The 57,671-nt window shown below is 65.7% G+C and carries 37 protein-coding genes, 1 tRNA gene and 1 pseudogene (1 of these 39 cut by a window edge); 18 read left to right on the top strand and 21 right to left on the bottom strand.

The features are described from left to right. Nucleotides 1–797 carry the 5' portion of a cytidylyltransferase domain-containing protein gene (locus tag EAH73_RS13195; RefSeq protein ID WP_140467271.1) on the bottom strand. 4 nt of this gene lie to the left of the window's left edge, so 797 of the gene's 801 nt are visible here — the first part of the coding sequence; the start codon lies at nucleotides 795–797; the stop codon falls past the left edge of the window. Continuing rightward, nucleotides 794–1,900 carry a UDP-N-acetyl glucosamine 2-epimerase gene (locus EAH73_RS13190; RefSeq protein ID WP_140467269.1) on the bottom strand — a complete coding sequence of 369 codons (1,107 nt, stop codon included), beginning with the start codon at nucleotides 1,898–1,900 and terminating at the stop codon, nucleotides 794–796. The genes EAH73_RS13195 and EAH73_RS13190 overlap by 4 nt, the downstream gene beginning before the upstream one ends. 275 nt (nucleotides 1,901–2,175) lie before the next feature. On the opposite strand from EAH73_RS13190, the gene EAH73_RS13185 reads away from it, so the two are divergent. The 11 genes from EAH73_RS13185 to EAH73_RS13135 all read left to right on the top strand — a co-directional run bounded on the left by EAH73_RS13185 (nucleotide 2,176) and on the right by EAH73_RS13135 (nucleotide 21,147). Then, complete coding sequence (locus tag EAH73_RS13185) at nucleotides 2,176–4,959, top strand: substrate-binding domain-containing protein (protein ID WP_161599546.1); 2,784 nt, start codon at nucleotides 2,176–2,178, stop codon at nucleotides 4,957–4,959. A gap of 325 nt (nucleotides 4,960–5,284) precedes the next feature. Then, a complete protein-coding gene (locus tag EAH73_RS13180; RefSeq protein ID WP_240047241.1) occupies nucleotides 5,285–6,115 on the top strand; it encodes a PfkB family carbohydrate kinase in 831 nt (276 codons plus the stop codon). Nucleotides 6,116–6,210: 95 nt separating this feature from the next. Then, a complete protein-coding gene (locus tag EAH73_RS13175) occupies nucleotides 6,211–9,381 on the top strand; it encodes a SusC/RagA family TonB-linked outer membrane protein (RefSeq protein WP_161599545.1) in 3,171 nt (1,056 codons plus the stop codon). Nucleotides 9,382–9,402: 21 nt separating this feature from the next. Further along, a complete protein-coding gene (locus EAH73_RS13170) occupies nucleotides 9,403–10,869 on the top strand; it encodes a RagB/SusD family nutrient uptake outer membrane protein (RefSeq protein ID WP_140467263.1) in 1,467 nt (488 codons plus the stop codon). Between the two features lie 76 nt (nucleotides 10,870–10,945). After that, on the top strand, nucleotides 10,946–12,379 hold the full coding sequence (locus EAH73_RS13165) for a glycoside hydrolase family 30 protein (RefSeq protein WP_140467261.1): 1,434 nt from the start codon (nucleotides 10,946–10,948) through the stop codon (nucleotides 12,377–12,379). A 42-nt stretch (nucleotides 12,380–12,421) separates the two neighbouring features. Then, the gene (locus EAH73_RS13160; protein WP_140467259.1) at nucleotides 12,422–13,891 is read left to right on the top strand and encodes a glycoside hydrolase family 30 protein; all 1,470 of its coding nucleotides are present in this window, start codon (nucleotides 12,422–12,424) and stop codon (nucleotides 13,889–13,891) included. A gap of 239 nt (nucleotides 13,892–14,130) precedes the next feature. Next, the gene (locus EAH73_RS13155; protein ID WP_140467257.1) at nucleotides 14,131–16,257 is read left to right on the top strand and encodes an RICIN domain-containing protein; all 2,127 of its coding nucleotides are present in this window, start codon (nucleotides 14,131–14,133) and stop codon (nucleotides 16,255–16,257) included. A 127-nt stretch (nucleotides 16,258–16,384) separates the two neighbouring features. Further along, nucleotides 16,385–17,908 (top strand): carboxylesterase/lipase family protein, encoded by a 1,524-nt coding sequence (locus EAH73_RS13150; protein ID WP_140467255.1) that lies wholly within the window; start codon nucleotides 16,385–16,387, stop codon nucleotides 17,906–17,908. Between the two features lie 46 nt (nucleotides 17,909–17,954). Further along, nucleotides 17,955–19,442, top strand: coding sequence for a glycoside hydrolase family 30 protein (locus tag EAH73_RS13145; protein WP_140467253.1), 1,488 nt, complete (start codon nucleotides 17,955–17,957; stop codon nucleotides 19,440–19,442). A gap of 62 nt (nucleotides 19,443–19,504) precedes the next feature. Further along, a complete protein-coding gene (locus EAH73_RS13140; protein WP_140467251.1) occupies nucleotides 19,505–20,584 on the top strand; it encodes an alpha/beta hydrolase in 1,080 nt (359 codons plus the stop codon). Between the two features lie 296 nt (nucleotides 20,585–20,880). Further along, complete coding sequence (locus EAH73_RS13135; RefSeq protein ID WP_140467249.1) at nucleotides 20,881–21,147, top strand: hypothetical protein; 267 nt, start codon at nucleotides 20,881–20,883, stop codon at nucleotides 21,145–21,147. Nucleotides 21,148–21,228: 81 nt separating this feature from the next. On the opposite strand, the gene EAH73_RS13130 is transcribed toward EAH73_RS13135, so the two are convergent. From EAH73_RS13130 to EAH73_RS13110, 5 genes are all read right to left on the bottom strand, one after another. Continuing rightward, nucleotides 21,229–22,371 (bottom strand): NRAMP family divalent metal transporter, encoded by a 1,143-nt coding sequence (locus tag EAH73_RS13130; protein ID WP_240047240.1) that lies wholly within the window; start codon nucleotides 22,369–22,371, stop codon nucleotides 21,229–21,231. Between the two features lie 53 nt (nucleotides 22,372–22,424). After that, entirely contained in the window at nucleotides 22,425–23,198 is a 774-nt protein-coding gene (locus EAH73_RS13125; protein ID WP_140467245.1) for a LamB/YcsF family protein, read from the bottom strand. A 25-nt stretch (nucleotides 23,199–23,223) separates the two neighbouring features. Then, entirely contained in the window at nucleotides 23,224–24,228 is a 1,005-nt protein-coding gene (locus EAH73_RS13120) for a biotin-dependent carboxyltransferase family protein (protein WP_140467243.1), read from the bottom strand. Beyond that, complete coding sequence (pxpB, locus tag EAH73_RS13115; protein WP_140467241.1) at nucleotides 24,218–24,970, bottom strand: 5-oxoprolinase subunit PxpB; 753 nt, start codon at nucleotides 24,968–24,970, stop codon at nucleotides 24,218–24,220. The genes EAH73_RS13120 and pxpB overlap by 11 nt, the downstream gene beginning before the upstream one ends. A gap of 200 nt (nucleotides 24,971–25,170) precedes the next feature. Further along, the gene (locus EAH73_RS13110; protein ID WP_140467239.1) at nucleotides 25,171–25,938 is read right to left on the bottom strand and encodes an SDR family oxidoreductase; all 768 of its coding nucleotides are present in this window, start codon (nucleotides 25,936–25,938) and stop codon (nucleotides 25,171–25,173) included. Between the two features lie 326 nt (nucleotides 25,939–26,264). Here EAH73_RS13110 and EAH73_RS13105 point away from each other — a divergent pair, with 326 nt between their 5' ends. Continuing rightward, nucleotides 26,265–26,540 carry a hypothetical protein gene (locus EAH73_RS13105; protein WP_140467237.1) on the top strand — a complete coding sequence of 92 codons (276 nt, stop codon included), beginning with the start codon at nucleotides 26,265–26,267 and terminating at the stop codon, nucleotides 26,538–26,540. Nucleotides 26,541–26,556: 16 nt separating this feature from the next. On the opposite strand, the gene bglX is transcribed toward EAH73_RS13105, so the two are convergent. The 13 genes and pseudogenes from bglX to EAH73_RS13045 form a co-directional block, all read right to left on the bottom strand. Then, entirely contained in the window at nucleotides 26,557–28,887 is a 2,331-nt protein-coding gene (gene bglX, locus EAH73_RS13100; protein ID WP_140467235.1) for a beta-glucosidase BglX, read from the bottom strand. A 148-nt stretch (nucleotides 28,888–29,035) separates the two neighbouring features. After that, nucleotides 29,036–30,787, bottom strand: coding sequence for a family 43 glycosylhydrolase (locus EAH73_RS13095; RefSeq protein WP_140467233.1), 1,752 nt, complete (start codon nucleotides 30,785–30,787; stop codon nucleotides 29,036–29,038). 6 nt (nucleotides 30,788–30,793) lie between these two features. Then, a complete protein-coding gene (locus EAH73_RS13090) occupies nucleotides 30,794–32,179 on the bottom strand; it encodes a glucoamylase family protein (RefSeq protein WP_140467231.1) in 1,386 nt (461 codons plus the stop codon). A 16-nt stretch (nucleotides 32,180–32,195) separates the two neighbouring features. Beyond that, on the bottom strand, nucleotides 32,196–33,851 hold the full coding sequence (locus tag EAH73_RS13085; protein ID WP_161599544.1) for a glucoamylase family protein: 1,656 nt from the start codon (nucleotides 33,849–33,851) through the stop codon (nucleotides 32,196–32,198). Nucleotides 33,852–33,920: 69 nt separating this feature from the next. After that, a complete protein-coding gene (locus tag EAH73_RS13080) occupies nucleotides 33,921–35,396 on the bottom strand; it encodes a RagB/SusD family nutrient uptake outer membrane protein (protein WP_140467229.1) in 1,476 nt (491 codons plus the stop codon). A 21-nt stretch (nucleotides 35,397–35,417) separates the two neighbouring features. Continuing rightward, the gene (locus tag EAH73_RS13075; protein WP_140467227.1) at nucleotides 35,418–38,714 is read right to left on the bottom strand and encodes a SusC/RagA family TonB-linked outer membrane protein; all 3,297 of its coding nucleotides are present in this window, start codon (nucleotides 38,712–38,714) and stop codon (nucleotides 35,418–35,420) included. Between the two features lie 145 nt (nucleotides 38,715–38,859). Continuing rightward, nucleotides 38,860–39,873: a FecR family protein gene (locus EAH73_RS13070; protein WP_161599543.1), complete on the bottom strand. Its 1,014-nt coding sequence runs from the start codon at nucleotides 39,871–39,873 to the stop codon at nucleotides 38,860–38,862. A gap of 163 nt (nucleotides 39,874–40,036) precedes the next feature. Further along, nucleotides 40,037–40,648, bottom strand: a complete 612-nt coding sequence (locus EAH73_RS13065) for an RNA polymerase sigma factor (RefSeq protein ID WP_140467223.1) — start codon at nucleotides 40,646–40,648, stop codon at nucleotides 40,037–40,039. 340 nt (nucleotides 40,649–40,988) lie between these two features. Next, nucleotides 40,989–43,037 (bottom strand): malectin domain-containing carbohydrate-binding protein, encoded by a 2,049-nt coding sequence (locus tag EAH73_RS13060; RefSeq protein ID WP_240047239.1) that lies wholly within the window; start codon nucleotides 43,035–43,037, stop codon nucleotides 40,989–40,991. 213 nt (nucleotides 43,038–43,250) lie between these two features. Beyond that, nucleotides 43,251–43,622, bottom strand: a pseudogene (locus EAH73_RS24025) (Ig-like domain-containing protein); the annotation flags it as partial. A gap of 298 nt (nucleotides 43,623–43,920) precedes the next feature. Next, the gene (locus EAH73_RS13055) at nucleotides 43,921–44,514 is read right to left on the bottom strand and encodes a hypothetical protein (RefSeq protein WP_140467219.1); all 594 of its coding nucleotides are present in this window, start codon (nucleotides 44,512–44,514) and stop codon (nucleotides 43,921–43,923) included. An 88-nt stretch (nucleotides 44,515–44,602) separates the two neighbouring features. Next, a tRNA-Arg gene (locus tag EAH73_RS13050) sits at nucleotides 44,603–44,674 on the bottom strand. A 37-nt stretch (nucleotides 44,675–44,711) separates the two neighbouring features. Next, entirely contained in the window at nucleotides 44,712–46,040 is a 1,329-nt protein-coding gene (locus EAH73_RS13045; protein ID WP_140467217.1) for a Pycsar system effector family protein, read from the bottom strand. Between the two features lie 195 nt (nucleotides 46,041–46,235). Between EAH73_RS13045 and EAH73_RS13040 the strand changes: the two genes are divergently transcribed. The 6 genes from EAH73_RS13040 (at nucleotide 46,236) to EAH73_RS13015 (ending at nucleotide 56,371) form a co-directional block, all read left to right on the top strand. After that, entirely contained in the window at nucleotides 46,236–50,228 is a 3,993-nt protein-coding gene (locus tag EAH73_RS13040) for a metallophosphoesterase (protein ID WP_140467215.1), read from the top strand. A 379-nt stretch (nucleotides 50,229–50,607) separates the two neighbouring features. Beyond that, a complete protein-coding gene (locus EAH73_RS13035; protein ID WP_140467213.1) occupies nucleotides 50,608–51,324 on the top strand; it encodes a DUF421 domain-containing protein in 717 nt (238 codons plus the stop codon). A 150-nt stretch (nucleotides 51,325–51,474) separates the two neighbouring features. Continuing rightward, nucleotides 51,475–52,140 carry a DUF421 domain-containing protein gene (locus EAH73_RS13030; protein ID WP_161599542.1) on the top strand — a complete coding sequence of 222 codons (666 nt, stop codon included), beginning with the start codon at nucleotides 51,475–51,477 and terminating at the stop codon, nucleotides 52,138–52,140. A gap of 331 nt (nucleotides 52,141–52,471) precedes the next feature. Then, on the top strand, nucleotides 52,472–53,362 hold the full coding sequence (rfbD, locus tag EAH73_RS13025; RefSeq protein WP_140467209.1) for a dTDP-4-dehydrorhamnose reductase: 891 nt from the start codon (nucleotides 52,472–52,474) through the stop codon (nucleotides 53,360–53,362). A gap of 160 nt (nucleotides 53,363–53,522) precedes the next feature. Continuing rightward, on the top strand, nucleotides 53,523–54,770 hold the full coding sequence (locus EAH73_RS13020) for an MFS transporter (protein ID WP_140467207.1): 1,248 nt from the start codon (nucleotides 53,523–53,525) through the stop codon (nucleotides 54,768–54,770). Between the two features lie 356 nt (nucleotides 54,771–55,126). Then, on the top strand, nucleotides 55,127–56,371 hold the full coding sequence (locus EAH73_RS13015) for a family 1 glycosylhydrolase (RefSeq protein ID WP_205013004.1): 1,245 nt from the start codon (nucleotides 55,127–55,129) through the stop codon (nucleotides 56,369–56,371). 40 nt (nucleotides 56,372–56,411) lie between these two features. Here EAH73_RS13015 and EAH73_RS13010 read toward each other — a convergent pair whose 3' ends face one another. Next, the gene (locus EAH73_RS13010) at nucleotides 56,412–57,560 is read right to left on the bottom strand and encodes an acyltransferase family protein (protein ID WP_140467203.1); all 1,149 of its coding nucleotides are present in this window, start codon (nucleotides 57,558–57,560) and stop codon (nucleotides 56,412–56,414) included. Nucleotides 57,561–57,671: the final 111 nt, after the last annotated feature.

Here is a 57,671-nt window from a genome sequence, read left to right as displayed (position 1 = left end):
ATTGACTTGGTTTGGTCGGCGGCTACGGTTTTAAGCTCGTCCAAATGGTTGCGGTACCAGTTCACGCCGGCCAGGCTGGCGTTGAGGGCGTAAATGTCCGGCCTTTGTTTTAATAAAGCGAGAATGTCATCCAGACCGAAGGCCGGATTGGCCGGATAAAGCGCCTCAAACACTGCTTTAATGAATTCATAATCTTCGCGGTAGTCGATGGTGAGGCGGTGCGACATCGAGTAGTCGAGCCCCGTTTCCCAAGCCACGTTGGCGAGGCGGAAGCGGCCGGGGTTTTCCCAAAAGAAGGGCGTGGTGTGCTCGCGCTCGAGCGGGCGCTGGGCCTCGCGCCAGGCCGTGGCCAGGGCCCCCAGCGGCATCACCTCCACGTCGTTGCCGTCGGGGTAGGTGGCGGGGTGCAGGTTGCTCACGAAGTCGTACTGCCCGGCCGTATCTATATAGTAGCCCAGCACGCGGTCAATCACGGCGGGGTCGATGAGCGGGCAGTCGGACGGGATTTTTACCACCGCGTCCACCGGGCCGAAGGCCAGCGCCGCCTGGTAGTGGCGGTCGAGCAAGTCGGTGGGCGAGCCGCGGAACACGTTGAGGCCGTGCGCTTCGCACATTTCAACCAAGGCGTCGTCGGCCGCGTCGGTGGTGGTGGCTACCACGATTTGGCCGGCTAGCCGGGCCAGCTGCACGCGCTGCACCATGCGCACGAGCAAGGGCTGGCCGGCCAGTGGCAGGCTGACTTTATCGGGGAGGCGCGAGGAGCCGCGGCGGGCTTGGACGACGGTGAGGATGTTCACGAGTGGGCGGATTGGGCCTGCTGCACAGCCGGGGCGGACGCCGCCGGGGCCCCAGCGGCGGGCGTGGCAAACGCTTCGGGCTGGTATTGTTTCAAAAACGCCGGGCCGCTGCCCGCAAAGCCGGCGAAGCGGCGGCACACGTCGGCGATGCGGCGGGCCGAGGTGCCGTGGTTTTGCCAGGGCAGCTTGCGCTTCAGGTCTTCCACATCAAAGTAGGAGTGCACCGGAATGCCCAGCGCCAGGCCCACAAAGGCCACGGTGCTGTACTGGGTGATGAGCTCGGCGCAGTTGGCAATCATCTCGTCGGTGTTGCCCTCGGTGAAGATGCGGGTGCCGGCGGGGGCCCAGCGCTGCACCTCGGCGGTGGCGCGGGCCATGTTTTCGTTGGGGTGAAACTTGAAAAACATGGGCCGGCCGGCGGCGATGCGCGTGGCCTCGCGGATGAACTTGCGGCGGTTGTCGAGCCGGTAGGTTTCGCGCATGTCGGTGGTGGCCACCAGCACGTAGCCGCGGTGCGGGAAGTTGTTGTGGCGCAGCTTCTCTATGTTGTCGAAGTTCGGGATGCCGGTGATGACCACTTTGCCCGCGTCCACCCCGATCCGCCGGAAGTGCTCGGCGTAGCCTTCCGAAGCCACGCAGTACACGTCGCAGCAGTTGTTCATCCCGTTCAGGGCCGTGCTGATGGTGAGCACGGGGTAGCGGGTGAAGCGCTTCACGAACCGGGCCCAGAGGTTGAGCGGGTCCGTCATGCCCTCCTGCACGAACACGGACTTGGTTTTGGCCAGCAGGTTCCAGGGCACGATCATGTCGGAGCAGCACACAATCAGGTCGTAGTCGTGCCGAAACACGCGCGCCTCGAAGTCGTTGGGCAGGCCGTGGGCGGCCAGGTAGCGGTCGGCCTTGGCCTTGATGTTGCCCGTGACGATGGTGCCCTTCAGCACGTTCGACCAGATGAGGAACTCGTAGAAGGGGCGCTGCCAGCCGTCGTAGTACAGCTGGCTGAAGTACGGGTCGAACTCGTCGCGCAGCAGCTCGGCAATTTGGTGCATTTGCGTGGTCTGATTGGGCGAGCCAATCAGAAACAAGACTTTTTTGCGCGGCATACGGGTGGGAGGGGGCAAAAGCCAAACAGGTAGCAAATTTACGGCGGCCGGCCGTTTTCCGGCCGCTGGCCGCCGCGCGGCATTTCCCCGTTACTTTGGGGTGAGATTTGCGCAGTTTGGGGTAAAATTTGCGCAGCGCCGGGGCCCTAACGGCGGCACCGGGCGGCAGCGGCCGGCGCGGGGGCCCTAAATCAATCGCCCTGTATCTTTGAAACAAAGGGGGCGGCTAGGCACTGGGTACTATGGGAAATGGGTGGCGTAAGGCGGGGCGATGGATGGGGCAGGCGGCGCTGGGCGCGGCCTTGCTGGCGGGGTGCGGGGCGCCGGCGGCGCCGGCGTACCGCATCGGCTTTGCGCAGTGCAGCACCAACGGGCCCTGGCGCCAGGCCATGCTGGCGGGCATGGAGCGCGAGCTGAGCTTCCACCCCGAGGTGGCGCTGAAAATGCTGAACGCCAACGACAACAGCGCAGTGCAGCGCCAGCAAATCCGGGAGCTGCTCGACGGCGGCATCGATTTGCTCATCGTGTCGCCCTACGAGTCGGCGCCCGTGACGCCGGCCGTGGAGGAAGCCGTGGCCCGCGACGTGCCCGTGGTGCTGCTCGACCGCCGCACGGCCTCGCCGCGCTACACGGCCTACGTGGGCGGCAACAACCTGGAGGTGGGCCAAACCGCGGCCCGCTACGCGGCGCGGCTGCTGCACGAGCGGGGCGACGTGGTGGAAGTGCTCGGGGGCCCCGGCTCGTCGGCCACCACCGAGCGCCACCAGGGCTTCGTGCGCGAGCTGGGGGCTCACCCTGGCCTGCACTTGGTGGGCCAGGTCACCGGCGACTGGAAGGACCTGGCCCTGCGCCCGGCCCTGACGGCGCTGCTGCGCCAGCACCCCGGCGTGGGCCTGGTGTACGCCCACAACGACGCCATGGGCCGCGGGGCCCGCGAGGTGTGCCAGCAGCTGGGTATTGCCAACCGCGTGAAAATCATTGGGGTAGATGGCCTGGCCGGCCCGGGCGAGGGCATCGACTTTGTGCAGCGCGGCGTGCTCACGGCCTCCGTGCTGTACGCGCCGGGCGGCGAGGAAGCCATGCGCACGGCGCTGAAAATTCTTGAAAAACAGCCCTTCCGGCGCGAAAACACGCTGGGTACGCTCGTCATCGACTCGACCAACGTGCTGACCATGCGCCAGCAAACCGAGAAGATGAATAGCCAGCAGACCGACATTCTGCGCCAGCAAAGCCTGTTGCAACGCCTGCGCGCCACCTACAGCAGCCAGCAAACCATTCTGTACGGCTTGCTGGCCAGCCTGCTGGGGGCCCTGGTGCTGGGGGCCCTGGCGGTGCAGTCGGCCCGCCGCAACCGCCAAATCAATCGGCGCCTGGCCGAGCAGAACGCCGAGAACGACGCCATCAACCGGCAGCTGGTGCGGCAGAACGAGGAAATCCTGCACCAGCGCAACCAGCTGGCGGCCCTGGGCGAGCAGGCCCGCGCCGACACCGAGGCCAAGCTGCGCTTTTTCACCAACTTCTCGCACGAACTGCGCACGCCGCTCACCCTCATTTTGGGCCCCGTGGAGGAGCTGCTCAGCAGCAGCCCCGACCTGTCTACCGCCCAGCGCCACGACCTAGGCCTGGTGCGCCGCAACACCCAGCGCCTGCTGCAGCTGGTGAACCAGCTGCTCGATTTCCGCAAGATTGAGGTGGGCAAGATGGCGGTGCGCGCCAGCGAGGGCGACCTGGTGGCCTTCGTGCGCGAAATCCTGGATGCCTTTGAGAAGCCGGCCCGGCTGCGCGACATCCGCCTGCGGCTGGTGGCCGCCGAGCCGGTGCTGACGGGCTGGTTCGACGGCAATATTCTCGATAAAGTATTCTTCAACCTGCTGTCCAACGCGCTGAAATTCACGCCCGACCACGGCCAAATCACCGTCAGCCTGCAAGCGGCCGCCGACGGCCAAAGCCTGCGCGTGAGCGTGGCCGATACCGGCCACGGCATCAGCGACCAAGACCAAGCCCACATTTTTGAGTGGTTTTACCAGGGCGACGCGGGCGCCGTGGCCAAGGGCTCGGGCATGGGGCTGGCCCTGGCGCAGGGGCTGGTGCGGCTGCACTTGGGGCAGCTCACCTTCAGCAGCCAGCCCGGCCAGGGCAGCACGTTTGTGGTGGCGCTGCCGCGCGAGCTGCCCGCGGCCCTGCGCGCCACGGGGCCCGTCGAGCCCAGCACGTTTGCCCTCGACGAGCCCGAGCCGCTGCCCGAAGCGGGGCCCCTGGCGCTGGACGCGCCCGCCGCCGAGGCCGCCAGCGAAACCTTGGTGCTCGTTATTGAGGACAACCCCGAGGTGAACGACTTTTTGGCCCGCAAGCTGCGCACCGCCTTCCGCGTGGAAACGGCCACCGACGGCCACACCGGCTTCCGGCTGGCTACCGACCTAATCCCCGACCTGGTGGTGTGCGACGTGATGATGCCCGGGCTGAGCGGCCTGGAAGTGGTGGCCCAGCTAAAGGCCGACTGGCGCACGAGCCACGTGCCAGTGGTGCTGCTCACGGCCCGCCACGCCGCCGAGCAGCAGGTGGAAGGCGTGCAGGCCGGCGCCGACCTCTACCTCACCAAGCCCTTCAACCCCACCTTTTTGCTGGAGAGCGTGCGCACGCTGCTGGCCAACCGCGCCCGCCAGCGCGCCCACTACCGGCGCGAGCTAGCCGTGGACGCGGCCCCCGGGGCCCCCACCGGCCCCGACCAAACGTTCCTGGCCGACCTCACGGCCATCGTGGAGGCCAACCTCACCAAGACCGACCTGAGCGTGGAGGACGTGGCCCGCAGCCTGGGCATCTCGCGCATGCAGCTCTACCGCAAAGTGAAGGCGGTGCTGGGCACGGGCGTGACGGATTTCATCCAGAGTCTGCGCCTCACCAAGGCCCGCGAGCTACTGCTCGACGACGCCCTCACCGTGGCCGAAGTGGCCTACGAGCTGGGCTTCTCGTCGCCGTCGTACTTCTCCACCAGCTTCAAGGCGCGCTACCAGCTCTCGCCCTCCGAGTTCCGGGTGCGCCACAGCAGCCCGGCCCGCTGAGCCGTGGGATTGGCTGGGCGTAACCCCTAGAACGTCATGCAGCGCGCAGCGAAGCATCTCCCCCGCTGAGTAAATAATTACTGCTGCGGGAGAGATGCTTCGCTGCGCGCTGCATAACCCAGAGAAATGACTTTTCCAGTCAGTCCCAAAATCAAAAGCGACGTTACAAAAGTGAAAACGAAGCTCAACAAAGTCCGATTTTTTTGAAGGCGGGCCTGATTGTTAATCAATCGGTTGCGTAGTATTTCGTGCGGTGAACGGCGCGTGCAATAAATGAGCAAGGGCCCCCGGGTGGGGCCCCGGACATTTGTTGAAACTCCGCCCCGTGACGCAATCGTTTACCCCCATCATTTGCTTCGGCGAAAGCCTCTGGGATGTGCTGCCGGCCGGCCGCCAGCCCGGCGGCGCGCCCTACCTGGTGGCGGTGCACCTGCACCGGCTGGGCCGGCCCGTGCGGCTGGCGAGCCGCGTGGGCCGCGACGAACTGGGCACCGAACTGCTGGCCGCCATGGACGCCGAGGGCCTCGACCGCAGCCTGGTGCAGCACAGCCCCACCCACCTCACGGGCGTGGTGAAGGCCAACGTGCAGCCCGGCCACCCCACTACCTACAAGGTGGTGCAGCCCGTGGCCTGGGACTACATCCGCTTCGGCGAGGAGCTGCGGGCGGCGGTGGCCGGGGCCCCCATGCTGGTGTATGGCTCGCTGGCCGCCCGCACCGCCGCCACCCGCGAAACCCTGTACCGCCTGCTCCAGCACGCCGCCTTCAAGGTGTTCGACGTGAACCTGCGGCCCCCGCACTACACCCGCGCGGTGGTGAAATACCTGCTCCAACAGGCCGACTTCGTGAAGCTGAACCAGGTCGAGCTGGCCGAAATAATGGCCTGGCTGGGCCAGCCCGCCACCGAAGCCACCGCGCTGCCCTACCTGGCCGCCCACTTCCACCTCCAAGCTGTGTGCCTGACGAAAGGTGCCGCCGGCGCCACGCTCTGGGCCGATAACCAATTCTTTGCCAGCACCGGGGCCCTGCCGGCGGCCACGGAAACCATTGGCAGCAGCGACGTTTTGCTGGCCCACTTGCTGGCCCACTGGCCCACGGGGCCCCCGGCCGCGTGGTGGCCCCGGCTGTGGGCCGCGCCAGCCCTCGCCACCGCCTGATGAACCCTGCCCCCGGCCGCTGGCCGGGGCCCCACCGGTGCCGCCGCGGGCGCGCCGCTTTCTTTTTCCATTCACGCCCACCTGTTCCCTTTACCATGTCCTCACCCTTACAATCGCCGCGCGGCCTGTGGCCGCTGACCGGCAAGCTGCTGACCCCGGCGCTGAGCAGCCTCCTTCTTACCAACGTGGCCCTGGCCCGCCCCGTGGCCGCCGCGGGGGCCCCTAGCGCAATCGTATCGCCGGCCGCCGTGCCGGTGACCGGCCGCGTAACGGGCCCCGACGGCAGCGGCCTGCCCGGCGTAACGGTGCTCGTGAAGGGCACCACCAACGGCACCTCCACCGCCGCCGACGGCACCTTCTCCTTGAGCGTGCCCGACGCCAGCGCCACGCTGGTATTCAGCTCGGTAGGCTTTGTGCGCCAGGAAGTGCCGGTGGGCAGCACCACCACTTTCACCATCAGCCTGGCGGAAGACCAGCAGGCCCTGAACGAAGTAGTGGTGGTAGGCTACGGCACCCAGAACCGCCAGGAGGTGACCACTTCGGTGGCCTCGGTGGGCGCGGCGGCGCTGGCCCGCCAGCCGGTGGCCGGCTTCGACCAAGCTTTGCAGGGCCAGGCGCCCGGCGTGCAGGTCACGGCCCCGTCGGGGGCCCCCGGGGCGGGCATCAACGTGCGGGTGCGGGGCAACGCCTCCATTAGCCTGAACGGCTCGCCGCTGTACGTGATTGACGGCGTGCCCATCCTGCCGAGCTACGACCAGGAGATTACCTCGGGCAACCAGCGCCTCAACCCGCTTAACACTCTGAACCCGAACGACATCGAGAGCATCGACGTGCTGAAGGACGGCGCGGCGGCGGCCATCTACGGCCTGCGCGCGGCCAACGGCGTGGTCGTCATCACCACCAAGCACGGCAAGGTGGGCCAGGCCCAGGTGGGCTTGAGCGTGTACTATGGCCAGCAGAAGCTGCGCAAGAAGCTCGACGTGCTCAACGCCAGCCAGTTCGCCACCGAGTTCAACGAGATTCAGACCAACGCGGGCCTGGCGCCGGGCTTCACCGGGGCCCTGCCCACGACCAGCACCGACTGGCAGGACGAGATTTACCGCCCCGCCAACCTGCAGAGCTACCAGCTGAACGTGAGCGGCGGCACCGAGAAAACCCGCTACTACGTGGCCGGCGGCTACTTCAAGCAGGACGGCATCAGCTTGAACTCGGGCTTCGACCGCTACAACTTCAAAATCAACCTCGACCAGCACGTCAGCAACCGCTTCCGCGTCGGCACCAACCTGAACCTGAGCCGCACCTTCACCAACGGGAGCACGCGCTCGGAGCAGGGCATCGGCAACTCGGGCACGGTGCTGGGGGCCCTGGCCCAAATCCCGACCATCCCGGTGCGCAACGCCGACGGCACCTACGGCATCAACCCGTTCCAGTCGTTCGACAACCCGGTGGGCAACTTGCTGGAAAGCACCAACAAAGCCACCGTTTACCAGGTCATCGGCAACGTGTACGGCGAGCTGGACATCCTGAAAAACCTGACGCTGCGCACCTCGGGCGGCATCGATTTCCGCACCCAGCTCGAAAACCAGTTCACGACCCGCAACTACCCGGGCACGTCGAACTCGGACCCCTCGACGCGCGGCTCGGCCCGCACCGCCAGCAACCAGCAGGCCATCTGGCTCTTCGAGAACACGCTGACCTACGTGCCCACCATCGCCGGCGACAAGCACCACCTCACGCTGCTGGCCGGCCAGTCGATGCAGTCCTCCGACCGCTTCACCTCGGGCGGCGGCAGCCAGGGCTTCGCCTCCAACGCTGTGCCCTACGTGAGCGCCGGCGCCATTGCCTCGGGCATCCCCGGCAGCTACCAGGAGCAGTGGTCGCTGCTGAGCTTCTTTGGCCGCGCCAACTACGACTACGAAGGCAAGTACCTGGCCCAGGTGAGCTTGCGCGCCGACGGCAGCAGCCGCTTCAGCGAGCAAAACCGCTTCGGCTACTTCCCGGCCGTGAGCCTGGGCTGGCGCGTGTCGAAGGAATCGTTCTTCCCGCAGGTGCCCGCCGTGTCGAACCTGAAGGTGCGGGCCAGCTTCGGCTCGAACGGCAACCAGGAGATTTACGCCTACCAGCGCTTCTCGCGCTACGCCGTGGGCTCGAACTACCAGGGCGCGGGCTCGACCATCCTGGGCGGCATCACCCAGAGCGACATCGGCAACAACGTGAGCTGGGAAACTACCAACCAGTACAACGCCGGCCTCGACCTGGGCCTGCTCAGCGACCGGTTGCTGTTCACGTTTGACATCTACAACAAGCACACCAACAACTTGTTGACCAACGTGCCGATTCCGGTGAGCACGGGCGTGGGCACGCTCAGCGTGATCCAGAACGTGGGCACGATGGAGAACAAGGGCATTGAAATTGGCCTCGTGACCACCAACGTGGAGGCCAAGGGCAACGGCTTCGGCTGGACCACGAACTTCAACATCAGCGGCAACCGCAACAAGCTGCTCGACCTGGGCACCCAGGCCAACGACGCCGGCGTGGTGGTGAACCGCAGCATCATCGGCGGCTACAGCATCACGCAGGTAGGCAGCCCGCTGGGCTCATTCTACGGCTACGAGGTGCAGGGCATCTTCCAGACCGACGCCGCCGGGGCGGCCGCCGCCACCCAGAACGGCGCCAAGGGCAAGGCCGGCGACATCCAGTTCCGCGACCTGAACGGCGACGGCGTCATCAACGACCAGGACCGCGCCGTGATTGGCAACCCCAACCCCAAGGCGTTTGCCGGCGTGACCAACAACTTCACCTACAAGGGCTTGGAGCTGAGCGTGTTCTTCCAGGGCAGCTTCGGCAACGACATCTACAACGCCAACCGCCAAACCATTGAGGGCCAGGCCGACCCGCTGAACCAGAGCACCCGCGTGCTGAACCACTGGACGCCCACCAACACCAACACCGACATTCCGCGCCCCGTGCGCAACGACCCGAACGGCAACAACCGCTTCTCCAGCCGCTTCGTGGAGGACGGCAGCTACGTGCGCCTCAAAAACGTGACGCTGGCCTACAACGTGCCGGTTACCCTCAGCCAGCGCGCCGCCATCAAGAGCCTGCGCGTGTACGCCACCGGCCAGAACCTGATTACCTGGACGAACTACCTGGGCTACGACCCCGAGGTGAGCGCCGACCCCTTCTCCTCGACGGGCCTGGGCCGCGACTTCGGCGTGTACCCGCAGTCGCGCACCTACACCGTGGGCCTGAACGCCACTTTCTAAGCCGCTCGATTTACTATCCCCATGAAAAAGATATTCCTTCCCCTTTGCGCGCTAGCACTGCTCAGCGGCTGCGACTTCTTGCAAAAAGAACCGCTGCCGAGCATCACGCCCGAAAACTTCTTTAAGACTTCCGACGACGCCGAAGCCAGCCTCACCGCCGTGTACGACGCCCTGCAAGGCGCCGGGGCCTACGGCCAGGACCTGAACGTGATGGGCGAGATGCCCTCCGACAACTGCACGAGCACCAACGGCGACGTGGCCGCGATGGACAAAATCATCTGGGTGCCCACCACCAGCCAGGTGGGCAACGTGTACCAGCAGGCCTACCAGGGCATCAACCGGGCCAACATCGTGCTGAAGTACGTGCCCACCGTGACGATGGACACCACCCGCCGCGGCCAGATTGTGGGCGAGGCGCGCTTCGTGCGCGGCCTGTGCTACTTCAACCTGGTGCGGGCTTACGGCGGCGTGCCGCTGCGCCTCCAGCCCACCGAGTCGGGGGCCCCGGAGGTGGTGAACCTGGCCCGCGCCTCGGCCGCCGACGTGTACGCCCAAGTGGTGGCCGACCTCACCGCCGCCGCCGCCCGCATGCCCGCCACCAACCCCAACCGCGCCACCCGCAACGCCGCCAACGGCATTCTGGCCCGCGTGCAGCTCACGCAGCGCAACTGGGCCGCGGCCCAGGCGGCCGCCCAGCTGGTGATTGCCGCCGGCGTGCAGCTCAACGCCACGCCCAAGAGCCTGTACCCGGCCGAGAACAAGGGCGCCGAGTCGCTCTTCGAAATTCAGTACGCCGGCACGGCCGACGGCGGCAACCTGCTGCCCGACCTGGTGCTGCCCTCGCCGCTGGCCACCTACTCGTTCCCGAAATTCAACATTCCGACGGCTAACCTGATCGGCGCCGCCGATACCGTGAACGACAAGCGCTGGGCCTTCAACGGCATCATCAGCAGCAACAACCAGCGCGTGGGCCGCGACCACGTGAGCTACATCGACGGCAAGGGCGCCAACAGCAACGACCGGGGCCCCTTCGTGTACAAGTGGACCAGCATCGGCAACGGCTTCAACTCCGTGGACAACACCTACGTGATTCGCTTTGCCGAAGTGCTGCTGGCCTACGCCGAAGCCGCCAACGAACAGAACGGCCCCACCGCCGATGCCCTGGCCAAGCTGAACCTGGTGCGCCAGCGCGCCGGCCTGGCCGCCCTGACGACCGCCTCGCCGCAGGCCGCCAGCAAGCAGGCCCTGCGCAACGAGATTGACTTGCAGCGCCGCCTGGAGCTGGCCTTCGAGGGCGAGCGGTGGTGGGACCTGCTGCGCTACGCCCGCCACACCGCCGCCGACGGCTCGGCCACCCACGCCGTGAACGCCCTGGACCTGATTGCCCAGCAGCGCAGCGGCGCCCGCGACGTGAACTACCTGCTCTTCCCGCTGCCCCAGAGTGAGTTGAACACCAACCCCCAGGTGCAACAAAACCCCGGGTACTAGCCTTGTTACTGCCACGAGCGGGGCCCGGTGGGTCCCGCTCGTTTGCTTTTTGGTCCTTCCTAAACTTCCCTTTCCGATGCGCTTCGCCGTTCCGTTTGTTTCTAAAGTATTGCTGGGGGCCCTGGGGCTGGCGGCGGCCGCACCGGCCCCGCGCCCCGCGCCCGCCGGCCCCAAGGCCGAGCTGTGGCTGACCACCCCCGACCGCACGGCCCTGTTTCAGCGGCAGGCGGGGGCCCTGGCGTTTGGGGCGGCGGGCGCCAAAGCCCCGGCCGGGGCCCCGGTGATTGAGGTGGACGCGGCCCAGAAATTTCAGGGCATCGACGGATTCGGGTATTGCCTGACGGGCGGCAGCGCCCAGCTGCTGCGCGCCATGAGCGCCCCGGCCCGGGCCAAGCTGCTGCAAGAGCTGTTCGGCACCGCGGGCAACGGCATCGGCGTGAGCTACCTGCGTTTGAGCATTGGCGCGTCGGATTTGGACGCCCAGGTGTTCAGCTACGACGACCTGCCGGCCGGCGAAACCGACCCCACGCTGGCCAAGTTCAGCCTGGCGCCGGATGAGAAAGACCTGATTCCGGTGCTGAAGGAAATCCTGGCCATCAGCCCCAACATCAAGCTGATGGGCTCGCCCTGGAGCCCGCCGACCTGGATGAAAACCAACGGCAACTCGAAGGGCGGCAGCCTCAAGCCCGAGTTTTACGACGCTTACGCCCGCTACTTCGTCAAGTACATCCAGGGCATGAAGGCCCACGGCATTCGCCTCGACGCAGTGACCGTGCAGAATGAGCCGCTGCACCCGGGCAACAACCCCAGCCTGCTGATGGAAGCCGCCGACCAGGCCGTGTTCATCGGCAAGGCCCTGGGCCCGGCCTTCAAAGCGGCCAAGCTCGACACCAAAATCATCTGCTACGACCACAACGCCGACCGGCCCGACTACCCCATCACCGTGCTCGATGACGCCACAGCCCGGCCCTATGTGGACGGCTCCGCATTTCACCTCTACCGGGGCGAGATTGGGGCCCTGGAGCAGGTGCACGCCAAGTACCCCAATAAGAACCTGTACTTCACCGAGGAGTGGGTGGGGGCCCCCGGCAACCTGCCCAAGGACCTGGCTTGGCACACCAAGCAGCTCACCATCGGGGCCACGCGCAACTGGTGCCGCACCGTGCTGGAGTGGAACCTGGCCGCCGACCCGCAGCAAAACCCGCACACGCCCGGCGGCTGCACCGAGTGCCTGGGCGCCATCACGCTTGCCCCCGGCGACGCCGTGACCCGCAACCCGGCCTACTACATCACGGCCCACGCCAGCAAGTTTGTGCGCCCCGGCTCGGTGCGCATTGCCTCCACGCTGCCCGCGGGCCTGCCCAACGTGGCCTTCAAAACGCCCGCCGGCCGCACTGTGCTGGTGGTGCTGAACGAAAACGCGGGGCCCCAGGCCTTCGCCGTGCGCAGCCAGGGCCGCGTGCTGGCCGCCACGCTGGCGCCCGGCGCGGTGGGCACCTACGTGTGGTAGGCCCCCGGCGCTTTTTCATCCTTCTCCTTCCCGCTACCCTGTATGTTTCAGCTGTTTAAAACCCCCTTGCTGGCCGGTGGCCTGGTGCTGCTGCTCGCGGCTGGGTGCCAGAAAAAGGGCGACGACGCGCCCGCGCCGGCGCCCACCCCCACGCCGCCCACCACCACGCCGGCCGTGGCCTCGCAGGTGGCCCTGTGGCTGACGACGCCCGACAAGTCGGCCCTGTTCCAGCGGGTGCGGCTGCCGCTGAACTTTGGGGCCCCGGTGGCCGGCAACTTCGACCCGGTGATTGCCGTGGACACCACCAAAACCTACCAGGGCATCGACGGCTTCGGCTACACCCTCACCGGGGGCAGCGCCCAGCTCATCCACCAACTGGGGGCCCCGGCGCGGGCGGCGCTGCTGAAGGAGCTGTTTGCCACCGACAGCACGTGGTTGGGCGTGAGCTACTTGCGCGTGAGTATCGGCGCCTCGGACCTGAGCAGCCAGGTGTTTACCTACGACGATTTGCCCGGCGGGCAGACCGACGTGAACATGGATAAGTTTAGCCTGGGGCCCGACCAAACCGACTTGGTGCCGGTGCTGAAGGAGATTCTGGCCATCAACCCGGCCATCAAAATCATGGGCTCGCCCTGGACGGCGCCCTCGTGGATGAAGGACAACAACAGCCCCATCAACGGCAGCCTCAAGCCCGAGTACTACGACGCCTACGCCAAGTACTTCGTGAAGTACGTGCAGGCCATGCAGGCCCAGGGCATCGCCATCGACGCGGTGACGCTGCAAAACGAGCCGCTGAACCCCTACAACAACCCGAGCATGGTGATGCAGGCCGCCGAGCAGGCCGCGTTCATCAAGAACAGCGTGGGTCCGGCCTTCGCCGCGGCGGGCCTGAGTACCAAAATCATCTGCTACGACCACAATGCCGACCGGCCCGACTACCCCATCGCGGTGCTGAACGACGCCGGGGCCCGGCCCTACGTGGACGGCTCGGCGTTTCACCTCTACGGCGGCACGATTGACGCCCTGAGCACGGTGCACAACGCCTTTCCGGCCAAGAATATCTACTTCACCGAGCAGTACGTGAACGCGCCCGGCAACTTCCCCGCCGACCTGGCCTGGGCCGTGAACAACCTCGTCATCGGGGCCACCCGCAACTGGAGCCGCAACGTGCTGGAGTGGAACCTGGCCGCCGACGCCTTCAACGGGCCCCACACCAACGGCGGCTGCAGCACCTGCCTGCCGGCCGTGACGGTGGGCGGCGCCGCGCTCGTGCGCAACCCTTCGTACTACATCATCGCCCACGCCAGCAAATTCGTGCGCCCCGGCTCGGTGCGCGTGGACACCAACGTCCCCGGCAACCTGCAGAACGTGGCCTTCAAAACGCCCAACGGCAAGCGCGCCCTCATCGTGCTGAATACCGGCAGCGCCCTGCAAGCCTTCAACATCCAGTACAAAGGCAAGGTGCTGGCCACCTCGCTGGCCGGCGGCGCCGTGGCGACTTACGTCTGGTAGCGCCGTGTGCCGCCAAGCTGCGGTGGCCCCGCCGGGCCCTGGCCTGCGCGGTCCTGGGGCGCCCAGGGCAAGGCCCAAGCGCAGCTTGGTGGTACATTACCCTACTCCAAGTACCCGCGTAGTTTTTGGGCCCCTGGGGCCCCCGATGCGTTGCCCGCCCCCGCCGGTTTGCCCGGCGGCGGGGGCGGGGAGTTGCTGCCGGGTTTTCGTCCACTCCCTTTCCCAAATCCCACCCACTTATGCGTACCGCTACTGTTTTTCGTTCGTTCGCGCAGGGCCTGTTGGCGCTGCTCTTGGCCTTCGGGGGCCTGGCCCACCGGGCCGCGGCCCAGAGCTTTTTGCACGCCACGGGGCCCAAAATCCTGAACGCCAGCAACCAGGAAGTGCTCCTGAACGGCATGAACCTGGGCGGCTGGGCCGTGCAGGAGGGCTACATCATCAAGCCCAACTGGGCGGGCATCAACGGCAAGCAGACGCAGGGCACGGTGAAGAAAACGCTCTACAACGCCGGCATGAGCGACGCGGCGGTGGAAACCTTCTACCAGAACTACCGCAACAACTTCATTACCAAGGCCGACATCGACTACATTGCCCGCCAGGGCTTCAACTGCGTGCGCCTGCCGCTGCACTACGACCTGTTTCTGACGCCCAGCCAGCGGGCGGTGCGCAACGCGGTGCTGCGCGGCACCACCCCGTACACGTCGTACGTCAGCTCGCTTACGAGCTGGTACAACGGCAACCAGCTGTTTGTGGACCCCAACAACATGGAGGCCTACCGCATGATTGACAACGTGCTGAGCTGGTGCGCCGCCAACAACATATACGTGGTGCTGGACCTGCACGCCGCCCCCGGGGCCCAGGGCAACGACTTCAACATTGCCGACGCCATCCAGGGCTACGACCTGTGGACGCGCCCGGTGTACCAGGACATTACGGTGCGGCTGTGGGAAACCATTGCGCGGCGCTACAAGAGCGACGCCCGCGTGGCCATGTACGACCTCATCAACGAGCCCAACCAGAAGGATGGGGCCCCGGTGCCCACCAACCCGCAGCTGCACGACCTGCTCCAGCGGCTCATCAGCGCGGTGCGCGCCCAGGGCGACAACCACTTGCTGCTGCTGGAAGGCAACGGCTTCGGCAACGACTACAACTACATGGAGAAGCGCACCTTCACCAACACGGCCAACCTGGTGTACAACTCGCACCGCTACAGCGGCACGGGCTACGAGCTGGACAACGGCGTGAACTCGACCGGCGGGGGGCCCAACAGCCTGCGCTTCATCGGCACGATGAAGCAGTTCCGCATCGACAACGACGTGCCGATTTGGGTGGGCGAAACCGGCGAAAACTCCGACGCCTGGATGCGCGACGCGGCCAAGGCCCTGAACTCGGTGGGCATCGGCTGGTGCCACTGGACGTACAAGCGCTTCGATAGCCAGAACATTGCCGCCTTCGTGCGCGTGAACCCGCCCTACATCGTGGACGGCCTCAGCGGCCTGAACCAGGTGCTGACCAATATCCAGTTTGCCAACTGCGTGCCCAACAGCACCGTAGGCGCTGTGTCGCCCAACCAGAACGGCATCGTGAACTACCCCGGCGGCGGCAACTACAACGGCACCACCGGCGGCGGTAGCACCGGCTACGCGGGGCCCCCGCTGGGCCGCATCTACGAAATCAGCTCCAAAAACGGCGGTAAGGCCCTGGAGGTGTCGGCCAGCTCGCAGGCCAACGGCGCCCGCGTGCAGCAGTGGAACTGGGTGAGCGCGGCCAACCAGAAGTTCAAGCTCGTGGACGCGGGCGCCGGCTACGTGCGCCTCGTGAACCTGAACAGCAACAAGTCGCTCGACGTGGCCGGCCTCTCCACCGCCGACGGGGCCCTGATCAACCAGTACGACTGGCTGAGCCAGGACAGCCAGTACTGGCAGATTCTCAGCAACGGCGACGGCACCTACCGCATCCTCAACAAGTTCAGCGGCAAGGCCCTGGACGTGCAGGACAATTCCACCGCCGACGGCGCCGCCGTGCAGCAGTGGGCCTACGGCGGCGGCAACAACCAGCGCTGGTATTTCAGCGACCAGGGCGCGGCCCAGCGCGGCAGCCAGGCCAGCGGGGCCCCCGCACCCGCCGCGCCCGGCAGCTACTACCCCAACCCCGTGCTGAACGCCCTCACCTACCAGCTGCCGGTGGGCGGCCAGGCCCACACCCTGAGCGTGGTGGACCTGACCGGCCGCCAGGTGCTGGCCCGCACCTTCGGCAACACCGGCGAGCAAAACACCGTGGACCTCTCGGCCCTGCGCACCGGCCTGTACCTGGTGCGCTTGTCCGGCGCCACCTTCAGCTCCGAACTCAAAATCAGCAAGCAATAACCGTAGCGCGGACTTTGTAGTCCGCGGCGCTCGCTTCGTCCTGCCGATTACCGGGCGGCGACGTGGACTACAAAGTCCGCACTACGGCATACGAGCCTACTTTGCGGCTCAACCAATTGTTCCTCTTATGCTTCGGTGGTTAAAAACTTGCGCTTTGCTGGCCTGCTGGCCACTGCTTACTCCGCTCGCGGCCCGGGCCCAGCCCGCCGCGACGGGCCCCGGGCCCGTGTGCCAAACCCGCGCCGGCCGCCTGCAAGGCACCCGCGCGGCCGATGGCCTGGTGGTATTTAAAGGCGTGGCCTACGCGGCGGCGCCGGTGGGCGCGGGGCGGTTTTTGCCACCCCGGCCGCTGGCGCCGTGGGCTGATGTGCGTCCGGCCACGGCCTTTGGACCCCGGGCCCCGCAGGGCGGCACCGCGGGGCCCCAGGGTGAAGACAATTGCCTGACCCTGAACGTGTGGACGCCCTCGGTGCGGGCGCGGCGGGCCAAGCCGGTGGTGGTGTGGGTGCACGGCGGCGCCTTCACGGGCGGCGCCGGCAGCGACTTTGACGGTGGTAATTTTGCCCGGCGCGACAGCATCGTGGCGGTCAGCATCAACTACCGGCTCGGCAGCCTGGGCTTCTTGCAGCTGAGCCAGTGGCTGGGGCCCGCCTACCGGCAATCGGGCAACGCCGGCGTGCTCGACGCGGTGGCGGCCCTGCGCTGGGTGCACTATAACATCGCGGCCTTCGGCGGCGATGCGGGGCGCGTCACCGTCATGGGCGAATCGGCGGGGGCCAAGCTGGTGGGGGCCGTGATGGCCACGCCGGCCGCCCGGGGCCTGTTCCAGCAAGTGGTGCTGGAAAGCGGCGGGGTGCAAGCCGTGCGCGACACCACCACGGCCGCCGCCGTGGCCCTGCGCCTGCTGGGGGCCCTGGGCCTGCGCCCCGACCAAGCCGCCCAGCTCCTGACGCTACCCACGGCCGACATTATCCGGGCCCAGGAGAAGATTGCGGCGGGCCCCGCGGGCCTGCAACTCTTCGGTCCCGTGCTGGATGGCGCTACCATTCCTGAGGCGCCGCTGATCTACCTCACCCGGCCCGGCCACGCCCCGCTCAGAGCCCTGGTGGGCACCAACCGCGACGAGGCGGCCCTGTTCATGGGCTTCTGGCCGACGCTGAAAGAACCGAATGCCGAGGTGCTCACCACGCTCTTCGGCGCCAACGGTACGCAGGTGTGGCAGGCCTACGAGCGCCGCCGCGCCGCTGCGCCCGCCGACCAGCCCTGGCTGCGCAACAACACCGACTACCTCTACCGCCTGGCCACCTACCGGCTGGCCGGGGCCCTGGCTAACGCTGGTCAGCCCACCTGGCTCTACCGCTTCGATTACCAAACGCCCGGGGGGGCCGGCCCGGCGCACGCCCAGGAGCTGGGCTACGCCTGGAACGCGCTGGGCCCCGTGGCGGCCAAAAGCGCCACCGCCCGCGCCCTGGCCGCCCAAATGCACCAGCGCTGGGTGGCCTTCATCGCCACCGGCACGCCGGGGGCGGCGTGGCCCGCCTACCGCCCGGCCCAGCGCCAGTCCATGGTGTTCGATTCGGTGAGCCGCGCCCGGCCGCTGCCCGCGCCCTACGAAGACGCGGCCTTTCCCACCCAGGCCTTCCGGCTCTGATAATCAGCTTTTCATCTTCCTTAATTACTGCGTTCTGTTTGCGTTCATGACCCATTCTTTATCCAAGCTGCTCCCCGCGCTGCTGCTGGCGGCGCTGGGCACGGCTGATGCCGCGGCCCAATCGGCGCCGAAAGCCGGGGCCCCGGGCGCGCCGTACTCGGCCGCCGGCCGGAAGGCGCGCGCCTTCACCACCGCCCAGGGCACCGACTTGCGCCTGACGGCCGCCGCGGCGCCGCTGGCGTTCCAGCCCGCCGGGCAGCCGCTCGAAACCCAGGTGTGCGTGTTCGTGGACCCCAACCACAGCTTCCAAACGCTGCTCGGCATCGGCGGGGCCCTCACCGATGCCTCGGCCGAAACCTTCTTTAAGCTGCCCAAGCCCCAGCAGCAGGAGTTTATGAAGGCCTACTACAGCCCCACCGATGGCATCGGCTACACGCTGGCGCGCACCCACATCGGCAGCTGCGACTTTTCGAGCGGCAGCTACACCTACGTGGCCGACAATGATGAAGCCCTGAAAACCTTCAGCGTGAAGCACGACGAGCAGTTCCGCATCCCGTTCATCAAGCAGGCCCAGGCCGCGGCGGGCGGCAAGCTCACCACGTTCGTGAGCCCCTGGACGCCGCCGGCCTGGATGAAAACCAACCACGACCTGCTGCACGGCGGCAAGCTGCTGCCCCAGTTCCGCCAGGCCTGGGCCAACCACTATGTCAAGTTCATTAAGGAGTATGAGCGTCAGGGTATTCCGGTGTGGGGCCTGTCGGTGCAGAACGAGGCCATGGCCACCCAGAAGTGGGAATCGTGCCTGTACACGGCCGAGGAGGAGCGCGACTTCATCAAGAACTTCCTGGGGCCCACGCTGGCCAAGGGCGGCCTGGGCGGCAAAAAGCTCATCGCCTGGGACCACAACCGCGACCTGCTGTTTCAGCGCGCCAGCACCGTGCTCGACGACCCCGCCGCCGCCAAGTACGTGTGGGGCATCGGCTACCACTGGTACGAAACCTGGACCACCAGCGCCATGCTCTTCGACAACGAGCGCCGCGTGAAGGAGGCCTTCCCGAACACCAACCTGATCTTCACCGAGGGCTGCGTGGAAAGCTTCGGCTTTGACCGCGTGAACGACTGGGCCCTGGGCGAGCGCTACGGCGCCTCGATGATTGGCGACTTCAACGCCGGCACCGTGGGCTGGACGGACTGGAACGTGCTGCTCGACGAAACCGGGGGCCCCAACCACGTGGGCAACTTCTGCTTCGCCCCCGTCATTGCCGACACCAAGGCCGGCAAGCTCATCTACACCAACGCCTACTACTACATCGGCCACTTCTCGAAGTTCGTGCGGCCCGGCGCCAAGCGCGTCACCAGCTCCTCGAACCGCGACTGGCTGCAAACCACCGCCTTCCGCAACCCCGACGGCAAGCTAGCCGTGGTGGTGATGAATAGCAGCGATAAAAAGCAAGACTTCCAGCTGTGGATGAACGGCCAGGCTGCCCCCACCACCAGCCTGCCCCACTCGATGATGACGTTCGTGGTGGACTAAAAACCCTTCGTTAACACCGGGCGGCTGAAGCACTTCGGCCGCCCTATTTTTTTGCGCTGCCGATGGATTCTCTTATAAAGTGTGCCCGGCGCCTTGGCCGGGGCGGCTTGCTGGCGCTGGTGCTGCTGGCCTGCAGCCTGGGGGCCCGGGCGCAGGCCGCGGCGGGCCGGGTGGTGACGACCTACCTCGACTCGAAGCTGCTGCGCGGCAACCCCGGCGGCGAAAACCCGCGCCGCCGCGTGAGCGTGTACCTGCCCCCGGGCTACGACGAGCGCGCCGCGCGCCGCTACCCGGTGCTGTACTACCTGCACGGCTTCGCCTGGAACGACAGCCTGGTGATGCACGCCGACGGCCTGGCCGCGCTGCTCGACCAGGCCATTGCCGCCGGGCAAATCCGCCCGCTCATCGTGGTGGCGCCCAACGAGCAAACCCTGTTCCAGGGCAGCTTCTACGCCAACTCGGCCACCAACGGGCCCTGGGCCGACTTCACGGCCCGCGAGCTGGTGGCCTTCGTGGACCAGCGCTTCCGCACCCTGGCCCGGCCCGCGAGCCGGGGCCTGGCCGGGCACTCCATGGGCGGCAACGGCACGCTGCGGCTGGCCATGCAGTACCCGGGCACCTACGCCGCCGCCTACGCCCTCAGCCCCGCCTTCGCCGCGCCCCACGCCGAGTGGATGGCTGCGCCCGCGGGCCAGGCGGTGGCCGGCCGGTCCGCGTCGCGGGCCGCGCTGGGCAACGACTTCACCGCCGTGCGCCTCGTGGGCCAGGCCCGCGCGTATTCGCCCACGCCCGGCCGGGGCGCGTTTGGGGCGGCGCTGCCGTGGGCGGCCGGGGCCGACAGCCTGGCCCACCGCGACGCGGTGCTGGCCCAGTGGGGCGCCGCCTCGCCGTTCGCACTGGTGCCGACGCACCTGGCCAGCCTGCGCCAGCTCCGCGGCCTGGCCTTCGACTGGGGCGAGCAGGACCAGTTCCGGCACATTCCGGTGGCGTGCCGCATGCTCAGCACCCAACTTGCGGCCTACGGGGTGCCACATTCGGCCGAATCTTACGAAGGCAACCACGGCAACCACGTGATGGGCCGCGACGGCCGCCTCTACCAAAAGTTGCTGCCCTTTTTCAACCAGCGGCTGCAGTTCGAGTAGGGCCCCGGGCAGGGCCCAAACAATGCGTTTGGAGCAGCTCAGCCGTAGCGGAGCGCCGGCTAGGGCCCCGCTACGGCTTGCTTTTTGGGCCGCCAAAAGGGGTGCTTTTTTCTGTAATTCGGGGCCCCTGGTTTTGCGCTGCCGCCGCGCCGCTGGGGCCTCGGCTGAGAGAAAAGAAGGACGGTTTGTGAAAAAAAAGTGAGCAAAAGGCAATACTTTTTTGACCATTGCCGTTTAAGGCAGCTCAAACCCCGCACTCGGTTGGTGCGGGTTCGTTCACCAAATCCTTCATTCCCTTGAAAAAGCAACTCATTCTCCTCGCCCTGTTGTGCGTCGCCGGTAGCTACTCGGCCAGCGCCCAAACCACCACCACCACGACCCAGCAGACGACCACGCCCACGCCCGCTCCGGCCATGACCCCGGACCCCGCCGCGGCTCCTGCGCCGAGCACCACGACCACCACGGTAGAGTCGACCACCACGGACCCCAACGCCATTGTGGTGCCCAAGGATGCCAAAGTGAAAGGCAAGCGCAACAAAATGAAAGTGAAGCCGAAAGACTAGTTTTTAGTCGTTTCCATTCCGTTTGAAAGCCCCGCCGCAAGCACTTGCGACGGGGCTTTTTGCGGGGCGTTTCGGCGCCGGCTACCGCAGCAGGGCCCCCACTTGCGCCACCAGCACGGGCACGCTCAGGGCCCCCATGATGGCTACTACGGCCCAGCCGGCGGCCAGCATCCAGCGGGGGTGGCGGTAGGCGCCCATGAGGCGGCGGCTGGTGGCGGCCACCAGCACAATGCCCAGCGCAATGGGCAGAATTAGCCCGTTCACGGCCCCGGCAAATACCAGCAGTTGAGCGGGCTTGCCGACTGATACAAATATGCCGGTTGAGAGGACGATGAACACCGAAATGCAGGCCCGCTCGTGGCGGGCAAAAACGGGGTGGAACGTCTTGAAAAACGACACCGACGTGTAGGCCGCGCCCACCACCGACGAGATGGCCGCGCTCCACAAAATGATGCCGAAAATGCGGAAGCCCGCCTCGCCGGCCGCCGAGCGGAACACGCCCGCCGCGGGGTTGTCCTTGTCGAGCACCGCCCCGTGGCTGAGCACGCCCACGATGGCCAAAAACAGCACGAACCGCATGACGGTGGAAATGACGATGCCGCTGACGGCGCTGCGCGTGACCACATCCTGCTGCCCGGGCCCCTTGATGCCCGCGTCGAGCAGCCGGTGGGCCCCCGAGAACGTGATGTAGCCGCCCACCGTGCCGCCCACGATGGTGACGATGGCCGCCGCGCTGAGCTGGGCCGGCAGCACCGTGTGGTGCAGCGCCTGCAGCAGCGGCGGGTGCGCGCTAAAGGCAATGCCCAAGGTCAGTAAAATCTTCACCGTGCCCAGAATCTTGGTGAAGCCGTCGAGCATTTTGCCAATTTCCTGCACCCAAAACAGCGTGAGGGCCACCGCGCAGCTCACCAGGGCCCCGTGCTCGAAGCTCATGCCCGTGAGCACGTTCAGGCCCAGGCCGCAGCCGGCAATGTTGCCGATGTTGAAGGCAAAGCCGCCCAAAATCACCATCGCCGCCAGGAAGTAGCCCAGCCCCGGTAGCAGCCGGTTGGCCAGGTCTTGGGCCCGCAACTCGCTGACGGTGAGAATGCGCCAGGTATTGAGCTGGGCCCCCACATCCAGCACCACCGACACCAGAATCACGAACCCGAAGCTGGTGAGCAGCTGCTGAGTGAACACCGTTGTCTGCGTCAGAAACCCCGGCCCGATGGACGAGTTGGCCATCAGAAACGCCGCCCCCAGGCTGGCCCCGCCGAACCACCGCTTGCCCGCCGCCATCAGCGCGCGCCGCTGAAATCGGCCGCCAGGCGTACGCCCGCCTCGCCCAGGGCCCCGTGCAGCCGCTGGGCAAACGCCAGGGCGTGGGGCCCGTCGCCGTGCAAGCACACCGTATCGGCCCGGATGGCCACGTCGGGGCCCTGCTGGCTGCGCACCCGGCCCTCGCGCACCATGCGCAGCACCTGGGCCAGGGCAGTGTCGGCGTCGGTCACCATTGCGTCGGGCTGGCGGCGCGGGGTGAGGGTGCCGTTGGCCTGGTAGGTGCGGTCGGCGAATACTTCGTGGGCGGTGCGCAGCCCCAGCTGCTCGCCGGCTTTGGTTAATTCACTGCCCGCCAGGCCGTAGAGCACCAGCTCGGGCTGCACCCGGTGCACGGCTTCGGCAATGGCCTGGGCCAGGGCGGCGTTGGTGGCGGCCATGTTGTAGAGGGCCCCGTGGGGCTTGAGGTGGTGCAGCCGCCCGCCCTCGGCCCGCGCCACGGCCCCCAGGGCCCCCAGCTGGTACACCACCATGTCGAAGGCTTCTTCGGGCGAAATGGCCATGTCGCGCCGCCCGAAGCCTACCAAGTCGGGCAGCCCCGGGTGCACCCCCAGGGCCACGCCGTGCGCCAACGCGGCGCGCACGGTTTGCCGCATCACGCCCGGGTCGCCGGCGTGGAAGCCGCAGGCAATGTTGGCCGACGTCACAAACGGCAGCACGGCCGCGTCCTGCCCCAAGGTCCAGGCCCCGAAGCTCTCGCCCATGTCGCAGTTCAAATCAACGGAGTAAGTCATGGGCGCAATGATAAGCGCGGCACCGCTACGGCCGGGCAAGTTGCAGCCGAATGGCCCCCGGTAACGCCCGCAAGGCGCGCTCCTGCGCAAGGTACAGTGCCTGTGCCTCGACCAATGATACCTCCTGGAAGCGCAGCGCCTGGCCCGGGGCCGCCTGCGCCAGGGCCCCAAAATCGGCCGTGATGACCTGGGCCAGGCGCGGGTAGCCGCCGGTGGTTTGGCGGTCGGCCAGCAGCACGATGGGCTGGCCGCCGGCCGGCACCTGCACCGTGCCGTGCGTCACGGCGCTCGACAGCAACTCCGCGTCCGTCAGCCGCCGCAGCGCCGGGCCTTGCAGCCGGTAGCCCATGCGGTCGGCCGCCGCCGTGATGGCAAACGGCTCATCCCAAAACGCCCGCTGACTCGCCGCCGCAAACTGCCCGTACTCGGGCCCCCGCACGGCGCGGATGATGGGGCTGGGGCGCGGCACAGGACAGAGCTGGCGCCCCGGCGTCCAACTGGCCTGGGTTATAGTCACTCGGCTTTCAGCTAATTCTGCCGCGATTCGCTGGCCGGTGGGCAACGGCTGACCCACGGGCAGCAGGTCGCCGGCTTGCAGGGCGCGGCCGTGCCAGCCGCCCAGCCCGGCGCGTAGGTAGGTGGCGCGGCTGCCCAGCACCGGCGCTACGGCTATGCCGCCCGCCACCGCTAGATAGGCCCGGCAGCCTGCCCGGGGCGCGCCGAAGGCCAGCACGGCGCTGGCCGGGGCCCAGGTGGGCCGGTTCATTTTTACGGGCTGGCCGTCGAGGGTGGGGGAGAGGTCGGCCCCGGTGAGGGCCAACAGGGTGCCGGCGTCGAAGCGCAGGTGGGGGCCCCGGAGCGTGATTTCGAGGCCGGCCGCGCCGTCGGCGTTGCCCACCAGCAGGTTGGCCACGCGCAGGGCCCCGGCGTCCAGGGCGCCGCCCACCACCACGCCGGCGTGCTGGTAGCCGGGCCGGCCGAGGTCCTGTACGGTGGTGAGCAGGCCGGGGTGCAAAATGCTAAGGCTCATGCTGCTGGGTGCGGGCATATTCCGCTGCGCTGATGGGCACAAACCGCAGGCGCTGGCCGGCGCGCAGCCGGCTGGGCGCGGCCCACGCGGCGTCGAACAGCCGGAGCGGCGTGCGGCCGATAAGCTGCCAGCCGCCGGGCGTGGGCAGTGAGTAAATACCGGTCTGGGGCCCCGCGATGCCCACCGTGCCGGCCGGTACCAGCGGGCGCGGCTGGGCCAGCCGGGGCGTGGCCAGCCGCGCATCGAGCCCGCCCAGGTACGGGAAACCCGGCGCAAACCCAATCATGTGCACGAGGTATTCCGGGGCCGCGTGCCGGGCAATTACCTCGGCCGCCGACAGCCCGGCGTGGTGGGCTACAAACTCCAAATCCGGCCCAAATGCGTCCCCGTAGCACACCGGGATTTCTACCAAATCAGCTTCGGCGGCCACGGCCGGGGCCCCCGCGGCGGCCAGCATTTTGCGCAGCGTGGCGGCCACCGTTTCGTAGGGCGGGTGCCGGCCGCCGTCGCTCACCAGCCATGGGTCGTAGTACACGGTGAGGGTGGTGAACGCGGGTACGCACTCGCGCAGGCCCGTGAATGGGTGCTGCGCCAGGTGCGCGCCAAACGCCTGAATAGCCGCGTGCGTAACCGGGCTGATGCCCTCGCCAAACTGCACCACCACGGCCGCATCGCCCAGCGGGTACAGCTGCGCGGGGGCCCCGGGCGGCACAGAAACATCGTCGGGTTGCGGGCGCAGCATGGCTGGTTCTTGAGTAACCGCAAAGATGGTGTAGCCTGGACTCTGCGAGTCCGGGATTGTAGCGCGGTCTGTAGTGCGGACTTTGTAGTCCGCAGCGCTGAACGGTAATCGTTTAGCGATTACCGGCAGGACGAAGCGAGAGCCGCGGACTCGCAGAGTCCACGCTACATACCGTTCGGCCGCGTGAATTAGCATCTATGCTACAGGCCTTTAGCGCTCATGCCGCCGTCGGCGAGCAAGCACTGGCCGGTGATGTAGGAGGCGCCCGGCAGGCAGAGGAAGGCGACGGCAGCGGCAATTTCGGCGGGCTCGCCGGCGCGGCCGAGGGGGGTGCGGGCCACCACTTTCTGCAGGAACTCGGGCTGGGCCATCAGCGGCTCGGTGAGGGGCGTGCGGACGAACCAGGGCGCCACTGTATTCACCCGGATGCCGTCGGGGGCCCACTCCACGGCCAGGTTGCGGCCCAGCTGCTCCTCGGCGGCCTTGGTGAGGCTGTAAGGGGCCCCGGTGCCCACGTCGAAGCGCCCGGCCACCGAGCCCACGTTCACGATACTGGCGTGGGCCGACGCCTTCAGTAACGGGTGCGCGGCCCGGCACATCTCCATGGTGCTGAACAGGTTGACGCTGAACAGGCGCTGGTACTCAGCCGCTGAGTAGGCGTTGAAGGCCTTGCGCAGATTGGTGCCCACGTTGTTAATGAGCAAGTCGAGCCCCGGCCCGCGGGCCTGCACCGCGGCGAAGATGGCGGCGCGGCCGGCCTCGGTGCTCACGTCGGCGGCCACGCCGGCGGCGGGCAGGCCTTGGGCCGTCCAGGCGGCCACGGCGGCGGCCACTTCGGCGGCGTCGCGGGCCACTATCAGCACGTCGGCGCCCAAGGCCAGCAGCTCGTCGGCCACGGCCCAGCCGATGCCCTTGCTGCCGCCCGTGACCAGGGCCCGGCGGCCGGTTAAACTCCAGCGGTTCGTCATTTTCTCTCGTGGGTAATAAGGTGCAGGTGTGGCCCCTATACGGCCGGGGCCCCGGCCGGGCCGGGCACTTGCGCGGGCGGGGCGGCTCACGGCTTGGCAGTTTATTCGTTACCTTCCCCACAGCCAGCGGGTTAGGGCCCCAGCTTACCGGCCGTGGTATGCAGCCCGGCCGCCGCAACGGGGTCTTTGGGGCACCGCGCTCTTCCTTCGGCAATGGCCGGATCGCCCCGTTCTAATTCGAAGCCGCTGCGCCATAAATAAGAGTGGCCCGGCGACTGCAAAAGCCGCTGGGCCACCCCGTTCTAAACCACCTTTTTCCAACCCACATGAAAACTGCCCTGACCTTGATAACCGGCCTGGCTTTGGCGAGCTGGGGGCCCCCCGCCCGTGCCCAAACGGCCCCGGCCAAGCCGCCCCGGTCGGCCGCACCCGCCGCCGCGCCGCTCCCCAAAGTGACCGGCGCGGCTGCCCGCGAGCCCAGCGCGTACCAGGGCCCCCACGTGGTGAAGGACACCAAGGCGCTGGGCCAGAAGTTCATCCGAAACAGCCGCCCGGCCAACGCCCCCGTTGGTAGCAAACCCCGGCCGGTGAAGGAGGAATAAGGGCCCCGCCGGGGCCCTATTGCGTGAGCGTGAACGAGGCCATCTGCACGTCGCGCGAGTTGCTGCCCACCATTACTTGGAACTCGCCGGGCTCGGCCACGAATTTCAAGTCGTCGTTGTAGAACTTCAGGTCCTCCACCGTGAGGTGGAAGGTGAGCTGGCGGCTTTCGCCCTTTTTCAGCAGCACTTTCTGGAAGCTTTTCAGCTCCTGCACCGGGCGGGTGCTGGTGCCTACCACGTCGCGCAGGTACAGTTGCACCACTTCCTCACCGTCGGCTTGGCCGGTGTTCTGCACGGTCACGGCTACGTCGAGGGCCCCGGCCATGCCGATGCTGGCGGCGCTGAGCTTGGGCTTAGATACCGTGAACGTGGTGTAGCTCAGGCCGTAGCCGAAGGGGTAGAGCGGGTCGTTGGGCAGGTCGAGGTAGCGCGACTTGTACTTGTCGAGCAGCACGCCGGCGTAGGGGCGGCCGGTGCTCTTGTGGTTATAGTAGATCGGAATCTGGCCCACGGCGCGCGGAAACGTCATGGTGAGCTTGCCCGAGGGGTTGTAGCGGCCAAACAGCACGTCGGCCACCGCGTTGCCGGCCTGAGTGCCGCCAAACCAGGTTTCGAGCATGGCGCTGGCGTTTTGGTCTTCCCAGGGCAGTGTGAGGGGGCGGCCGTTGCAGAGCACCACCACCAGCGGCTTGCCGGTGGCCTTCAGGGCCTTGAGCAGGTCGAGCTGGCGGCCGGGCAGGCCAATGTCGGCGCGGCTGGCGGCCTCGCCGGTCATGCCTGAGCTTTCGCCCACCACGGCTACGATTACCTCGGCGGCCTGGGCGTTGCGCACGGCCTCGGCAATCTGCTCGTCGGCAGGCCGGGGGTCGGTGTTGAGCTGGGCCCCGTTCTCGTTGAGGCGCTTAATCATCTGGTCGTCCTCCGTCACGTTGGCCCCGTGCGCGTAGCTCACCCGGATGGTGCTGCCGCCCACGTTCTTGATGCCCTGCAGGATGGAAACCGCCTGCTTGCCGTCGCCGGCCCCGCTCCAGGAGCCGATCATGTCCAGGGGCCGGTCGGCCAGCGGGCCCACCACGGCAATGTTGGCCGTGTTTTTCAGCGGCAGCGTCTGGTTCTCATTTTTCAGCAGCACCAGGCTGCGGCGGGCCACGTCGCGGGCGGCCTGCACAAAGGCGGGCTGCATAAGCACCTGCTTGGCGCGGGCTTCGCTCACGCCGTGGTAGGGGTCGGTGAAGAGGCCCAGGCGGTACTTGGCCTCCAGCACGCGGCGGCAGGCCAGGTCCACGTCGGCCTGCTTCACGGTGCCGTCCTTGATGTTCTGGGCTAGGTTTTTCAGGAAAATTTCGCCCACCATGTCCATGTCGATGCCCGCGTTCAGGGCCAGCTCGCTCACCTTCTTGTCGTCGCCCAGGCCGTGGGCGCTCAGCTCGTTGATGGCCGTGTAGTCGGTGGCCACGAAGCCATTAAAGCCCCACTGCGTGCGCAGCAAGTCCGTCATCAGCCACTTGTTGGCCGTGGCCGGAATGCCGTTCACGTCGTTAAACGACGACATGACCGAGCCCACGCCGGCCTCCACGGCGGCGCGGTAGGGGGGCAGGTACTCGTTGTACATGCGCTGGCGGCTCATGTCGGTGGTGTTGTAGTCGCGGCCGGCCTCGGCGGCGCCGTACAGGGCAAAGTGCTTAAGGCAGGCCATCACGTTCTCGGGCCGGGTCATGTCGTTGGTGGGGCCCTGGTAGCCGTGCACCATGGCGCGGGCAATCTGGCTGCCCAGGTAGGGGTCTTCGCCGGCGCCCTCCATCACGCGGCCCCAGCGCGGGTCGCGGGCAATGTCCACCATCGGCGAGTACACCCAGTTGATGCCGTCGGCGGCGGCTTCTTGGCCCGCAATGTGGGCGCTGCGCTCAATGGCGGGCAGGTCCCAGGTGGCGGCCAGGCCCAGCGGCACCGGGAAGATGGTGCGGTGGCCGTGAATCACGTCGAAGCCCAGGATGAGCGGGATGTGCAGGCGCGACTGCTTCACGGCCATTTCCTGGAGCTTGCGGGCCGCCACCGGCGTAAAGGTGTTGAGCACGGCCCCCACCCGGCCCTGCTTGATGTTCTCGTCCACGCCCTGGCTCACCACGGGCCCCGTCACGGTGAAGCCGACGGACACGAGGTTGAGCTGGCCGATTTTCTCCTCGGGCGTCATTTTGCCCAGCAGGTTACTGACGAAGGCCGTCATCTTGGCGTCGGCCGCGGGCAGCGCGGTTTTGGGCGCGGCCGCCTGCTGGGCCGCCGCCGGCAGGGCCCCCAGGCCCAGCGTAAGTAAGAAAAGGGCCGCGCGAATACGGGTAGATTGGGTCATGGGTAAGAAGGGTAGGAGGATGTAAGTTGATGTCGTTATGTAGCGCGGACTTTGTAGTCCGCGGCTCTCGCTTCGTCCTCCCCAGTCGCCCAACGGTAATCGGCAGGACGAAGCGAAGGCCGCGGACTACAAAGTCCGCGCTACAGGTTTACGGCGCGTCTTGCACCTTGGTGGCGGGGCCGGTGCCGGCTTCGTTCACGGCTTCGATGGTGAAATAATAGGGCAAGTCCTTGTCCATGCCTTTGAAGTAGTAATCGGTTTGGCTGTGCACCAAAATGCTGTGGTAAAGCTTATTGGGCGCAATGCCGATGCGGATGTTGTAGGCGTAGGCGTCGCTGGCCGGGGCCCACTTCAGCCAGGCGCTGCGCTTGTCGTGCTCGGTGCGCAGCACCACAAACTCGCGCACCGCCGCCGGCTTGGGGCCCCCGGCGCTGCCGAACACCCGCAGCCCGCTCAGGGCAAACTTGCCGGTGGGCATGTGCACGTTTTCGAGCTTCAAATAACGCGCCTGCACGGCCTGCGGCAGCTCGATATAGTCGTGCGGCACGTCGGTTTTGTTGCGGCTCTTGTCCACCAGCATTTGCCATTTCTGGCCGTCGAGCGAGTACAACAGCTTGTACTGGTGGTAGATGCCGAGCTGCTTGCCCAAGAACTGCGCGTCCTGGTCGGCGTAGTTGATTTGCACGGCGCGCACGGTGCTCACCCGGCCGAGGTCGGTTTGGAACCACTCGCCGGGGCCCCCGGTGGCGGCGCTCCAGTAGGTTTTGATGCTCTCGTCCACCGCCAAGTTCGGGGCGTAGCCGCCGAGCGTGGACGAGGCCCGCACCGGCTTCTGGTAGTTGAGCAGCATCCAGCCGGTGAAGGTGCTCTTGAGGTGGTCGGCGGGGCCCGTGGGCAGGTAGTGCGGGTAGTCGCCAAAGTCGGTGTCGGTGTAGAGCACGCCGTCGGCGTCGAAGCCCGCGGGCCACAGGCCCAGCCGCCGCTCGAAGTTGTTCTTCACCGCCACCACCATTGTCGAAAGGTGCCAGTACGAGCCCCACACGTCCTGGAACGTGTTGCCGTGGCCCGCCCCGCGCGCAAAGCCACCGGGCTTGTAGGCAAACGGGTTGTGGGGCTGCGGCACGAAGGGCCCCAGCGGCTGGTCGGCCACCTGCACGCCGTCGGCGTAGCCGCTGAATTCGGTGCCCGGGGCCCCGTACTGCAGGTAGTACTTGCCGGCGTGCTTGGTCATCCAGGCGCCTTCCATGAACGGGTCAAGGAAGGTGTTGTCCAGGTATTCGCCGAAGCGCTGCCAGCCGAACTGCTTGTCGTTCAGCCCGAACATCTCCTTCTTCTCGCCGATGGGCTGGAAGGTTTTGCGGCTGATCTGCTGGCCGTAGAGCGGGTAGGTGTTCGAGCTGCCCCAGTACAGGTACAGCTTGCCGTCGGTATCGAGGAAGAAATCCGGGTCCCAGGCCCCTACTTGGAACGGGTACACGGCGTGCTTCCACTGGTTGTGCAGCGGGTCGGTGCTCATCCAGAGCGGGAAGTTTTTTTCCTGCGTCGAGCCGAACACCAGCAGCGTGTCGCCCACGGCGCACACGGCCGGCGCGCACAGGTCGTCGTAGGTTTTCAGCCCCGGCGGAATGAAGGTGCGCTCGATGAACTGCCAGTCGTACAGGTCTTTGCTGTGCCAGTAGCCGCGCTGGTTGGTCGAGAACAAGTAGTACGTGCCCTTGAAGAGCGTAATCACCGGGTCGGCCGTGGCGCGGTGCCGCCCCGCGGTTGAGAAGTTCGGGATGGGCGTGTAGCCGTAGTCCAGGTTCAGCGGGTTGCAGTAGGTGCGGCGCGGGGGCCCCGGCTGGGCGCGGGCGGCCCCGGCGGCCAGCAGGCAAAGGAGCAGGAAACGGAGGTGACGCATGGCGGCCTACTTGGGCAGGGGCTTCAATTCCGGGCTTTCGAAGCCCAGCTTGGTGAGGCCGCGCTGCACCTCCGGGGCGCTCATGAAGAGCTTCCAGAGCAGGCCGGTGCGCTGGTTCTCAATCATGGCCACGATGGGGCCCTGGTCGATGGCCAGGTACGACTTGGCGTACCAGTTGTGCTCCTCGCTGTAGGCGTCCACGAAGCCGTAGGGGCCCCAAATTTTGTCGCCCAAGTCGTTGTAGAAGTGCTTGAGGGCCAGCATCGATTCGGCCGGCGCGTAGGGCATGGCCGACAGCGCCGCGGTGGGCGAAATCACGCCCAGGTCTTCGGTGGGCGAGTGGGCGGCGTAGCCCTGGTAACTATCTGATGCCGTGAGGCCCCAGGCGTTGGGGCCGTAGCCTTTGTAGTGCTTGGGGTTGGCCACGCAGTAGGCGCGGTTGATGAGCGTGTGGCGCTGGTTCTGAGCCCAGTAGTCGGCGTGCGCGTCCTTCAGGCCGTGGGGGTTGATGCCCAAAAACGAGTAGTGCGAGAAGAACAAGGGGCCCCCCAGCTCGGGGCCCAGCGGCAGCTGCTGGCCGTAGTAGGTTTTGCCGTTCAGGTAGTCGGGGCCGCTGGCCCAGCCCTGGTCGTACACCGCCTTGTCGATGGCGTAGCGGGGCGAGCCGGCGGCCAGCACGTAGGTTACCAGGGCCTCGTTCCAGCCGTGGAGCTGGTGGTTCATGCTCCAGCCGTTGTTGGGGCTCCAGTGCCAGTACAGCACGTTTTGGCCCTGCGTGAACCAGTTCCACTCCACGCCCTCCCACATCCAGAGTACCTTGTTGCGCACGTTGCTTTCGTCGGGCGTGTCCTTCGTAAAGTACTGGCGGGCGCAGAGCAGGCCCTCGTACAGAAACGACGTTTCTACGATGTCGGCCCCGTCGTCTTTCGGGCTGAAGCGGATGGTGTGGCCCGTGGCGCCGTCGTACCAGTGCGGAAACGCGCCGTGGTACTGGTCGGCCTTCCACAGGAAATTCACGATTTTGCTCACCCGCGCCGCCGCCTGGGCCCGCGTGATCCAGCCGCGCTCGGCGGCCACGATGATGGCCATCAGGCCGAAGCCCGTGCCGCCGGTCGTCACCACCTCGTCGCCGTAGTCGTACGATTTGTTGCTGCGCTCGCGCGCCATGCCGCTCACCGGGTGCCCAAAGTCCCAGAAGTACCGGAACGTTTGGCGCTGCACCTGGTCGAGCAGCTGCTCGTCGGTGAGGTTGCGCGGCCGCTGCCGGGCATCAAAAGCCGCGGTTTTAGTGGGGGTTTTAGCTGCCGGCTTGGCCGGAACGGGCGCCTTTTGAGCTAGCCCAACGGCCGGTACCAAGCCGCTGATTACAAGAGAAAAAAGCCAATGTTTCATGCGAAAGAAGAAAGGGCTAGTTGAGCGTGACGGGCAGCGTGAGGGGCCCCGCGCCGCCGGTGAGGCGCACGGTGTAGTCGCCGGCCGGGGCGGTGGCGCCCAGGGGCACCGTGTACTGGCCTGCGGCCTGCGGCAGGTTGGCCCAGGGCGTTTCCACCACGGTGCCGTCAGCGGCTTCCAGGGTGAGAGTGTAGGGGCCGGCGGCGGCCAGGGCCACAGCCAGCGGGTAGGCTTTTTGGTCGGGGTGCTTCAGCAGGTCGTAGCGGCCGGAGCGGGCCTCGGGCACGGCCAGGTAGAAGCCCGCCGCATAGCTGGGGGCCCCCATGCCGGCCCGCTGCAAGCCGGTTTGCAACTCGGGTATTTTCGTGCCCAGCTGCCAGAGCAAGCCGCTGCGGTAGTTCTCAATCATGGCCACAATGGGGCCCTGGTCGATGGCCAGAAAATCCTGCCCCACCCAGCCCCGCGACGGGTTGTAGGCATCGCGCGGGCCGTACTCGCCGATGAGCTTAGTGGCCAGCGAGCCGTAGTAGTTGCGCAGCGCCTGCATGGCGTAGTAGGGTGCGTAGGGGAACGACGAGAGCGCCGCCGTGGGCGACACCGTGCCGTTGTCGGCCGAGGGCTGGTGGGCCTTGTAGCCGTCGGGGTCGTCGGAGGCGGTGAGGCCCCAGAGGCCGGCCGAGTAGCCGTTGGCCTTGGGGGCGGTGTAGAGGCAGTAAGCGCGGTTGATGAGCGTATGGCTGACGTTTTGCTGCCAGTAGTTGGCGTACTGGTCCTGCATCCGGCGCGGGTCGAGGCTGAGGAACGAGTAGTGCGCGAAGAACAGCGGCCCGCCGTAGAAGGGCCCCAGCGGCAGCTTGTAGCCCTCGCTCACGAGGCCCGCGCCCAGGCCGATGCCCACCCACGTGGCCTGGTACACGGCCGGCGCAATGGCGTGCGTGGGCGAGCCCAGAGCCAGCACGTAGGTTATCAGCGCCTCGTTCCAGCCGCGAATTGGCAGGTTCATGGCCCACTGCGCCGTGGGGCTCCAGTGCCAGTACAGCAGGCCGTCGCCGCGGCTAGCGTACCAGTTCCACTCCACCGATTCCCAGAGCCGGGTGATGGTTTGGCGCAGGGCGGTTTCCTCGGGCCCCCCGCCGTCGTAGTAAGCGCGGGCCACCAGCAGGCCGTTGACCAAGTAGGAAGTTTCCACCAAATCGCCGCCGTTGTCCTGGGCGCTGAACGGAATGACGGCCCCCGTGCTGCCGTTCAGCCAGTGCGGCCAGGCCCCGTGGAAGCGGTCGGCCTTGGCCAAAAAATCGCAGATTTTCTGGGTGCGGGCCACGGCATCGGCGCGGGCCAGCCAGCCGCGGCTCGCGCCCACCACCAGCGCCTGCACCCCAAAGCCAGTGCCGCCGCTCGTCACGATTTCGCCCGACGTGTTCCGCTCGCGCGCCATCCCGCTGATGGGGTGGCCCCCCTCGTAGAAGTAGCGCAGCGTGCCTTGCTGCACTTTATCCAGCAGCAGGCGGTCGGCGGTGGGGTCGGTCACGGTGGGGGTGGCCGGCGCGGTGGGCGGCGGGGTGGGAGCCACCGGGGCGGCGTCGGGCGTTTTCTGGCACGCGCCGGCGGCGGTTAGGGCCCCCACGGCGGCGCCCAGCAAGAGCCGCCGAAAGAATTTGCGCGGGAAGATCAAGGCTGAATGGAAAGGCGATAAAAAAACCTGGGGCCCGTGGGGGCCCCAGGTTAAGGAAAAAAGCAGCGGTTAGTAGCCGGGGTTCTGCGTCAGCTTGCCGCCGCTGAGCGTGATTTGGCTCAGCGGGATGGGCATCAGCTCGTTCTTGCCGTCCACGAAGCTTTTGCCGGCGGCGCGCAGCACGGTGCCGGCGCGGCCCTGGCGCACCAGGTCGAAGAACCGGTCGCCGTACTCCAGGGCCAGCTCTACGCGGCGCTCCTTCCAAATGGCCTGGCGCAGCGCGTCTTGCGACAGCCCGCTGGCCAGCGGGGCCAGCCCGGCCCGCACCCGGATGCGGTTCACGGCCGTCAAAGCCTTAGCGCTCTGGCCCAGCTCGTTGGCGGCCTCGGCATTGATGAGCAGCACCTCGCCCAGGCGCAGCACCCGGATGTTCTGGTCGGCGCCGTAGCCGCAGTCCTTGGGGTACGAGTTGGGCACGTAGGCCTTCATGTTGTAGCGCAGGTTCGAGGCCTGCGGGTCAATCTTGTCGCCGTCGGGCGTGGTGGAGCCGCGCAGCAGAATGGTGCCCAGCTTGCGGCTGTCGCCGGCTTCAAACGCATTCTCCAGGTCGGCGGTGGGGTTGAAAAAGCCCCAGCCGAACTGCGGGCGCACGCCCTGCACCTGGGCCCACTGGTTGTTCGAGGCCCCGCAGTTGCCCACCAGGGTTTGCGACTGAATCTCGAAAATCGACTCGCTGCCGTTTTCGCCCGGGATGCGGAACATCTTGTAGAAGTCCGGCGCCAGCGAGTAGTTCAGGGCCAGCACCTGGTCGGAGGCGCTCAGCGCGTCGGCCCAGTTTTTCTGGTACATTTTCACTTTCGAGAGCAACGCCAGCGCGGCGCCCTTGGTGGCGCGGCCCTGGTCGGCGGCCGAGTACGAGGCGGGCAGCACGGCGGCGGCGGCCGTCAGGTCGCTCACAATGGCGGCGTACACGTCGGCCTTGGGGGCCCGGGCGGGGTTCAGCTCGTCGGGCGTTTCGGCCGGCTTGAGGCTCAGGGGCACGTCGCCGAAGGCCCGCACCAGGTTGAAGTACTGCAAGGCGCGCACAAACTGGGCCTCGGCCACGTAGCGGGCCTTCAGCGTGGCGTCCATCGAGCTGATGCCGGGCACGTTCTGAATCACCTGGTTGCACACGTTGATGCCCTGGTACTGGCCGGTCCAGTAGCCCTCCACGGCCCCGGCCGTGGAGGTGAAGCGGAAGAACACGAACTCGTTCAGGAACTCGGCGTCGCCCGCCACGCTGCCTTTCTCGGCGTCGTCCGAGGTCAGCGTCGTCACGGCCAGCCAGTTGAAGGCCGTCAGGTTCCACTCGCGCAGCTTGCCGTACACGGCGTTGATGGCCAGCGTGGCGTCGGCCTGGGTTTGGAAGAACTGCTCCACCTTGGGCTGCCCCTGGGGGTCCACGTCGAGGTACTTCGAGCACGACGACGCGGCTCCCGCCAGCAGGCCCAAGCCCAGCAACGCCGGCGCGGTGCGCCGGAATAGAAACGATACTTGCTTTTTCATGTGAATAGATGGGCTAAAATGTTAAAAACCAACGTTAATGCCAATGTTGTAAGTTGCCGACAGTGGGTACACGTTCAGGTCGATGCCCGCGTTGGTGGGGGCCCCGCCCACCTCGGGCGTAAAGCCCGAGTACTTGGTCAGCGTCAGGGGGTTCTGGGCGTTGGCGTACAGGCGCAGCGTCTGGGTGTGCAGGGGCCCGGTCACCGTTTTGGGGAAGTTGTAGCCCAACTGCACGTTGCGCAGGCGGATGTAGTCGGCCTTCTCGATGTAGTAGGAGCTCACGTCGAGGTTGGTGCCCGAGAGGTTGGCCGAGGGGGCCGAGTTGGTCGAGCCCGCGCCCGTCCAGCGCGTGTTGTAGAACTCCTTGGTGAAGTTCTCGTTGCCGTAGCGCACTTCGCGCAAGCCGTTGAGCACCTCCACGCCGCCCACGCCCTGGATGTCAATCTGCAAATCGAAGCCTTTATAGCGGAAGTTGGTGTTCACGCCGTAGGTGAAGCGCGGGTTGGGGTTGCCGAGCATCACCTTGTCGCGGTTGTCAATCACGCCGTCGCCGTTCACGTCGCGGTAGCGCAGGTCGCCAGCCTTGGCACCGGGCTGGGCCGAGCCGGTCACGTCTGCCGCGGTCTGGAACACGCCCGCCACTTCGTAGCCATAAAAAGCGCCCAGCGGGGCCCCAATCTGCGACACCGTGGCCAGGTAGCCGGCCACTGGCAGCGAGCCGGCAAACAGCGGGGCCCCACCCGCCGTCGAGAGCACCTTGTTTTGGTTGTATGCCCCGGTCAGGCCCAGGTTGTAGCTGAAGTCGCCGGTGGCGGTGGGGGCCCAGCGCAGGGCCACTTCCACGCCCTGGTTCTGGAAGCTGGCGCTGTTGGAGAGGAAGCCGCCGCTGTTGGTGTAGCCGGGCGAAATCAGCACCGGCACCGGAAACACGGCGTCGATGGTGCGGCGGTTGTAGTAGTCAAACTCGGCCGTCAGCTTGTTGTCCAGGAAGCGCATTTCCACGCCGCCGTCGGCTTCGCGCACGTTTTCCCAACGCAGCTGGGGAGCGGCGCGGGTGCCCACGGTGGCCCCGGGGTAAAATTGCCCGTTGAAGAACGTGCCGTAGCCTGCCCCAAAATCAACCAGCTGGGTGGCAATGTTGCTGCCCGAGAGCTGGCTGTTGCCGAGCACGCCGTAGCTGCCCCGCAATTTCAGGAACGAGAAAATAGAGCTGTTGGCCATGAACGACTCGTCCGACACCACCCAGCCCAGGCCCACCGAGGGGAAGTTGCCGTAGCGCTCGGAGTAGCGGCTCGAGCCGTCGCGCCGGAAGCTGGCCGTCAGCAAGTAGCGCCCCTTGTAGGCGTAGTTGACGCGGGCAAACACCGAGAACAGCTTGTACAGGTCGATGGGGTTGGTGAGCGAAGCCGTGTTCTGGGTGCCCAGCCCGAAGTAGTAGAAGTCCGACGTGGGGGCCTGCACCCCGTTGATGGAGCCGTTGATTTCTTCGGTGCGGTAGCGCAGGGCCGTGGTGCCGCCCAGCACCGTCAGGTGGTGGTCGGTGCCAAACGAGCGGTCGTAGGTGAGGGTGTTCTCCCACTGGATCTGGCTGTTCTGCCCGTTGCCCTTGCGCAGCGTGTTGCCCCGGTACACCTGCACGGTGGTCAGCGAGTCGGCCTTCAGGTAGTTATAAAACTTGGTGCTGCCGTAGTTGATGCCCACGCTGGTGCGGAACGTGAAGTACTGCAGGAAGTTGAACGAGGCAAACACGCTGCTCACCAGGTTCTGGCGCTGCGACTGCTGGTTGTAGTAGTCGAGCGTGCCCTGGGGGTTCGAGAAGCTGCCGAGGCCCGTGCCGATCAGGCCCGGGTCGCCGTAGCGCCCGCTGGGCAGAAACGGCTGCACCACCGGCGGCGCCACGTAGCCCTGGTAGAAGATGTCACTCGGCACATCGGTCGATTTCACGTTGGAAAACAGCACGTTGTAGCCCAGCTTGATGTGGTCGGTAGCACTGAAGTCCGTTTGCAGGCGCGCCGTGATGCGCTCAAAATCGTTCTTCTTGATGATGCCCTGCTGCTTGAGGTACGAGCCGCTGAAGGCGTATGAAATCTTGTCCGAGCCCCCGCTCAGGCTGAGCTGGTGGTTGGTAATGAGGGCCTTGCGCGAGAGCTGGTTGAACCAGTCCGTCGAGGGCAGGTCGGTGGCCAGGTTGCTGCTGGCCGGGGCCCCCTGCAGGGCGTTCTTCTCGTTATAAAGCGTGGCGTACTCCGAGGCGTTGGCCATCTCCACCTTGTTCGTCACGCTTTGCACGCCCACGAAGCCGTTGTAGTTGATGCGCGGGGCCCCCGACTGGCCGCGCCGGGTGGTCACCAGAATCACGCCGTTGGCGGCCTGAATGCCGTAGATGGACGCGCTGGCCGCGTCCTTCAGCACCTCAATCGAGGCAATGTCGTCCTGGTTGAGGAAGCTCAAATCGGCCCCCTGCGGCAGAAACGTGCCGTCGACCACGTACAGCGGCGACACGCCTCCGATGGAGCCCGTGCCGCGCACCCGAATTTGCGGGGCCCCGCCCGGCGTGCCCGAGTTGGTGATCTGCACGCCCGAAACCTTGCCTTGCAGCGAGCTGACCGGGTTTTGCGACGACTGGTTCACCAGCTCGGCGCCTTTCACCGAAGCAATGGCCCCGGTTACTTCGCGCTTCACCTGGGTGCCGTAGCCCACCACCACCACGTCGTTCAGCGTTTGCGAGGCCGCGGCCTCAAACTTCACGTCCACCGTAGTGCGGCCGTTGAGCGGCACTTCCTGGGCCGTGTAGCCCACGAAGCTGAACACCAGCGTGGCCCCCGTGGGCGCGTTGATGGTGTAAGTGCCGTCGGCCCCGGTGGCGGTGCCCACGCTGGTGCCCTTCACGATGACGTTCACGCCGGGCAGGGCCTCGCCCTTCTCGTCTACCACGCGGCCCGTTACGGGCGCGTCGGCGGCGGGGCGCAGCACAATGCCCTCAGCCGTAAGGGTGTAGCGGATGCGCAGCGGCTCGAGCAGCGCCACCAGCACCTCGCCCAGCGGCTGGCCCGCGGCCTTGAGGCTCACGTGGCGGCCGGCCCCGATGAGCTGGCGGCTGTACTGGAAGCGCGCATCGGTCTGCTTCTCGATGTCGGCCAGCACGGTGTACACCGTGGCGTCCTGGGCGTTGAGGGTAACGGCCTGCTTGAGCGACGGTTGTGCGGCCGTCGGGTTGGCCATGGCCATGCTGCTGAGCAGCGTAATGCACAGCGGCTGAAGCAGCGCAGCGCGTTTGAGAGAGGGCAGGGCCGGCGAAAAAAGTAGCCTTGGTTGCATAGGGAAAAAGAAAAAGTGAATCGGTGGGCAAAGCCGCTAAGCGGCGCAAAAAGCAGGGCGGGCCGCCTCCGGAAGCGGCGGGCACCGGGCCGGCCGGGGCCTGGCGTGCAAACGATTGCAGTGAATATACATCATTTAAAGAAGATTATATTGGCTGGCAGCCGGCTGAGTGGAAGGTGATTTCCGCATCGGCCTGGGTGTAGGTGGCGCCCGTGGCCAGGCACAGCGCGTCGAGCTTGGCAAAGAGCGAGGCCTGGCCGTGCAAATTCAGGTTCACGGTGCAGCCCGCCACCGCCGCGGGCCGGTAGCGGATGGGCACGCCGTAGGCCGCTTGCAGGGCTCCCAGCACCTCGGCCACCGGCCGGTTGTCGTAGGCAAAGGGCTGCGGGGCCAGCTGGGCGGGCTGGGGCACCAGCTCGCGGCGCAGCTGCTGCCGTTTTGGCGCGTACACGGCCTGCTGGTTGGGCAGCAGCACCAGGGGCGCGGCCGGGGCCCCCGGGGCAGCGGTGGCGGCTGGGGCCTCCGGGGCAGTTGCCAGCGGCTGCACCCGCACGCGGCCCGTGCGCACCTGCACCACGGTTTCGGCCTGCTGCGGGTAGGCCCGCACCCGGAAGCTGGTGCCCAGCACGCGGGTTTCTAAATCAGTAGTAAGCACCCGGAAGGGGTGGGCCGCGTCGTGCGCCACCCGGAAAAATGCCTCCCCGCGCAGGTACACTGCCCGCTGCCCGCCGGCAAAGCCGGGGCGGTAGCGCAGCCGGCTGCCGGGCTCCAGGGCCACGGCGCTGCCGTCGGGCAGCAGCACCTGCTGGGTGCGGGCCGTGGCGTTGGCGCGCTCCTGCCAGGCCACCGGGGCCCCGGCGGGGCGCGGCCGGGGGGCCAGCAGGCCGCTGCCCACCCCCAGGCCCACGGCCACGGCCGCCGCGGCCAGCCAGTGCCAGCCGCTGGGGGCCCCGGCGGCCGGCCGCGCCGCTACCAGCGGGGCGGGCCGCAACCGTTGCCACAGCCGGCGGCGCAACGCTTCGCGCTCGTCCGCGGCCAGAACGGGCTCCGGGCCGTCGGGCTGGGCGGCGTACCAAGCCTCCACGGCCCGCGTTTCGGCGGGCGTGCAGGCCCCTTGGCGGTAGCGATGCAGCAGGGCTTGGAGGGCGGGGTCGGTCATGGGGAGCGGCCGGCGGGGCCGGGTTCGTGCTAGTAAGTCGGGGAAACGTGCCATACCCCTGGCCACCCCGCAAAAAAAAATATTGGCGGCCCCCGCCCGGGGCCCCACCGAAGCCCCCGGCCGGGGCCCCGGGGCGCGGCTCAGGCCCCCGCGCGCCGGGGCCCTAGCAGCACCACCACAGCGCCAGCAGCACGAAGTCGCGCAGGCTCACGCGCAGCAGCTTGAGGGCGCGGGTGAGGTGGTACTCCACGGTTTTGGGCGAGAGGTTGAGGCGGCTGGCGATTTCCGGCACCGAGCGGTGCTCGAAGCGGCTGAGCCGGAACACGGCCTGGGTGTGGGCCGGCAGCTGGAGCAGGCCGTCCAGCAGCGCGGCCGACAAGTCGCTGGCTGCCAACGATTGCTCGGTGCTGCTGTCGGCCTCAGGGGCGTGGGCGCGTTGGTGGTCGAGGTAGTGGGTGTAGGCCAGGCGGGCGCGCAGCGCGTCGATGGTGCGGAAGCGGGCCGCGCCCAGTAGGTAGCTTTTCAGGTGCTCGATGGCCAGCTGGGCCCGCCGCTGCCAGAGGGCGGCCAGCACGTCGTGCACCACTTCCTCGGCCAGCTCGGCGGCCCCCAGCTTGCGGTAGGCCGCCGCGTAAAGCTCGTACCAGTACCGCTCGTAGATCTCGGCAAAGGCCGCCTCGGCCCCACTGCCGCCCAGCGCCTGCACCAGGGCCGCGTCGTCGTGGCCGGCCAGGGGCCGGGGCACGCGGGGCGCAGACGAAGCGAACAGGGGCATACGCAAGCAGGGAAATCGGCCGCAATTGCGCTACCGAAACTGGAACAAAAGAAACCGAATTATTTCGCCTAACCGCCCAAGCTCCACCGCCGATGTGGTTGATTTGTCGAAAATAATGGTAGAATAATGAGTGGGCGCTGAATAAAAGTGCCCGCCCGCGCCCCAAGGCGCGGCGGGCATTACTTACGAAAGAATAAAGGTTCTGGGCAGACTTACTTCTTCCTGCGCTAACGATCTCACAATTCGATTCGGCCCACTCTCCGGTTTGGCCCGCGCCAAGCCATGCACCTGCTTAGGTATGGCCTAAAACAAAAAGGTGTCTTGGCGCACACCGCTAGCCCTAGCGCACAATTAGTTTTTGGGCAATGCGCTGGCCATCGGCGGTGCGTAACACCAGCTGGTAAAGGCCAGTCTTCGCTTCTTCAAGCTGCACAGGTACTTGGTTGGGGCCCGCATGCAGTTGCACTTCCTGCTCGTGCACCGTGCGACCGAGCTGGTCCACCAGGGTTAGGGTGCTGGCCTGTGCCTGGGGGGCCGTGTATGCCAGCGTGAACCGGCCGGCGGTTACCGGGTTCGGGTAGGGTTGCAAAACGAACACTGGTCTTGGGCTAGCCATGCCTTTTGCAGCCAGGGCCCCGCGGCTACTAGCTGCCGGCAGCACTTCCACCGCGGATAGCTTGGCTTGGTCGCGGCCACCGCTCAGGTACGGCACCTGCAAATCGAGGTTGAGTAGCCCATCAGTCACATTTACAACGAATGTTTCGGTAGTGGCGGTGAGAGGGCCAACCTTGGCAACAATGTCGAAATTGGTGCGCACGGTCGTGTTCTCCAAGACGATGTTAAATACCCGCTGACCGGCCTGGGTCCAATAAGTTTCGGCGAAGTGCAAAACCACGCGATAGGCGCCATTGGCTACCGGCACCGCATAGCTAAGTTGGCCGTTTGTGCTATACCGCTCGCTCTGATACAGGGCGTCGTCATCGGTGCCGGCAATGGCAGCTGCAGTTGTTGCGGTGGCGCTAGCTGCCGCGAAGTACTGGTCGGCGGCAAAGGCATCACGCGAGGTTGTCAGGGCGGGGCCCCCGGCATTCAAGCGCACGGGGCCGGCAATGATGGGTATAACTTCCACCGCGGAGAGCTTGGCCTGGTCGCGGCCGCCGCTCAGGTACGGCACCCGCAAGTCCAGGTTCAAAAAGCCATCGGTTACGTTTACAGCGAATGTTTCGGTAGTTGCGGTGAGAGGGCCAACTTTGGCGACGATGTCGAAATTGGTGCGCACCGTGGTGCCTTCTAGCTCGATGTTAAATACGCGTTGACCGGGCTGGGTCCAGTACGTTTCGGCAAAGTGCAGTACCACTGTGTACCGGCCGTTGGCCACGGGCACGGCGTAACCGAGTTGGCCGTTCGTGCTGTACCGCTCGCTCTGATAGAGGGCGTCATCGTCGGTGCCGGCAATGGCGGCCGTGACACGGGCCGTGGAGCTGGAAGCCGAGAAATACTGGTCGGCAGCAAACTGCCCCCGGCTCGTGCTAAGGCCCCCGCCACCGGCGTTAAAGCGACGCACAATCCCAGGCGCTGGCAAGGGTTGGTTCAGCCGCACGCTCACCAATTGGTTAACGCCGTCGTACGCGGTAGCCAAAAAATCTAGTGTATTGTCACCGTTCAAGTCGCTCACAGCTACGCCGCTGTTACTTAATTGGCCATCCAGTGCTACGGCTTGTCCGCTGCTGAAAGTGCCTGCGCCATTGTTGAGACGCACGGTGAGCGTCGCAGAATTATTGCCTCCCGTTAGCAAATCCAAGTCGCCGTCGCCGTCAACGTCGCCAACTGCCATGTCGTAGCTATTGGCCGCTATCTGCTGGCCGTTGCTAAACTGGCCAAGGCCATTGTTCAGGTACACGCTCACCGTGCCCCCAGCCGTTAGCAGGTCTAAATCCCCGTCGCCGTCAATGTCGCCGAAGTGGGGTTCGCCCGGCGCACCAATCTCAAAACCGCCAGTGAAAACGCCCTGTCCGTTATTGAGCCGGACACTGCCCACCGTAGCTAAATCCAAATCCCCGTCGTTGTCTACGTCACCCAACGTTACCCGGTAGGGAGTGTTGGCCGCCACCGACGACCGGTACGTGAAGCTTCCGGCTCCATTGTTTAGGTACACCTCCGCCCCCGGCTCGCCCTGCACGTGCACGTCAACCACGTCCAGGTCGCCATCGGCGTCTACATCGCCCAGCGCAAGCTGCTGCGTGAACCTACCTGCCCTGAATACTTGGCCACTGCTAAAAATGCCGGCCCCATCGTTGAAAAGAACGCGTACATCGCTCTCAAGGCTAGGATTAAGCGACTGAATAGCAAGCAAATCCAAGTCGCCGTCACTGTCCAGGTCGCCCAGCACAGTGCCGCCTACGGTGGGTTGCGGGCCGGGGGTGAAGCTCCCGCTTCCATCGTTGAGGCGTATGCCACCGTCACTTACAAAGTCCAGGTCTCCATCCCCATCTATATCGCCTGTGGCTATTGGATTGTAGGAGGAACTAAGGCTTGCTAAGACGCTGGCTGCTGGGGTAAAAGTACCCGAACTTGGAGCGGTAGCCGCGTTGAACTGAAATACTTGCGGTTGCGCTACGGATTGGCCATTAATGTTTTGCACACCGATAGTGACGGTGGCGTACACGGTTTCGCCCGCTTTGAAGTCTGTGGCAGGTTCGAAGGTGAGTGTGTTGCCCTTCACCGTGGTTGTGCCCGCTTTGCGGCCCCCGGCTTGCTGGCTAAACACGCGCACGGCCTGCTGCGTGGCAAGCGTGCTGCCAAGCGGTTGGCTAAAGGTGGCCGCTACCGTAGTTGCGCGCGGCGCGGCGGGGGCATTGTGAGTGGGCAACAAAGCCGTAAGGGTGGGGCCCTGGGCTTGGGCCACGGTACTTAAGCCAAGCAGTAAGCCCGTGCTTAGAAAACGGGCCGTCCAAGCTGCTGATCTCCCAGCCATCGTGTGCGATAAATGGGTAGAGACGAAAGACATAGCGTAACAAGAATGAGAGTGGAAAAGAAGGAGGATCAGCCTCGTTTTACCAACACGTTCGCTTCCTGCCGAGGTGATGTAAATATAATAATACGATTAATAAAATATAATTAATCAGGCAAACTATTCTGCTAGTGATTCAATCCACCTGCTTCAAACTGTTTGCTGAGCTGCTGAATGGCGGGACCCACTAATTTTTTGCCGAAAGCCCTCCTGGGTGCCCTGCATTGGCCTCAAGCCTTTGGCGGGCCTACCTCCTTAAATATTAACGCTTTTGCAGCTCGATGCGGTTCACGCTCCGGCCCAGCCCGCGCCAACCCATGCTGGGTTGCCCGGGCGTCGTTTCTAGGTAAAAATAGCCTTGCAATATCCCCAGGTCCATTAGGAACCGCTCGTCTGCATCCGGCGGATACGAGCCAACCGGCCGGTTGAAGTCAAGCGCGAATAGGGCCTGGGGCCCCAGGTGTGTTTGAGCATAATCGGAGGTAACGCGAAGGGAGATATACACCGGGAATGTTTTGCCGTTGTACTGCAAGATGCCCTCAAACTCGCCGTATTGCGGGTCGCGCGGGGTGGAGCGTGAAGTCAGAGCCGGCTCCAGGTTTAGTATGGCAAAATTTTGAAAAACAGTGTCTTTAGTTACGGCTGCGCTGATTTGAGGGGAGACATTATTTAGGCGCATAACGGCGACGCGGCGCAGGTCCCACGTCCCCGTTAGCTGGGGCTTCAGCTGCTGCATGAGGGTGATGCCTTCCTGCCGATAGTCGGTTTTGGGGGCGGCGTCCGGGGCTTTGCTGCACTGGCCAAATAGGGGCCCTATGGCCAGCAGGAGCAGCCGGCGGGAGTAGCGATTTTTCATAGCGGTTGGGAAGGAAGAGAGCAAAAAAATAGCAGTGCTTCCTGAAACCAGAAACACTGCTAAGTAAGCTGCAAACGAACGCGTTGAGTGGCCCCGGCGAGAATCGAACTCACATCTAAAGTTTAGGAAACCCTTGTTCTATCCGTTGAACTACGGGGCCGTGCTTGCGGGCAAAAGTACGGCCCGCGGGGCGGTTTTTACGACTTATAGGCCAGCACGATGCAGAAGGAGAGTACCGTGAGAATGAGGCCCACCATGAAAACGGAGTAGCTTTTGCGCAGCAGGCCGTACTTGCGGGCCAGCACCTCGCCGAGGTAGTACACGTCGGTGACCATGTTGGTGTAGAGCATGTCCTTTTCGCGCATCAGGTCGCGCATGCCGGCCTGGAAGTTGTCGAGGCTGAGCTTGGTGAAGTTGCCAAAAAAGAGCAGGTTTACGCGGCGGTTGGTGGCAATTTCGGGGCTCTTCTTCAGCCACTTAAAGCTCGTCACGTCGGGCTGGGCCGAGAGGATGGCCGTGACCACCGAGCCCAGCGAAGTGAGCAGCAAAATGCCCATCGGCACGGCCAGCATGGGGTTGCGGGTGAAGGAGGGCCCCAGGGCCGAGCTTTTGGCCCCCAGGTAGGTGATGATGACCGAGAGCAGCACGGCGTTGAGCGAAATCATCATGCTGGCCTTTTTGTCGGCCATGTCGCTCAGCTTCATGTGGTTGCTGTACATGGTGCGGAACATCGTTTCGATGCCGCGCTTGGGCTCGGCGAAGGTGCCGGTTTGGGCCTCGGTGCGCTTCTTGGCCTTCTTGCCAATCTTCTTGAGGTCTTTGCGCTGCGCCTTCTTGTTGGCCTTGAAGTCTTTGTTGTAGCGCGCCTGGCCGGCCTCGGAGTGGTAGTGGTGGGAGCGCATGAAGGTGAGCTGGAGCTCGGCCCACTCCTCGCTGGAGTAGGCCTGGCCCAGGGCCACCTCCCACTCGGTGCGCAGCAGCTCGGCGCTGGCCTGGAAGTCTTCGCGGGCCAGGTTGCTCATGTCGGCGTCCACGAGCAGCTTTTGTAGCTCGGTTTCGGCCGGCTCGTCGCGGTGCGTGGCCCGGATGAGGCTCTGCACCAGCTCGATGCGTTCGGCGGGTACGCCCTGGGTGGCCAGCCAGGCGGCGGCGCGCTCCATCGAGCGGTACTCGTGGCCGTCGTACACGTCGAGGTAGCCGGTGTCGTGCCACCAGGCCGCTACCAGCAGCGCCTCGGTGTCGGGGGCCCCCAGGCCGGCGGCGGCGGCCAGCGCCCGGGCCTCCTTGGCCACGGTGGCGGTGTGGCGCAGGGTGTGGTAGGTGAGGGTAGGGGCGAGTTGGGTTTCGAGCAGGGGCACCACGGCGGCGCGTGCGGCCTCTACCAGGGGCGAGAGCGCGGGCTTGTCGGGCTTAGCGGGCTTGTCGGCTTTACCGGCCTTGGGTGGGTTGCCGGCAGCGGCGGCCGGGGCCCCCGCCGGGGCGGGTGGGGCGGCGGGCGGAGCGGCGGGGAGGGGGAAGGTTTCCATGCGGGGGCGAAGCAAAAGGGCCGCGCAACTGCCTTAAACGCAGGCGCGGCCAGGCAAGTTAAACCCGGCGGCGCGGGCAGGCGGGTGGCAACTTGCCCGGGGCCCCCGTATTTTTGCTGGCTAACCGCCGCGGCCGGGCCTATGCCGGCCGCCATCTACGAAGTTTACTAATTATTATTGGAAGTACCTTATTACATGAAGGCATTTATTCGCGTCCTGGGGCTGCTATTGGTATTAGGGGTAGCGCGCCCCACGGTGGGCTGGGCCCAGATTGAGGAAATTGGGGAGGCTGGTGAGTCGCCGGATAACCCCCTGCACCCCAAGCCCAACTACCGCCGCGGGGCCGTGGGTTGGGAAAAGACCACGCCCCCCGACACCAGCCACATCCGCTACTCGGTGTTCCTCATCGGCGACGTGGGCAACCCCGTGCTGCCGGCCAACGGCGGCGAGCCGTCGCTGAACTTCCTGCGCAAGCAAATTATGCAGGCCGGGGCCCGGAGCACCACCATTTTTCTGGGCGATAACATCTACAACCAGGGCATGCCGCCGGTGGGGGCCGTGGACCGCCGCACGGCCGAGGAACGCATCACCGCCCAGCTCGACGTGCTGAAGGGCTACCAGGGCGAGAAGTACATGACGCCCGGCAACCACGACTGGATCCAGGGCACGCGCAACGGCTTGGCCCAGGTGAACCGCGAACAGGAATTTACCGAGAACTACCTGAAAAAGGACTCGACGGCCTTCAGCTACACGGGCGACTTTTTGCTGCCGCGCGACGGCTGCCCGGGGCCCTATGAGGTGCGCGTGCAGGACAACTTGGTGCTGATTTTCCTGAACTCGCAGTGGTTCCTGACGCCGGCCGAGTTTCGGCCCGCCAACGGCTTCTGCAACATCTCGTCCGACGCCGACATCTACGCCGAGGTGGAGGACATCATCGCCCGCAACCAAGACAAGCACATCATGGTGGTGGCCCACCACCCGCTGTATTCCGATGGCATCCACGGCGGCTACTTCACGCTTGGCGACCACATTTTCCCGCTCAGCATCGTCTTCAAGTACGCCTTTGTGCCCCTGCCGCTCATCGGCTCCATCTACCCCTGGGCCCGCAAGTACGGCGGCATCAGCCAGGACATTGCCTACCCGGCCTACCAGGCCTACAAGAAGGGCCTGACCGATATTTTTGCCAAGTACCCGAACATCATTTACTCGAACGGGCACGAGCACAACCTCCAGTACTTCAAGGAGGGCACCACCAGCTACATCACCAGCGGCTCGGGCTGCAAAACCCAGCACGTGAAGCCCGGCGACGGCGGCGGGGCCCTGTTCTCCGACAAAGAGAAGGGCTTTGCACGGGTGAACTACTACGACAACGGGGAGGTGTGGAGCGAGTTTCTGGTGCCCAACGGCGACGGCCAGACCGCCCACCAGGTGTTCCGCACCCGCCTTTACGCCACGGGCGCGGGCGGGGCCATTGCGGCTGTGCCCAATAAGGCTTCGGGCAAGCACCACAAGAAGAAAAAGAAGAAGCACGACGACGACGACCAGCCCGAGGAGGCCGTGGGGGCCCTGCCCGCCAAGCGCCCCACCATCGGGCCCGACAGCGTGCGCACAGTGGCCGTGAACCCGGCCTACAACCAGCACGGCAAGTTCCACGACTGGCTGCTGGGCAAGCACTACCGCGCCGAGTGGGCCGCGCCGGTGGCGTTTCCGGTGCTGGACCTGGCCCGCGAGCAAGGGGGCCTCGTGCCCTACAAAACCGGCGGCGGCAAGCAAACCGCTTCGCTGAAGCTGCGCAACGAGGCTGGCCACGGCTTCACGCTGCGCACCCTTGACAAGGACCCCGCCGCGGTGCTGCCCGAGGCCCTGCGCACCGGCCTGGCCAAGGCCGTGCTACAAGACCAGGTGTCGGCCCAGCACCCCTACGCCTCGTTTGTGCTGCCCCCGCTGGGCACGGCGGCCGGCATTTTGCACACCAACCCGGTGCCGCGCTACATCCCTGCCGACCCGCTATTGGGCCAGTACTTTCCACAGTTTGCCAACAAGGCCGTGGCCCTAGAGGAAGACGCCAAGGACAACCAAAGCGACGTGGCCAGCCTGGACTTTGCCAAGAAGCTGGTGGACACCGAGAAGATGCTCGGCCGCCTGCTCGACGACAACGACAACCGCGTGGACGAGGTGGCCTTCGCCCGCTCGCGCCTCTTTGACATGTGGATTGGCGACTGGGACCGCCACGAGGACCAGTGGCGCTGGAGCGAGCAGAAAAACAAGGACGGCGACCGCACCTACGTGGCCGTGCCCAAGGACCGCGACATTGCCTTTTTCAAGGGCGACGGGGTGCTGCCTTACCTGGCCAGCCGCAAGTTTGCGGTGCGCAACTTCCAGAACTTCGGCTACGACTACGCCGACTACAAAGGCCTGAACCAGACGGCCATGAGCAACGACCGCACCTTCATGAGCGGCGTGAGCCGCGAGCAGTGGATCGAGCAGGCCGAGTACCTGAAGGCCCACCTGACGGACGAGGTGATTGAAAAGGCGTTCCGCGACCGGTGGCCGGCCCCGATTTACGCCCTGCACGGGGCCGAGATTGTGGCCAAGCTGAAGAGCCGCCGGGCCCTGCTGCCCGACGTGGCCGGCAAGTACGCCGACCTGCTGGCCGACATCGTGGAGGTGCGCGGCTCGGAGAAGAACGAGAAGTTCACGGTGGACCGCCTGCCCGACGGCAAAACTCACGTGCTGGTGCAGAAAATCAGCAAAAAGGGCAAGCTGAGCACGATTTACGACCGCACGCTCGACGTGAAGGTGACCGACGAGTTGCGCCTCTACGGCATTGCCGGGCAGGACGTGTACGACGTGCGCGGCGACGTAAAAAATGCCATCAAGCTGCGCATCATCGGCGGCACCGGGCGCGATTCGATTATTGACCGCTCGCACGTGGCTGGCATCCGCCACCGCACCCAGGTGTACGACGCCGACACGGGCAACGTGGTGCTGACCAGCTCCGAGGCCCGCCTGCGCCTGGAGCCGGGCGTAGACGTGAGCCGCTACGACCACCCCAAGCGCTTCGACCTCAAAGACTACCGCCTGAACTACACCGGCCCGGCCCTATTCTTCGGCTACAACATCGACGACGGCCTGCTGCTGGGCGGCGGCGTCACGCACCGCCGCTACGCCTTCCGCCGCGACCCCTTTGGCTCGGAGCAAACCCTGACGGCCAACTACGCCCCCGCCCGCGAGGCCTACAACCTGCGCTACACCGGCCAGTTCACCCGCGTATTTGGCCACACCGACTTGCACGTGGCCGCTCAGTACTACGGGCCCCAGCTGCTCTACAACTTCTTCGGTATCGGCAACGACTCGAAGAACCTGACCGACTACGACGACGCGCCCCAGGCCACCAACCGCACCGTCAACAACTCGTACCGGGTGCGCTTCAACCGCCTCTACATCGCCCCCACCTTCGAGCGCCACATCTTCAACTTCATCAAGGTGGGCCTGGGGCCCCAGTACGACCAGTTCCGGGTCGAAACCGCCCCCATCGGGCAGGTCATCAAAGACAGCATCGGGGCCAACTACGAGAACCGCCGCTTCGGCGTGCGCGCCTCCGATTTTCAGTCCAACAAGTACCTGGGGGCCCTGTTTTACTTCAACATCGACGCCGTGTCGGAGGAGAAGGACCCGCGCATCGGCATCCGCTGGCACAACGAGGCGCAGTACAACTTCCAGCTCAACGGCGAGAAGCTCACCTACGGCCGCCTCAGCTCCGAAATCAGCGCCTACCTCACGCCCAGCTTCCCGTTTCGCCTCACCTACGCCGGCCGCGTGGGCGTGCAGCACAACCTGGGCGACTACCGCTTCTACCAAGCCAACACGCTGGGCGGCACCACCAACCTGCGCGGCTACCGCCGCACCCGCTACGCCGGCCGCACCGCCCTCTACGGCAATTTCGAGGCCCGCTTGCAGCTCTTCAGTTTCAACGCCTACATCTTCCCCGGCAAGCTCGGCATCCTCGGCCTGGCCGACGTGGGCCGCGTGTACTCCGACGTGGACGTGCGCAAGGGCTTGCCGGCCTTCCACTCCGGCTTCGGCGGCGGCGTGTACGTCGACGTCCTCAAGCAAGCCGTGGTGAACGTAACCTACTCGGTGGGCGAAGAAAAGCTGGTCTTCGTCGGGTTCGACTTCCTGTTTTAGGGCCCCCGGCGGCACCACAAAGAAGCCCCGGCTGCCAGTGTGGCGGCCGGGGCTTTTTGCTGATTCCATACGGGGCTCCAACTACTTCAAAATCCATATTCCAACCTTGTTCGGCTTCGTTGAACTAGCTCATCTGTACCTGCAAAACCTTGTTCGCGAGCGTGACCGTTGCCAATTTTTTTGATAAAGTACTGTGGAGCTCGCCTTGCGAACTGCGGTGCGCAATTATGCCTAATTCTAAGTGCTTCTAGCGCGGAGCACGGTGCAGCTAATCCGAAGAAAAAGTGCTGAGCCGCGTATTGATACATAGCTATTTGGTTGAAACCCTGGTTAATGGCTCGTCGTTGGATTTCACTCACGCAAGGCATTGGCAAGGGCTATGAAGAAGGAAGAAATTATTTTCAGCGACTGGCAACGCTGGTTATTTGGCGAAGCGCCGCCCTCATTTGTGGGCGAAACGGCTATTCGGGCGTTTTTTATTTTTCTCGTCATGGTAGTCATCATGCGCCTGATGGGCCGCCGCATGAAAGGGCAGATGTCGGTGACCGAGCTGGCCGTGGTGCTGACGCTGGGGGCCGTAATTGCCGGGCCGATGCAGATCCCAACTGCCGGCCTGCTGCCCAGCGTGGCCGTGCTGGTTGCCCTGCTGTTCATGCACCGCTTCACCAACTGGCTGGCTTATAAATCGCGCCGGGCCGAGCTGGTGCAGCAGGGCGATGCCGCGCTGCTGGTGCGCGATGGCCTGCTGGACCTACCCGCCATGCAGCGCCAAGCGCTGTCGCAGGAGCAGCTATTTGGGCAGTTGCGCAACGAAAGCGTGGCCCAACTGGGTGAGTTGCGCCGCGTGTACTTCGAAGCCAACGGCCGCCTGAGCATCTACAAGCTTAGCGAGGCGCAGCCGGGCCTGAGCGTGCTGCCCCGGCCCGATGCGCCGCCCGCCGCCATCAGCGGCCCCGCTTTCAACAAGAAAGTGTGCGGCACCTGCGGCCACGTGCCCACTTCCACCGACCACGTCGGTACGAATTGCTTGCGTTGCCAAGCCCAAGACTGGGTACCGGCTTCGCTGGTGAAAACGGGTAAAGAGGGTAAGGAATAGGGCTGGGGCCCCAGCCACGGGCAGTGTCGAGCGCGGGAGCATCCTGGGCAATGGGTAGGCACATACTTTAAAAAATAGATAATCATTTCACAACTGGTTCTAGCCGAAGCAATTATGCCGCCGCCCCCTCCTCCTCATATTACCGATTACATGCGCATCTTGATGGGCGATGTGCCTTGGAGCTTTCTGCTTGAGTGCTCGCTTCGTTTGGTGGCCATGTACCTGCTACTGCTGACGGGCCTGCGCCTGATGGGCAAGCGGCAGGCTGGGCAAATCAGCCGCACCGAGTTGGCTGGCCTGGTGTCCATTGCCGTAAGCATCGGCATTCCGCTGCTCTCGCCCGACCGCGGGCTGCTGGCGCCCGTCGCCATTGTGGCCACCGTGGTGGTGCTGCACCGCTTGGTAACGCGCTGGGCGGCCAAGCGCCCCACTGCTGAGCGCCTACTGCAAGGCACCGTCACGACGGTCGTCATTGACGGCGTTCTTCAATTGCCGGTGATGGAGCGCGTGGTGCTCTCGCGCGAACGGTTATTTTCTCAGTTGCGCGGCGACAGCCTCGAGCACCTGGGGCAAGTAAAACGCTTGTACATGGAAGCGAACGGCACCTTTAGCATGGTCGAGGCCGATGAGCCGGCGCCGGGTTTGTCAATCATTCCGGGCTGGGACGAAGACTTTCGCGAACTGCAGCCCGTGGCCCCGGGCAAGTTTGCTTGCGTGGCCTGCGGTAATGTGGAAGACGCCCCCCAGGAGCCCACCAAAAACTGCCCGCGCTGCAACGCCAGCAAGTGGCACCCGGCCGTTGAGGTATTAGAATAATGCTTGCTACGCGCAATTAATAGTGCGCTTGAGCATAAGCCAGATACGCCCTGAAAACAGTTGGGCTTACCGAATAAAAAGAGTAAAAAAGGATAGGCTCAACAATAACCCATTGGTTGCCAAGCTAGTACAGGCTTAGTAAATGGCATCATCTCCTTGGGCAAATCAAGGTCAGGAGTTAGGGGTAAGCACCACGAGGTAATAAGCAGCGCCTAGCCAACTGGGGTGTGTGGCCGATGCGGCCGAGTGGTAGCCTTGCGCATGCCCTCGCCGCGTGGGGCCCCTAGCATGACTGGATCTGCTTTTTGAAACCGCTTTAAGAACGATTCTTATGTCTTCAGCCACTACCCAGCCCGTCTTAATTACCGGCGGCACTGGTACCCTTGGGCAAGCATTCAAACGGGTGTGTCGCATCCGAGGCTTGCACGCTGTCGCCCTCAACCGCGCCGAACTGGACATTGCCGATGCCAGCGCCATCGCCCAGGCGTTGAACCGCTACCAGCCTTGGGCAGTGGTTAACGCGGCTGGCTATGTGCGCGTTGATGACGCCGAAAGGGATGCCGACCGCTGCTACCGCGAAAACACCACCGGCCCCGAACTATTGGCCGCTGCCTGCGCCGCTCAGGATGTGCAGCTGCTCACGTTTTCGACGGATTTAGTGTTTGATGGCCAGCAAACGACGCCTTATTTGGAAGATGATGCCCCCCGGCCCCTGAGCGTGTATGGCCATAGCAAACTGCTGGCCGAGCAGGCGGTACTGGCCCAGCTGCCCAGTGCCCTGGTGGTGCGCACTAGCGCGTTTTTCAGTGCTTGGGACGAGCACAACTTTGTGCACCACGTCCTTACTGCTGCCCGCCGCGGCGAAGACTTCGCGGCGGCCGACGACCTGCTCATTTCGCCCACCTACGTGCCCGACCTCGTCAATAGCAGCCTCGATTTGCTGCTCGATCGTGCCCGCGGCCTGTGGCACCTCGCCAACGAAGGTGCCTGTACCTGGGCCGAGCTAGCCCGCCTGGCGCTGCGCGTGGCGGGCTTGGATGAGGCGCAGGTAGTGCCCCGCCCGGCCGCCAGCTTCGGCTGGATTGCCCGCCGCCCTCGCTACAGTGTGCTGGGCAGCACCCACGGCCTGTTGTTGCCCAGCGTGGAAAGCGGCCTGCACCGCCACCTAGAAGACGAGCGACTGCTGCAATCGGCCAATCCGCCGGCGGTACTGGTTGGGTAGCAGCTTGCTACCTCACTGAGCGGCCCAGCCGAGAAGTGGGCGATGCGTTGTTGCGTTTGGCCCGACGGGCTAATCGTTATTCGTCGGTTTCTAAACAGCTCCTACACTTAGGCCGCTCGGCCTGCGCTATCTGCAAGGCAAATTACTAAATGTCAGATGTATGAGTGAGGATACGCGGAGTTTAAAAGGGCTCGATTGGATCAGTCTGCTCATGGCCGACGTGAAGGACGGCGTGGGCGTGTACCTATCGGTGTTCTTGCTCACCGTGCGCCACTGGTCGCCCGACAAAATCGGGCTCGTCATTGCCGGGCCCAGCATCATCGGCGTGCTGGTGCAGGGCCCGGCGGGGGCCTTCATCGACCGCACGCGCCACAAGCGCCTGCTGCTGATCGTGGCGTCGCTCATCATTGCGGTGTGCTGCCTGGCCGTGGTGCTGAACAGCAATTTTTACCCGGTGCTGCTCTCGCAGTTGGCGGTGGGGTTCACGCAGTCGGTGTACGCGCCGTGCGTGGCGGCCATCACGCTGGGCATTGTGGGGCAAGCGGCGTTGTCGCAGCGCATCGGGCGCAACGAAAGCTTCAACCACTTGGGCAACATGGTGGCCGCCATCATCGCGGGGCTGCTGGGGCGCTACGTTTCCTACGAGGCCATCTTTTACTTCTCCATCGTGCAGTGCCTGCTGCTCGTGGTGGCGGTGCTGGTGGTGCGGGAGCGGGACATTGACCACGACCTGGCCCGCGGCGCCGCCGTGGACGCCGGGCAGCCCGTCGGCGTGGCGAGCATGAAGGCGCTGCTGGACAACCGCAACATTCTGGTTTTCACCGTGGCCATTGCCTTGTTTCACTTCGCCAACGCCCCCCTGCTGCCGCTGCTGGGGCAAAAAATGGGCTTGGCCGACCAGAAAAATTCGTCGCTGTACTTGTCGGCCGCCATCATCGTGGCGCAGGGCGTGATGGTGTTCGTGGCCAAGTACGCGGGCAAGGCCTCCGAAAACGGACGCAAGAAGGTGCTACTGGCCGCCTTTGTGCTGCTGCCGGTGCGGGCGCTCCTCTTCGCGTTTGTCGACAACCCGTTCGCCCTCACCGCCATCCAGTTGCTCGACGGCATTGGGGCCGGCTTGCTGGGGGTGGTGACGATTCTCATGATTGCCGACCTGAGCAACGGCACCGGCCGGTTCAATTTGCTGCAAGGCGTGGTGTACGCCGCCATCGGGCTGGCGGCGGCGCTCAGCAGCATCGGGGCAGGCTACGTGGTGGAGCACTTTGGCTACGCCGTGGGCTTTGGCACGCTGGCGGCCGCGGGGGCCCTGGCCACCGCTTTCTACTGGCTGCTGGTGCCCGAAACCAAGGATATTGAGCTGGCTGAACTAGTTGGGCCTCAGGCAGTGCTGGGGCCCCACGGGTCTTGACCCAACGGGCCAGCACCGGGACGCGGCTGGCAATAAGGCCCTGTAGCAGCTGAGTAGCTTCTATCTGCTACGGGCCCCGAAGAGGGACCGGCTGCATGGGTACAAAAAAATGTGAATTACTGCGCAGCAATGCTGCGTGCTCAGCCTGGCTGGCATAGCCGCCCCAGCGGCAGGGCTTATTGTAGCGAGGCAATGCCGCGGGTGTAGACCATTGGTAATTTGAAGGTTAAGGGTCCAGTATAAACAAAACAGCTTAAGCTGGCCGGGTGGGTACTGCCCGCGCTAGGATAGCAGACACTTGTATGAAACAAACAACAATCGAAATATGGGGTGGCGTAGAATGCACATGCCGGCGCGTGGGTGACGCCTATTCCAACCAGCTTACGCGCAACGGCCACTGGGAGCGAGTGGAAGACCTGGACCAGTTTGCCGCCCTCGGGTTGCGCACGCTGCGCTACCCCATTCTGTGGGAACACGTGGCGCCCGAAAGCCTCGACCGCCCCGACTGGCGCTGGGCCGATGAGCGGCTGGCCCGCCTGCGCGAGTTGGAAATAACGCCGATTGTGGGGCTGGTGCACCACGGCAGCGGCCCGCGCTACACTTCCCTCGACCAGCCCAGTTTTGCCCCCGGCCTGGCCCGCTACGCGCGTATGGTGGCCGAGCGCTACCCTTGGGTGATGGACTACACCCCCGTGAACGAGCCGCTTACGACGGCCCGCTTTAGTGGCCTCTACGGCCTGTGGTACCCGCACGGGCGCGACGACCGCACTTTTGTGCGCACGCTGCTCAACCAGTTGCACGCTACTTGGCAGGCCATGCGCGCCATCCGGGAAGTAAACCCCGGGGCCCGCCTCGTGCAAACCGAAGACCTTGGCCAGGCCCACGGCACCCCTGCTTTGGCCCAGCAAGTGGAATTTGAAAACCACCGCCGCTGGCTGACCTTCGATATCCTGACCGGCAACCTCACGCCCAGCCACCCGCTGTGGAGCTACCTGCGCACCCACGGGATTGAAGAAGCGGAGCTGCAACTATTCATCGATGAGCCGCTGCCGCCCGACGTACTGGGCATCAACCACTACGCCACCAGCGAACGCTACCTCGACGAGCGGTTGGATTTGTTTCCGGGGGCCCCCGCCTTGCGCGGCCTCTACCACCCCGCCTACGCCGATTTTCAGGCCCTGCGGGTAGAAGGCGCGCCCACGGCCGGTCCCGAAGCGCTGCTCCGCACGGTTTGGGAGCGCTACGGCCTCCCGCTGGCCATCACGGAGGCCCACTTGGGGTGCACGCGGGAAGAACAAATGCGCTGGCTCTACCAACTCTGGCAGGTAGCCAACCGCCTGCGCGACAGCGGGGTTGATCTGCGGGGTTTCACGGTTTGGTCGCTGCTGGGGGCCTTCGACTGGGACAACTTGCTTACCCAGGACGGGGCCTCCTATGAACCCGGGGTGTTCGACGTGCGGGGGGCGGAGCCCCGGCCCACGGCCCTCCACGCACTGGTGCAGGGCTTGGCGCAGCAGGGCGACTACGACCACCCCGTGCTGACGGCCCCCGGGTGGTGGCAGCGGCCCATTCGGTTCGACTGGTCGGCAAAAGCCGCTTAGCTCGATAAGTAGGGCCCCTATGCCGAGCTTAGCAGCGCGCTTAAGCTGGTTTCGGGGCCTGAAGCTTCGCCTTCAGCCAGCGCCGCACCGGCTCGTCGTAGAGCTTGAGGCTGGCGTAGGCCAGGGCCACGGCGGCGGCCAGCGTAAGCAGGGCCACGGGCCACGCCTGCCCCAGCGGCGGCTTGTGCCGGCTCACCCAAGCGGTGTACACGTAGATGAGCGGGTAGTGTGTGATGTAGATGGGGTAAGAAATGGCCCCCAGGAACGTGCAAAGCCGCGCCGCCGCCCGCCCGGTTACCTGCCCGCTGGCCCCCAGCCACACCACCAGCGGAAACAGCAGGATGATGCTCAGCGAATCGTAGAGGCCGTTTTGCCACAGGTGCGCGGCGCCGCCCACCCGCGGGAACGCCAGCACCGCCACCAGCAGCGCGCTGCACCACCAAAAGGCGTGCGGCACCCGGCCCAGCGCCGCCGCACGGCACAGCAGCAGGCCGGCAAAAAACGGGAACAGCATGCGCGTGAAGCCCACGCGCAGCTGCTCGGCCGTCAGCGACCACCCGCCAATGACGTCGCCCGTGGGGCCGGCCACGGCCAGGTGCACCAGCGCCGCCCCGGCCAGCGCCACCAGCACCGCCAGGGCCCAATTGGGCAGCTTCCGGGCCCCCAGGGCGTACAGGATGTTGGCAATGTATTCGAAAAACAGCGACCATCCCGGCCCGTCGAGCGGGTGCATTTCCTGCCAGCCCCGGATGTCCAGCGACAGCGGTACCGGCAGCAGGGTGCACCCAATGGCCATGATCAACAGCATTTTCCAGACCGGCACCAGGTGGATGGCGGGCCACAAGGGCGAATCCTGGAAGTAAAAGCACGCGGCCCCCACCACCATGCCCAGCACCACCATCGGCTGCAAGCGCACGAGCCGGGCCGTGAAGAACTGCCGGAGCGTCAGCCGCTCCCAGCGGTCGTCGTAGGCGTAGCCGATGACGTAGCCGGAGAGCAGGAAGAAAAAGTCTACGGCCAGGTAGCCGTGGTTGATGATCTGGTCGAGGTGGCTGGTGGCGTGCGCCTCGCACAAATGAAAGGCCACCACCACCAGCGCCGCCACGCCGCGTAGCCCGTCGAGGACGGCGTAGTGGGGCTTGGCGCCCCGCGTGGTGGCGGGTGGCTCGGCAATTACTTGGTTCTCCATGGGTTGGGGCCGGCGGCCGAAGGGGTTGAAACGGGCTGGCCGCCGCCGTCGGGCGGCCGGGCAAAGCCGGGCGTAAGATAATGCGGCGGGGGCCTTGGGGCCCCGGGGCGT

The organism is Hymenobacter nivis (assembly GCF_006439025.1).
In the GTDB taxonomy this organism is placed as follows: domain Bacteria; phylum Bacteroidota; class Bacteroidia; order Cytophagales; family Hymenobacteraceae; genus Hymenobacter; species Hymenobacter nivis_A.
This window is presented reverse-complemented; position numbering and strand designations above follow the sequence as displayed.

What these genes read in the sequence shown, in the direction of transcription:
- EAH73_RS13175 (WP_161599545.1), top strand. Translation starts at nt 6,211, where the DNA reads ATGTCCTCACCCTTACAATCGCCGCGCGGCCTGTGGCCGCTGACCGGC.
- EAH73_RS13040 (WP_140467215.1), top strand. Translation starts at nt 46,236, where the DNA reads ATGAAGGCATTTATTCGCGTCCTGGGGCTGCTATTGGTATTAGGGGTA.
- rfbD (WP_140467209.1), top strand. Translation starts at nt 52,472, where the DNA reads ATGTCTTCAGCCACTACCCAGCCCGTCTTAATTACCGGCGGCACTGGT.
- EAH73_RS13125 (WP_140467245.1), bottom strand. Translation starts at nt 23,198, where the DNA reads ATGACTTACTCCGTTGATTTGAACTGCGACATGGGCGAGAGCTTCGGG.
- EAH73_RS13145 (WP_140467253.1), top strand. Translation starts at nt 17,955, where the DNA reads ATGACCCATTCTTTATCCAAGCTGCTCCCCGCGCTGCTGCTGGCGGCG.
- EAH73_RS13160 (WP_140467259.1), top strand. Translation starts at nt 12,422, where the DNA reads ATGTTTCAGCTGTTTAAAACCCCCTTGCTGGCCGGTGGCCTGGTGCTG.
- EAH73_RS13120 (WP_140467243.1), bottom strand. Translation starts at nt 24,228, where the DNA reads ATGAGCCTTAGCATTTTGCACCCCGGCCTGCTCACCACCGTACAGGAC.
- EAH73_RS13105 (WP_140467237.1), top strand. Translation starts at nt 26,265, where the DNA reads ATGAAAACTGCCCTGACCTTGATAACCGGCCTGGCTTTGGCGAGCTGG.
- EAH73_RS13090 (WP_140467231.1), bottom strand. Translation starts at nt 32,179, where the DNA reads ATGAAACATTGGCTTTTTTCTCTTGTAATCAGCGGCTTGGTACCGGCC.
- EAH73_RS13165 (WP_140467261.1), top strand. Translation starts at nt 10,946, where the DNA reads ATGCGCTTCGCCGTTCCGTTTGTTTCTAAAGTATTGCTGGGGGCCCTG.
- EAH73_RS13155 (WP_140467257.1), top strand. Translation starts at nt 14,131, where the DNA reads ATGCGTACCGCTACTGTTTTTCGTTCGTTCGCGCAGGGCCTGTTGGCG.
- EAH73_RS13130 (WP_240047240.1), bottom strand. Translation starts at nt 22,371, where the DNA reads ATGGCCAACTCGTCCATCGGGCCGGGGTTTCTGACGCAGACAACGGTG.
- EAH73_RS13030 (WP_161599542.1), top strand. Translation starts at nt 51,475, where the DNA reads ATGCGCATCTTGATGGGCGATGTGCCTTGGAGCTTTCTGCTTGAGTGC.
- EAH73_RS13140 (WP_140467251.1), top strand. Translation starts at nt 19,505, where the DNA reads ATGGATTCTCTTATAAAGTGTGCCCGGCGCCTTGGCCGGGGCGGCTTG.
- EAH73_RS13095 (WP_140467233.1), bottom strand. Translation starts at nt 30,787, where the DNA reads ATGCGTCACCTCCGTTTCCTGCTCCTTTGCCTGCTGGCCGCCGGGGCC.
- EAH73_RS13080 (WP_140467229.1), bottom strand. Translation starts at nt 35,396, where the DNA reads ATGAAAAAGCAAGTATCGTTTCTATTCCGGCGCACCGCGCCGGCGTTG.
- EAH73_RS13075 (WP_140467227.1), bottom strand. Translation starts at nt 38,714, where the DNA reads ATGCAACCAAGGCTACTTTTTTCGCCGGCCCTGCCCTCTCTCAAACGC.
- EAH73_RS13170 (WP_140467263.1), top strand. Translation starts at nt 9,403, where the DNA reads ATGAAAAAGATATTCCTTCCCCTTTGCGCGCTAGCACTGCTCAGCGGC.
- pxpB (WP_140467241.1), bottom strand. Translation starts at nt 24,970, where the DNA reads ATGCTGCGCCCGCAACCCGACGATGTTTCTGTGCCGCCCGGGGCCCCC.
- EAH73_RS13110 (WP_140467239.1), bottom strand. Translation starts at nt 25,938, where the DNA reads ATGACGAACCGCTGGAGTTTAACCGGCCGCCGGGCCCTGGTCACGGGC.
- bglX (WP_140467235.1), bottom strand. Translation starts at nt 28,887, where the DNA reads ATGACCCAATCTACCCGTATTCGCGCGGCCCTTTTCTTACTTACGCTG.
- EAH73_RS13010 (WP_140467203.1), bottom strand. Translation starts at nt 57,560, where the DNA reads ATGGAGAACCAAGTAATTGCCGAGCCACCCGCCACCACGCGGGGCGCC.
- EAH73_RS13065 (WP_140467223.1), bottom strand. Translation starts at nt 40,648, where the DNA reads ATGCCCCTGTTCGCTTCGTCTGCGCCCCGCGTGCCCCGGCCCCTGGCC.
- EAH73_RS13055 (WP_140467219.1), bottom strand. Translation starts at nt 44,514, where the DNA reads ATGAAAAATCGCTACTCCCGCCGGCTGCTCCTGCTGGCCATAGGGCCC.
- EAH73_RS13045 (WP_140467217.1), bottom strand. Translation starts at nt 46,040, where the DNA reads ATGGAAACCTTCCCCCTCCCCGCCGCTCCGCCCGCCGCCCCACCCGCC.
- EAH73_RS13020 (WP_140467207.1), top strand. Translation starts at nt 53,523, where the DNA reads ATGAGTGAGGATACGCGGAGTTTAAAAGGGCTCGATTGGATCAGTCTG.
- EAH73_RS13185 (WP_161599546.1), top strand. Translation starts at nt 2,176, where the DNA reads ATGGGGCAGGCGGCGCTGGGCGCGGCCTTGCTGGCGGGGTGCGGGGCG.
- EAH73_RS13150 (WP_140467255.1), top strand. Translation starts at nt 16,385, where the DNA reads ATGCTTCGGTGGTTAAAAACTTGCGCTTTGCTGGCCTGCTGGCCACTG.
- EAH73_RS13190 (WP_140467269.1), bottom strand. Translation starts at nt 1,900, where the DNA reads ATGCCGCGCAAAAAAGTCTTGTTTCTGATTGGCTCGCCCAATCAGACC.
- EAH73_RS13070 (WP_161599543.1), bottom strand. Translation starts at nt 39,873, where the DNA reads ATGACCGACCCCGCCCTCCAAGCCCTGCTGCATCGCTACCGCCAAGGG.
- EAH73_RS13035 (WP_140467213.1), top strand. Translation starts at nt 50,608, where the DNA reads ATGAAGAAGGAAGAAATTATTTTCAGCGACTGGCAACGCTGGTTATTT.